At 65.6% G+C, this 54,647-nt stretch carries 60 protein-coding genes; 29 read left to right on the top strand and 31 right to left on the bottom strand.

Translation table 11 applies throughout. The features are described 5' to 3' along the window. The first annotated feature begins 52 nt into the window (after positions 1–52). Genes AAC014_RS17375 through AAC014_RS17315 form a run of 13 tightly spaced genes read left to right on the top strand, consistent with a single transcriptional unit; the run spans position 53 to position 11,190 of the window. The gene (locus tag AAC014_RS17375; RefSeq protein ID WP_339711111.1) at positions 53–841 is read left to right on the top strand and encodes a type II secretion system protein N; all 789 of its coding nucleotides are present in this window, start codon (positions 53–55) and stop codon (positions 839–841) included. Further along, on the top strand, positions 838–2,898 hold the full coding sequence (gene gspD / locus AAC014_RS17370; protein ID WP_339711108.1) for a type II secretion system secretin GspD: 2,061 nt from the start codon (positions 838–840) through the stop codon (positions 2,896–2,898). Before AAC014_RS17375 ends, gspD begins: the two co-directional genes overlap by 4 nt. A gap of 4 nt (positions 2,899–2,902) precedes the next feature. Next, a complete protein-coding gene (gspE, locus tag AAC014_RS17365) occupies positions 2,903–4,423 on the top strand; it encodes a type II secretion system ATPase GspE (RefSeq protein ID WP_339711105.1) in 1,521 nt (506 codons plus the stop codon). Further along, positions 4,410–5,636, top strand: a complete 1,227-nt coding sequence (gene gspF / locus AAC014_RS17360; protein ID WP_339711103.1) for a type II secretion system inner membrane protein GspF — start codon at positions 4,410–4,412, stop codon at positions 5,634–5,636. Before gspE ends, gspF begins: the two co-directional genes overlap by 14 nt. 8 nt (positions 5,637–5,644) lie before the next feature. Further along, positions 5,645–6,088 carry a type II secretion system major pseudopilin GspG gene (gene gspG, locus AAC014_RS17355; protein ID WP_339711101.1) on the top strand — a complete coding sequence of 148 codons (444 nt, stop codon included), beginning with the start codon at positions 5,645–5,647 and terminating at the stop codon, positions 6,086–6,088. Further along, positions 6,060–6,530 (top strand): GspH/FimT family pseudopilin, encoded by a 471-nt coding sequence (locus tag AAC014_RS17350; protein WP_339711099.1) that lies wholly within the window; start codon positions 6,060–6,062, stop codon positions 6,528–6,530. The genes gspG and AAC014_RS17350 overlap by 29 nt, the downstream gene beginning before the upstream one ends. Further along, positions 6,517–6,882, top strand: a complete 366-nt coding sequence (gene gspI / locus AAC014_RS17345) for a type II secretion system minor pseudopilin GspI (RefSeq protein ID WP_339711097.1) — start codon at positions 6,517–6,519, stop codon at positions 6,880–6,882. The genes AAC014_RS17350 and gspI overlap by 14 nt, the downstream gene beginning before the upstream one ends. Continuing rightward, the gene (gspJ, locus tag AAC014_RS17340; protein ID WP_293782820.1) at positions 6,879–7,487 is read left to right on the top strand and encodes a type II secretion system minor pseudopilin GspJ; all 609 of its coding nucleotides are present in this window, start codon (positions 6,879–6,881) and stop codon (positions 7,485–7,487) included. The genes gspI and gspJ overlap by 4 nt, the downstream gene beginning before the upstream one ends. After that, on the top strand, positions 7,484–8,461 hold the full coding sequence (gene gspK / locus AAC014_RS17335; protein WP_339711094.1) for a type II secretion system minor pseudopilin GspK: 978 nt from the start codon (positions 7,484–7,486) through the stop codon (positions 8,459–8,461). The genes gspJ and gspK overlap by 4 nt, the downstream gene beginning before the upstream one ends. Further along, positions 8,458–9,549 carry a type II secretion system protein GspL gene (gene gspL, locus AAC014_RS17330; protein WP_339711092.1) on the top strand — a complete coding sequence of 364 codons (1,092 nt, stop codon included), beginning with the start codon at positions 8,458–8,460 and terminating at the stop codon, positions 9,547–9,549. Before gspK ends, gspL begins: the two co-directional genes overlap by 4 nt. Beyond that, positions 9,549–10,025, top strand: coding sequence for a type II secretion system protein GspM (gene gspM / locus AAC014_RS17325; RefSeq protein WP_339711090.1), 477 nt, complete (start codon positions 9,549–9,551; stop codon positions 10,023–10,025). The genes gspL and gspM overlap by 1 nt, the downstream gene beginning before the upstream one ends. Beyond that, positions 10,022–10,729 (top strand): type II secretion system protein N, encoded by a 708-nt coding sequence (gene gspN / locus AAC014_RS17320; protein ID WP_339711088.1) that lies wholly within the window; start codon positions 10,022–10,024, stop codon positions 10,727–10,729. The genes gspM and gspN overlap by 4 nt, the downstream gene beginning before the upstream one ends. Further along, a complete protein-coding gene (locus AAC014_RS17315) occupies positions 10,726–11,190 on the top strand; it encodes a hypothetical protein (protein ID WP_339711085.1) in 465 nt (154 codons plus the stop codon). The genes gspN and AAC014_RS17315 overlap by 4 nt, the downstream gene beginning before the upstream one ends. A 6-nt stretch (positions 11,191–11,196) precedes the next feature. Here AAC014_RS17315 and AAC014_RS17310 read toward each other — a convergent pair whose 3' ends face one another. Beyond that, entirely contained in the window at positions 11,197–11,562 is a 366-nt protein-coding gene (locus AAC014_RS17310; protein ID WP_339711083.1) for a hypothetical protein, read from the bottom strand. 203 nt (positions 11,563–11,765) lie between these two features. On the opposite strand from AAC014_RS17310, the gene cysD reads away from it, so the two are divergent. The 3 genes from cysD to AAC014_RS17295 all read left to right on the top strand — a co-directional run bounded on the left by cysD (position 11,766) and on the right by AAC014_RS17295 (position 15,091). Further along, the gene (gene cysD / locus AAC014_RS17305) at positions 11,766–12,662 is read left to right on the top strand and encodes a sulfate adenylyltransferase subunit CysD (protein WP_339711080.1); all 897 of its coding nucleotides are present in this window, start codon (positions 11,766–11,768) and stop codon (positions 12,660–12,662) included. Next, entirely contained in the window at positions 12,662–14,566 is a 1,905-nt protein-coding gene (gene cysN / locus AAC014_RS17300; RefSeq protein WP_339711078.1) for a sulfate adenylyltransferase subunit CysN, read from the top strand. The genes cysD and cysN overlap by 1 nt, the downstream gene beginning before the upstream one ends. Positions 14,567–14,659: 93 nt before the next feature. Then, positions 14,660–15,091: an acyl-CoA thioesterase gene (locus tag AAC014_RS17295; RefSeq protein WP_339711076.1), complete on the top strand. Its 432-nt coding sequence runs from the start codon at positions 14,660–14,662 to the stop codon at positions 15,089–15,091. On the opposite strand, the gene AAC014_RS17290 is transcribed toward AAC014_RS17295, so the two are convergent. Beyond that, positions 15,050–16,480 (bottom strand): MATE family efflux transporter, encoded by a 1,431-nt coding sequence (locus tag AAC014_RS17290; RefSeq protein ID WP_339711075.1) that lies wholly within the window; start codon positions 16,478–16,480, stop codon positions 15,050–15,052. The genes AAC014_RS17295 and AAC014_RS17290 overlap by 42 nt on opposite strands. Before the next feature lie 65 nt (positions 16,481–16,545). Between AAC014_RS17290 and AAC014_RS17285 the strand changes: the two genes are divergently transcribed. Next, entirely contained in the window at positions 16,546–17,772 is a 1,227-nt protein-coding gene (locus AAC014_RS17285; RefSeq protein WP_339711074.1) for a serine hydrolase domain-containing protein, read from the top strand. 99 nt (positions 17,773–17,871) lie between these two features. On the opposite strand, the gene AAC014_RS17280 is transcribed toward AAC014_RS17285, so the two are convergent. From AAC014_RS17280 to AAC014_RS17235, 10 genes are all read right to left on the bottom strand, one after another. Continuing rightward, positions 17,872–18,195, bottom strand: coding sequence for a hypothetical protein (locus tag AAC014_RS17280; RefSeq protein WP_339711072.1), 324 nt, complete (start codon positions 18,193–18,195; stop codon positions 17,872–17,874). Between the two features lie 139 nt (positions 18,196–18,334). Continuing rightward, positions 18,335–19,453 (bottom strand): acyl-CoA dehydrogenase family protein, encoded by a 1,119-nt coding sequence (locus tag AAC014_RS17275; protein WP_339711070.1) that lies wholly within the window; start codon positions 19,451–19,453, stop codon positions 18,335–18,337. Positions 19,454–19,463: 10 nt separating this feature from the next. Continuing rightward, complete coding sequence (locus AAC014_RS17270) at positions 19,464–20,657, bottom strand: acyl-CoA dehydrogenase family protein (RefSeq protein ID WP_339711068.1); 1,194 nt, start codon at positions 20,655–20,657, stop codon at positions 19,464–19,466. Between the two features lie 10 nt (positions 20,658–20,667). Beyond that, positions 20,668–22,011 (bottom strand): NAD(P)-binding domain-containing protein, encoded by a 1,344-nt coding sequence (locus AAC014_RS17265; protein ID WP_339711066.1) that lies wholly within the window; start codon positions 22,009–22,011, stop codon positions 20,668–20,670. A gap of 62 nt (positions 22,012–22,073) precedes the next feature. Continuing rightward, complete coding sequence (locus AAC014_RS17260) at positions 22,074–22,553, bottom strand: Dps family protein (protein WP_339711064.1); 480 nt, start codon at positions 22,551–22,553, stop codon at positions 22,074–22,076. Between the two features lie 101 nt (positions 22,554–22,654). Continuing rightward, a complete protein-coding gene (gene clpS, locus AAC014_RS17255; protein WP_293782787.1) occupies positions 22,655–22,987 on the bottom strand; it encodes an ATP-dependent Clp protease adapter ClpS in 333 nt (110 codons plus the stop codon). Positions 22,988–23,116: 129 nt separating this feature from the next. Continuing rightward, positions 23,117–23,914 (bottom strand): TIGR01841 family phasin, encoded by a 798-nt coding sequence (gene phaP, locus AAC014_RS17250; protein WP_339711059.1) that lies wholly within the window; start codon positions 23,912–23,914, stop codon positions 23,117–23,119. A 106-nt stretch (positions 23,915–24,020) separates the two neighbouring features. Beyond that, the gene (locus AAC014_RS17245) at positions 24,021–25,400 is read right to left on the bottom strand and encodes a phosphomannomutase/phosphoglucomutase (RefSeq protein ID WP_339711057.1); all 1,380 of its coding nucleotides are present in this window, start codon (positions 25,398–25,400) and stop codon (positions 24,021–24,023) included. A 38-nt stretch (positions 25,401–25,438) separates the two neighbouring features. Further along, a complete protein-coding gene (locus AAC014_RS17240) occupies positions 25,439–25,843 on the bottom strand; it encodes a molecular chaperone DnaJ (protein WP_339711055.1) in 405 nt (134 codons plus the stop codon). Continuing rightward, positions 25,843–26,640, bottom strand: a complete 798-nt coding sequence (locus AAC014_RS17235) for a division plane positioning ATPase MipZ (protein ID WP_339711052.1) — start codon at positions 26,638–26,640, stop codon at positions 25,843–25,845. The genes AAC014_RS17240 and AAC014_RS17235 overlap by 1 nt, the downstream gene beginning before the upstream one ends. Positions 26,641–26,750: 110 nt before the next feature. Here AAC014_RS17235 and panC point away from each other — a divergent pair, with 110 nt between their 5' ends. The 4 genes from panC (at position 26,751) to AAC014_RS17215 (ending at position 30,589) form a co-directional block, all read left to right on the top strand. Next, positions 26,751–27,575 (top strand): pantoate--beta-alanine ligase, encoded by an 825-nt coding sequence (gene panC, locus AAC014_RS17230; protein ID WP_339711049.1) that lies wholly within the window; start codon positions 26,751–26,753, stop codon positions 27,573–27,575. A gap of 127 nt (positions 27,576–27,702) precedes the next feature. Further along, positions 27,703–28,716, top strand: coding sequence for a HAMP domain-containing sensor histidine kinase (locus AAC014_RS17225; protein ID WP_339711046.1), 1,014 nt, complete (start codon positions 27,703–27,705; stop codon positions 28,714–28,716). Positions 28,717–28,837: 121 nt separating this feature from the next. Beyond that, positions 28,838–29,092 carry an SEL1-like repeat protein gene (locus AAC014_RS17220; RefSeq protein ID WP_339711043.1) on the top strand — a complete coding sequence of 85 codons (255 nt, stop codon included), beginning with the start codon at positions 28,838–28,840 and terminating at the stop codon, positions 29,090–29,092. A 111-nt stretch (positions 29,093–29,203) separates the two neighbouring features. Continuing rightward, a complete protein-coding gene (locus AAC014_RS17215; RefSeq protein WP_339711040.1) occupies positions 29,204–30,589 on the top strand; it encodes a diguanylate cyclase in 1,386 nt (461 codons plus the stop codon). Here AAC014_RS17215 and AAC014_RS17210 read toward each other — a convergent pair. Genes AAC014_RS17210 through AAC014_RS17190 form a run of 5 tightly spaced genes read right to left on the bottom strand, consistent with a single transcriptional unit; the run spans position 30,571 to position 33,848 of the window. Next, complete coding sequence (locus AAC014_RS17210) at positions 30,571–31,713, bottom strand: GNAT family N-acetyltransferase (RefSeq protein WP_339711037.1); 1,143 nt, start codon at positions 31,711–31,713, stop codon at positions 30,571–30,573. The genes AAC014_RS17215 and AAC014_RS17210 overlap by 19 nt on opposite strands. After that, positions 31,710–32,456, bottom strand: a complete 747-nt coding sequence (locus tag AAC014_RS17205; RefSeq protein ID WP_339711035.1) for a glycerophosphodiester phosphodiesterase family protein — start codon at positions 32,454–32,456, stop codon at positions 31,710–31,712. Before AAC014_RS17205 ends, AAC014_RS17210 begins: the two co-directional genes overlap by 4 nt. Positions 32,457–32,466: 10 nt before the next feature. After that, positions 32,467–32,928, bottom strand: a complete 462-nt coding sequence (locus tag AAC014_RS17200; RefSeq protein ID WP_339711032.1) for a RidA family protein — start codon at positions 32,926–32,928, stop codon at positions 32,467–32,469. Positions 32,929–32,961: 33 nt separating this feature from the next. After that, positions 32,962–33,573, bottom strand: a complete 612-nt coding sequence (locus AAC014_RS17195) for an HAD family hydrolase (RefSeq protein ID WP_339711029.1) — start codon at positions 33,571–33,573, stop codon at positions 32,962–32,964. Next, positions 33,570–33,848: a DUF3572 domain-containing protein gene (locus AAC014_RS17190; RefSeq protein ID WP_339711026.1), complete on the bottom strand. Its 279-nt coding sequence runs from the start codon at positions 33,846–33,848 to the stop codon at positions 33,570–33,572. Before AAC014_RS17190 ends, AAC014_RS17195 begins: the two co-directional genes overlap by 4 nt. A 104-nt stretch (positions 33,849–33,952) precedes the next feature. Between AAC014_RS17190 and AAC014_RS17185 the strand changes: the two genes are divergently transcribed. Then, complete coding sequence (locus AAC014_RS17185) at positions 33,953–34,315, top strand: response regulator (protein WP_339711023.1); 363 nt, start codon at positions 33,953–33,955, stop codon at positions 34,313–34,315. Positions 34,316–34,337: 22 nt separating this feature from the next. Here AAC014_RS17185 and rpmG read toward each other — a convergent pair whose 3' ends face one another. After that, complete coding sequence (gene rpmG / locus AAC014_RS17180; protein WP_157174781.1) at positions 34,338–34,505, bottom strand: 50S ribosomal protein L33; 168 nt, start codon at positions 34,503–34,505, stop codon at positions 34,338–34,340. A gap of 112 nt (positions 34,506–34,617) precedes the next feature. Further along, positions 34,618–35,403 (bottom strand): agmatinase family protein, encoded by a 786-nt coding sequence (locus AAC014_RS17175; RefSeq protein WP_339711013.1) that lies wholly within the window; start codon positions 35,401–35,403, stop codon positions 34,618–34,620. A 48-nt stretch (positions 35,404–35,451) separates the two neighbouring features. On the opposite strand from AAC014_RS17175, the gene AAC014_RS17170 reads away from it, so the two are divergent. Beyond that, complete coding sequence (locus AAC014_RS17170) at positions 35,452–35,700, top strand: Hpt domain-containing protein (RefSeq protein WP_339711011.1); 249 nt, start codon at positions 35,452–35,454, stop codon at positions 35,698–35,700. Positions 35,701–35,703: 3 nt separating this feature from the next. On the opposite strand, the gene rnr is transcribed toward AAC014_RS17170, so the two are convergent. The 9 genes from rnr to aroQ all read right to left on the bottom strand — a co-directional run bounded on the left by rnr (position 35,704) and on the right by aroQ (position 45,509). Further along, on the bottom strand, positions 35,704–37,911 hold the full coding sequence (gene rnr, locus AAC014_RS17165) for a ribonuclease R (RefSeq protein ID WP_339711008.1): 2,208 nt from the start codon (positions 37,909–37,911) through the stop codon (positions 35,704–35,706). A gap of 40 nt (positions 37,912–37,951) precedes the next feature. Next, positions 37,952–38,269, bottom strand: a complete 318-nt coding sequence (sugE, locus tag AAC014_RS17160) for a quaternary ammonium compound efflux SMR transporter SugE (RefSeq protein ID WP_339711006.1) — start codon at positions 38,267–38,269, stop codon at positions 37,952–37,954. Between the two features lie 138 nt (positions 38,270–38,407). Further along, entirely contained in the window at positions 38,408–38,587 is a 180-nt protein-coding gene (locus AAC014_RS17155; RefSeq protein WP_339711003.1) for a hypothetical protein, read from the bottom strand. Between the two features lie 5 nt (positions 38,588–38,592). Next, the gene (gene topA, locus AAC014_RS17150) at positions 38,593–41,190 is read right to left on the bottom strand and encodes a type I DNA topoisomerase (protein WP_339711001.1); all 2,598 of its coding nucleotides are present in this window, start codon (positions 41,188–41,190) and stop codon (positions 38,593–38,595) included. A 36-nt stretch (positions 41,191–41,226) separates the two neighbouring features. Continuing rightward, entirely contained in the window at positions 41,227–41,610 is a 384-nt protein-coding gene (locus AAC014_RS17145) for an ArsC/Spx/MgsR family protein (RefSeq protein WP_339710998.1), read from the bottom strand. A 16-nt stretch (positions 41,611–41,626) separates the two neighbouring features. Continuing rightward, positions 41,627–43,120 (bottom strand): amidase, encoded by a 1,494-nt coding sequence (locus tag AAC014_RS17140; RefSeq protein ID WP_339710995.1) that lies wholly within the window; start codon positions 43,118–43,120, stop codon positions 41,627–41,629. Between the two features lie 83 nt (positions 43,121–43,203). Further along, positions 43,204–44,553, bottom strand: coding sequence for an acetyl-CoA carboxylase biotin carboxylase subunit (accC, locus tag AAC014_RS17135; RefSeq protein WP_339710992.1), 1,350 nt, complete (start codon positions 44,551–44,553; stop codon positions 43,204–43,206). A 2-nt stretch (positions 44,554–44,555) separates the two neighbouring features. After that, on the bottom strand, positions 44,556–45,011 hold the full coding sequence (gene accB, locus AAC014_RS17130) for an acetyl-CoA carboxylase biotin carboxyl carrier protein (protein WP_339711135.1): 456 nt from the start codon (positions 45,009–45,011) through the stop codon (positions 44,556–44,558). Positions 45,012–45,068: 57 nt separating this feature from the next. Then, positions 45,069–45,509, bottom strand: a complete 441-nt coding sequence (gene aroQ / locus AAC014_RS17125) for a type II 3-dehydroquinate dehydratase (protein WP_339710990.1) — start codon at positions 45,507–45,509, stop codon at positions 45,069–45,071. Between the two features lie 106 nt (positions 45,510–45,615). On the opposite strand from aroQ, the gene thiS reads away from it, so the two are divergent. Both thiS and AAC014_RS17115 read left to right on the top strand, forming a co-directional pair. Next, positions 45,616–46,593, top strand: coding sequence for a sulfur carrier protein ThiS (gene thiS / locus AAC014_RS17120; protein WP_339710987.1), 978 nt, complete (start codon positions 45,616–45,618; stop codon positions 46,591–46,593). A 93-nt stretch (positions 46,594–46,686) separates the two neighbouring features. Beyond that, positions 46,687–46,869 carry a CsbD family protein gene (locus AAC014_RS17115; protein ID WP_339710985.1) on the top strand — a complete coding sequence of 61 codons (183 nt, stop codon included), beginning with the start codon at positions 46,687–46,689 and terminating at the stop codon, positions 46,867–46,869. A gap of 136 nt (positions 46,870–47,005) precedes the next feature. On the opposite strand, the gene AAC014_RS17110 is transcribed toward AAC014_RS17115, so the two are convergent. From AAC014_RS17110 to AAC014_RS17100, 3 genes are all read right to left on the bottom strand, one after another. Continuing rightward, positions 47,006–48,787: a tetratricopeptide repeat protein gene (locus tag AAC014_RS17110; RefSeq protein ID WP_339710982.1), complete on the bottom strand. Its 1,782-nt coding sequence runs from the start codon at positions 48,785–48,787 to the stop codon at positions 47,006–47,008. 98 nt (positions 48,788–48,885) lie between these two features. Beyond that, positions 48,886–49,368, bottom strand: coding sequence for an RNA pyrophosphohydrolase (locus AAC014_RS17105; RefSeq protein WP_339710980.1), 483 nt, complete (start codon positions 49,366–49,368; stop codon positions 48,886–48,888). Then, positions 49,365–50,351, bottom strand: a complete 987-nt coding sequence (locus AAC014_RS17100) for an alpha/beta hydrolase (RefSeq protein ID WP_339710978.1) — start codon at positions 50,349–50,351, stop codon at positions 49,365–49,367. Before AAC014_RS17100 ends, AAC014_RS17105 begins: the two co-directional genes overlap by 4 nt. 196 nt (positions 50,352–50,547) lie before the next feature. Here AAC014_RS17100 and AAC014_RS17095 point away from each other — a divergent pair, with 196 nt between their 5' ends. The 4 genes from AAC014_RS17095 (at position 50,548) to AAC014_RS17080 (ending at position 54,596) form a co-directional block, all read left to right on the top strand. After that, on the top strand, positions 50,548–52,422 hold the full coding sequence (locus AAC014_RS17095; protein WP_339710975.1) for a 2-oxoacid:acceptor oxidoreductase subunit alpha: 1,875 nt from the start codon (positions 50,548–50,550) through the stop codon (positions 52,420–52,422). Continuing rightward, on the top strand, positions 52,419–53,441 hold the full coding sequence (locus AAC014_RS17090; RefSeq protein WP_339710972.1) for a 2-oxoacid:ferredoxin oxidoreductase subunit beta: 1,023 nt from the start codon (positions 52,419–52,421) through the stop codon (positions 53,439–53,441). Before AAC014_RS17095 ends, AAC014_RS17090 begins: the two co-directional genes overlap by 4 nt. A gap of 28 nt (positions 53,442–53,469) precedes the next feature. Then, complete coding sequence (locus AAC014_RS17085; protein ID WP_339710969.1) at positions 53,470–53,646, top strand: DUF4169 family protein; 177 nt, start codon at positions 53,470–53,472, stop codon at positions 53,644–53,646. A gap of 242 nt (positions 53,647–53,888) precedes the next feature. Next, a complete protein-coding gene (locus AAC014_RS17080) occupies positions 53,889–54,596 on the top strand; it encodes a zinc ribbon domain-containing protein (protein WP_339710966.1) in 708 nt (235 codons plus the stop codon). The last annotated feature ends 51 nt before the right edge of the window (positions 54,597–54,647 follow it).

Raw genomic sequence — 54,647 nt, 5'->3', positions numbered from 1 at the left:
CTGACATGCTAACTCCCTAGCGGGGCGATTTCGTGAAGGCGGGCCGGACGGAATGGGGTTCACTGACAGGCAATGGCTGCAGCGTGTGAACGCGCGCAGCCTCGTGGCGGCAGCGCAGGTTCTGCTGGCGCTGGTGCTTGCCTTCGCCGCAGCGCGGCTTGTGTGGGCGCTATTGGTACCGATCGGGCCTGTGGGCGCGCCGCCCCCGCCCACACTCGCCGCACGGTCCGATGCGGTCGTGCTCGGCCGATTCGATCCGTTTTTCCAGATGCTTGACGGTGGCGGGCCGACCGTCGTCTCCGACCTTGCCATCGATCTTTACGGTACGCGCGTTGATAACGTCAGCGGCCGGGGTTCGGCGATTATCGGCGTCGATGGCACGCAGCGCAGCTTCCTCGTCGGCGAGGAGGTTATGCCCGGCGTCACGCTCCACAGCGTCGCGTTCGACAGCGTTACGGTCAGCCGTGGCGGGTCGCTCGAGCAGCTTTTCCTCGATCAGTCCGTGCCCGCGCGCGCTGTTTCGCCGGCGCCTGCGCCGGTGGCGGATGCGCCCGCGGCGCAGGTTCCGCTCGACCGCGTCTCACGCGAGATCACCGGCACGCTTGTCCGCAACGGCGGCGAGGTCGAAGGCCTTGCGCTAAAACCGCTGGGAAGTGGCGGATTGTTTAACGAAATCGGCTTACAGGCTGGCGATGTGCTGCTTTCGGTGAATGGCGTCCGAATCGATTCAGAGACGTCGCCCGGGAACATCACGAACCTCATCGGCGACAACGACGTCGCGGTGCTGGAAATCAGGCGTGGGGCCGAGGTGCAGACTGTGACGTTCGAGATCGTTCGGTGAGGGCGGGCCGCTTCTTGATCGGCGCGGCGCTTGCGCTCGCCTTTGCGGTGCCCGCGCCCGCCCAGCAGGTGATCAACCTGCGCGATGCAGACATCCGCGCCTATATCGAAGACGTTGCACGCACCACGGGGCGCACGTTTATCATCGACCCCGCCGTGCAGGGCAAGGTCTCGGTCGTCGCCGACCGACCACTCTCGCGCACGCAGTATTTCGAAGTTTTCCTCTCCACGCTGCGGGCGAACGGCTTCATCGCGATCCCCAGCGATGGCGGCGCCTTCCGCATCGCGCCTGCCGCGAACGCTGCGCAGCAACCGACGCGGGGGGGTAGCAGCAGTTTCGTCACGCAGGTCATTGATCTCAAGTCGATCGATACGCAGTCCGCGATCGAGGCGCTGCGCCCGCTTGTCAGCGCCCAGGGTCAGATCAGTGCGAGCAAGAGCGGCAGTTCCGTCGTGATCGCGGATTATGCGGACAATCTCGCCCGCGTGCGCTCGGTGCTGAAGGATATCGACCGCGACCGCACGTCGATGCGCCTCATCACGCTCGACAATGCCGGCGCGCGGGAAATCGCGGCGGCGATCGAATCGGTGTCGCGCGCTGCCGGTTCGGACGGCGCGGGCGCGGTTTCCGTGATTCCGGTCGATAGCTCGAACAGCGTCATCCTGCGCGGCGATCCCGAAGCGGTGGGGCGCATGGCGGCGATCGTTTCCGATCTCGACAAGCGCGCCTCGGCGGGCACGGATATCCAGGTCGTCTTCCTGCAGAACGCCGATGCGGGCGCGCTGCTTCCGGTGCTCCAGCAGATCGCCGGGCAGCAGGTGCAGGTCACGGTTGTGAACAGCGCATCGCAGTCCGGCGAGGACGGGCAGATGTCGAATGCGGGGGCAAGCGTCTCCACGACGCCTGCGGGCAGCGCCCCGCCAGGGCCGGGCCGCGCCGTCATCGCGCGCTACGAAGGCGCGAACGCGCTCGTCATCTCCGCGCCGCCCGATGTGCAGCGCTCGCTCAACGAGGTGATTCGCAAGCTCGACGTGCGGCAGGAGCAGGTGCTCGTCGAAGCGATTATCGTCGAAGTTTCCGACAATGCGGCGAAGCAACTCGGCGTCCAGTTCCTGCTTGCAGGCACGGGAAGCAACAGCGTGCCGTTCGCTGTCACAAATTATTCAAACAGCGCGCCCAATCTGCTGGCGATTGCAGGGGCCATCGGTGCGCGCGAACTTGATAGAACACAGACCACGACCAACGACGGCGTCACCACAACGGGCCGCACAACGTCTTCGGCTGCCGAGACTCTCGAAAAGGCGGCGGTCCAGTCGCTGCTCGGCGTCTCCGGCTCGCTGTTCGGTTTCGGCGGCGAGATCGGCAATGATGCGCTGTTCGGCGCCGTGATCAACGCCGTGAAATCCGACACCGCCTCCAACGTGCTGTCGACGCCGTCGATCATGACGCTCGACAACCAGGAAGCGAAGATTCTCGTCGGCCAGGAAGTCCCGATGACGACCGGCGAGGCGCTGTCGCCCAACTTCGACAACGCCTTCCGTACCGTGCAGCGGCAGGATGTCGGCGTTCAGTTGCAGGTGAAGCCGCAGATCAACGCCGGCGGTGCCATCAAATTGTTCCTGCGGCAGGAGGTGTCCTCGATCGCGGGGCCGGTGGCGACGGGGTCCTCGGACCTCATCATCAACAAGCGCGAGATCGAGACGACCGTGACGGTTGACGACGGCGACATCATCGCGCTCGGCGGCCTCATCGACGAGAACGAGCGCCGCACGATCGAGAAGGTGCCGCTGCTCGGCGATATCCCTGTGCTTGGTGAACTCTTCACGAGCCGGTCGCGCAGCCGCACGAAGACCAACCTGATGATCTTCATACGCCCAACGATCGTGCGCAGCCGACAGGATGCGCAGGCGATCAGTGCACGCCGCTTCAACTACACGCGTGAAATGCAGCGGGAACGCTATCCCAAGCAGGAGCCGTCGCTCGACGCGCTGGTGCGCGATTACATGGGCGCTGCCCCGCCGGTTGCGCCGCAACCCGCGCCGCCGCCCTCGGAGTAAGATCATGACGGCCGGCGACGTCGCACCGCTGCCTTCCGAACGCCCGATCCAGATCCCCTATGCCTTCGCGAAGCGCTTCGGTGTGATCGTGCTTGAAGATGAGGGCGTGGAGATCGGCGTCGGCCTGCGCGAAGGCGACGATCCGCGCGCGCTCACCGAAGTGCGTCGCATCCTCGGCCGCCCCATCGTCGTGCGCTTCGTGCCGCGCCGCGAGTTCGAACGTCTGCTGCAGGAAGGCTATGCGACCGACGCTCTCAGCGCCGAGCAGGTCTCGGACCGGCTCGGCGAAGTCGGCGATCTCGGCGCGCTTGCCGAGGATATTCCGGCTGCCGAAGACCTTCTCGACACGCAGGACGACGCCCCAGTTATCCGCCTTATCAACGGCGTCATTGCCGAAGCGGTACGGCAGGGCGCGTCCGACATCCACATCGAACCTTACGAGAGCACGCTGATCGTCCGCCTGCGTGTGGACGGCGTGCTGCGCGAGGCGCTGCGCCTGCCGGCGAAAGTGGCGCCGCTCGTCGTCAGCCGCATCAAGGTGATGGCGCGTCTCGATATCGCCGAGCGCCGCCTGCCGCAGGACGGGCGCATCGGGCTGTCGCTCGGCGGCCGCGCGCTCGATGTCCGCGTTTCGACCTTGCCTTCGCGCCACGGCGAACGCGTGGTGCTGCGTATCCTCGACAAGGAACAGGCCGAACTCGGCCTCGAAGACCTCGGCATGCCCGCCGATCTGCTTCGCGTCGTCTCCGATGCGCTGAAGGAACCGCACGGCATCATCCTCGTCACCGGTCCCACCGGATCGGGCAAGACGACGACGCTCTATTCGGGCCTCAGATTGCTGAACGACGGCACGCGCAACATCCTCACGGTCGAAGACCCGATCGAATACGCGATCGACGGCGTCGGGCAGACGCAGGTGAACACCAAGGTCGGCATGACCTTCGCGGGCGGCCTCCGCGCCATTCTTCGGCAAGACCCGGACGTCGTGATGGTCGGCGAAATCCGCGATTCCGAAACGGCAGACATCGCCGTGCAGGCCTCGCTCACCGGCCACCTCGTGCTCTCCACGGTCCACACCAATGATGCCGTCGGTGCGATCACGCGCCTCAAGGATCTGGGCGTCGAGACGTTCCTGCTCGCCTCGTCGCTTCGCCTCGTCGTCGCGCAGCGGCTGGTGCGGCGGCTGTGCAGCGTCTGTTCGCAGCCGGTGCAGGCGAGTGCCGCCGATGCCGCGCCGCTGGGGCTCGATGCGGGTGTCGTCATCCGCCATGCGGTCGGTTGCCCCTCGTGCGCCAACACTGGCTTTCGCGGCCGCATCGGCGTCTACGAGGCGGTACGGATCGACGAGGATATCCGCCAGCTCATCCTCTCGGGCGCCGACGAAGCCGTGATCGCGCGGCAGGCGTTCGGCCGTGCGCCGAATATCGCGGCGGCGGTGCGGCGTCTCGTCGTCGACGGCAAGACCACGGTTGAAGAGGCGGTGCGGATCATGCGCCGGGACTCGGCGGTCGATGCCGACCTTTGAGTATCTCGCGCTCGACACCGCGGGCCGCGAGCGCACGGGTAAGCTGACCGCCGCGAGCGATGCAGACGCGCGCGCGCTTCTCGAACGCCGCAAGCTGTTTCCCGTCCGTCTCGGCGCCACCGCTACGGAGGCGCGCGCCGCTTCGTCGCCCACGCTCAGCGCCGGTTTGGGTCGCCGCAAGCTCTCCACCAAGGCGCTCACGCTGTTCACGCGCCAGCTCGCGACGCTCATTTCGGTGTCTCCGCTTGAAGAGTCGCTCCGTTCGATCGCCATGCAGGCGGAACAGAAAAAGGTCGCCGATGTGGTCTGGCGCGTCCACGGCGGTGTCGTCGAAGGCCGCCGTCTCGCCGACGCGATGGCGCTCGAATCCGCGAGTTTTCCGCCGCTCTACCGTGCGATGGTCGCGGCGGGCGAAGGCTCGGGCGGCATGACCGAAATCCTCGAACGCCTCGCGGACCTCCAGGAACGCCAGGCCGAGGTGCGCGGCAAGATCCTCACCGCGCTCGCGTATCCGGCGATGCTCGCGTTCGTCGCGCTCCTCATCGTCATCGGCATGATGACCTATGTAATCCCGAAGGTCGTCGAACAGTTCAACGACATGGGGCAGGAACTGCCGCTGCTCACCCGCATCGTGATCGGCATTTCCGAATTCTTGACGAGCTATGGCCTCATCGTGCTGGTGCTCCTCGGCATTGGCGTCGTTGTCTTCGGGCGCATGATGCAGCGCGAGGATTTCCATCTGAAGGTCGATCGCCGGCTGCTCGGCATTCCCCTGATCGGCCGCCTGCTTCGCGATCTTCATGCCGCGCGGCTTGCGCGCACGCTTTCCACGATGGTCGACAACGGTATGCCGCTGCTTGATGGCCTTGCCGTCACCTCGCGCACCATCCGCAACCGCGTGCTGCGCGGCGCGACCGAGGACATGGTCGAATCGATCCGTGAGGGCGGCAGCCTGTCGGGTTCGATGCGCCGCACCGGCATCTTCCCGCCGCTTCTCGTCCACATGACCGCGTCGGGCGAATCGAGCGGGAAGCTCGCGCAGATGCTCGGCCGTGCCGCCGACTACATGGAGCGCGAGTTCGATGCCTTCACGAAAAGTGCGCTCAGCCTGCTCGAACCGCTCATCATCGTCATCATGGGCGGCGTGATCGCGACAATCGTGCTATCCATCCTGCTGCCGATCCTGCAGCTCGACACAATTGCCATCAAGTGAGGTTCCCCGTGCAGACGCCCGAAAAGAAAAAGAAACGCGAAGACGGATTCACGCTCGTGGAGCTGATGGTCGTGCTCGCCATCATCGGTCTCCTCACCACGTTCGTCGTCATCAACGTGCTGCCGAGCCAGGACCGCGCGATGGTGGAGAAGGCGCGCGCCGACATCGCGCTCATCGGCCAGGCGATGGAAATGTACCGCATCGACAACATGACCTACCCGCGCACCGAGGACGGTTTGCAGGCGCTGACCTCGCCCCCCGCGACACTGGCGCGGCCGGATCGTTATCGCAGCGGCGGTTACCTTCAGCGGCTTCCGGCAGACCCGTGGGGTAATCCTTACCAGTACGCGTTTCCCGGCACCCACGGCCGCTTCGACATCTTTTCGTTCGGCGCCGACGGCAAGCCGGGCGGGGAAGGGGACGATGCCGATCTCGGCAACTGGCAGAATTAGCACGGAGCGCGGCTTCACCCTTGTCGAGATGATGGTGGTGCTGGCGATCGTCGGCCTGATGACGGCGGTCGTGGTGGTGAACCTGCCGTCATCGGAATCGACACTGGCGCGTGAGAGCGAGCGGCTTGCTGCCCGCCTTCTCGCGGCGCGCGATCACGCCATTCTGGCGAACCGTGAGACCTCTGCGATCCTCAACGCGCGCGGTTACCGCTTCGTCGAGCGGCAGGGCAAGACGTGGAAGCCGCTCGACGACGAACCGCTCGCTGAGGCGGCATGGCGCGGCGGCACAACGCCTGCGCTTCCCGAAAACGGCGAGCTTCGCGTGAGTTTCGACAGCGTCGGCATGAGCGAGGCACAGTCGCTGACGCTGATGAACGACGATCGCCGCACCGTGGTGCGCGTGCTCGGATCGGGCGAGGTGAGGGTCGATGCGGGCGCGTGAGCAGGGCTTCACGCTGATCGAGGTCATGGTCGCGATGGCTGTGCTCGGCCTCGCCGTGCTCGCGCTCATCCGCCTCGGCGCCGCGAACGCGCTGACGGCCGGCCGCGTCGAGGATGTGCTCCTCGCCGATATCGTCGCCGAGAACGCTGTCGTCGATGCGCTCACGCAGCCTGAGCCGCCCGCGCTCGGGGAAACCAGCGGCACGGTGGTGAACGCCGGGGTGAACTGGACCGTGACACGGCAAGTTGCGCGCACCGAGAATCCGCGCCTCATTCGCATCTCGGTTGGCGTGCGCGGGCCCGGTGGCGCTGCGGGCGATCTCACGGCCTTCCGGGGCGTCGCCGCGCCGTGAGGAACGGCTTCACCCTTGTCGAGACGCTGGTCGCGCTCTTCGTGTTCTCGCTGCTCGCGGCGGCGGCGGTCGTCGTGCTCGGCAATTCCGCCGACGCGCAGCTTCGCCTGTCGGACGTGTCCGCGTCGGTTCAGGATTTCCAGCGCCTGCGCGCCGCGCTGCGCGCCGATCTCGCGCAGGCCGCCGAGCGTATGCCGCGCGGAGAGGCGGGGGAGGTGCGACCGGCGTTCGAAGGCGCTGACGGCAGTGGGCGTCTGTTCGCATTCGTGCGGCGCGGCTGGGAAAATCCCGGCGGCGCCCCGCGCGCGTCGCTGCAATATGTCGAATACCGGCTGGAAAACGATGCCATCGTGCGTCGCGCCCGGCCGATGGTGGACGGCGCGGCATTCGGCGAACCTGCGGTGCTGGCGAAGGGTGTGAGCGCTGTCGATGTCGCCTACCGCGCCGCGCCGGACCCGACGCCGGGCGCTGTCGCCACCGCTGACTGGCGCGCGGCGTGGGATCCGCTGCAACCGACAATCCTGCCTCTTGCCGTCCGCATTGACGCGACCACGGCGCGCTTCGGCGTCGTGCGGCAGCTTTTCCTCACGCAGGTGCCGCTGTGAAGCGGCGTGTGCGCGAGCAAGGCATGGCGCTGCTCACCGTGCTGATGCTCGTGGCGGTGATGGGCGCGCTCACCGCGACCGCGCTTGAAACCATCAATCGCTCGATGCGCATGGCGGGCAACAGCCGCGTCGCCATGCAGGCGCGCTACACCGTGCTCGGCGCGGAGGTGATGGCGCTCGAACGCATCGCGGCGCTGGTCGGCATGGCAGGCGAGCGTCTTCCCGCGGGCTGGAGCGGCCGCGAATTCACGTTCCCGACGCCCGACAAGGCCGGAACCATCCGCGCCCGCGTCTCCGATGGCGGCAACTGCTTCAATCTTAACAGCGTCGCGGACGGCGGCTCACCCACGACACTGCGCGCCCGCCCGCGCGGCATCGCGCAGTTCAGGGCGCTGATGACGACGCTCGGCATTTCCGAGGCAGAGGCAGGCCGCGCCGCGTTCACGCTCGCCGACTGGATCGACGCGGATTCGTCGCCGCTGCCGCTTGGCGGCGAGGACGAAGCCTACACGCGCCTGTCGCCCGCGTATCGCACGGGGAATACGATGCTTGCCGAAGTCAGCGAACTGCGCGCGGTTGCGGGGATCACGCCGGAAATCTATGAAGTCGTGAGACCTTGGGTATGCGCCTTGCCGACAACTGAACTTTCACCGATCAACGTCAACACGCTCGAAGCGGCCCAGGCGCCGCTTCTGACGATGATCCTGCCTGGCCGGCTCACGCCCGATGCGGCCCGTCAGGTGATGGCGGGCCGTCCTGCGGGCGGCTGGACAGACGTTCTCGATTTCTGGGAGCCGCTTGCGGCGCTGAACCCCTCAAGCGAGGAGCTCGAACAGGTGAAGCTCACCTCGCGCTGGTTCGCGCTGGAGATCGATATGGACATCGCGGGCACTGCGCTCACCGAAACCGCGCTGCTCGATGTCTCGCGCGATCGCACGCGCGTTGTCGAGCGCCGCTGGACGGTCGAAGAATGAGCCGGCACCTCTATGTTCTGCTCCCCGCATCGGGGACGGCCCTGCGCTGGCGCACGCAGGGCGAGGACGGACGCACGCTCGCCTCCGGGCTGCTCGTCGACGATGCCGAGGCGCAGATCGACGCGGACACGCGCGTCACAGCGATCGTGCCGGGCAACGCCGTGTCGCTGCACTGGGTGGAGCTTGCCGCGGCATCCGCCGCGCAGGCCGCCGCCGCTGCGCGCCACCTCGCTGCCGATTTCGTTGCCGCGCCGATCGCCGATCAGCATGTCGCGGCGGCGGAAGGCGTGGACGCTGCCGGCCGGCGCCTCATCGGCATCGTAGACAAAGGCATCATGGAAGGCTGGCTTGCCGCGCTCGCGCACCACGGCCTTGATCCTGACGAGGTGGTGCCCGCACCGCTGCTGCTGCCTGTGATCGAGGACGCCGTTTCCACGCTCCGCTCGGGCGACATGTTGCTCGTACGCGCGCCCGATCTCGCGCTCGAAACCGAGCCTGCACTTGCGGAAATTCTGATCGGCGGCCGGCCGCTGCGGCCGATCCTGCGCGATATCCTCGATCTTCCCACCTATCCTGAAGCGCCGCTCAACCTTCGCCAGGGCGAATTCCGCAAGGCCTCCGCGCGCGCGTTCGGCCGTGCGGATATCCGGCGCATGGCCCTGCTTGCAGCGGGCATCGTCGCGGCGTGGCTCGGCGCCGATCTCGCGCTCGCGCTCCGCCACCACTTCGCGGCGAACGCGCTGGAGGCGGAAATGCAGACGCTGGCCGCGAAAGCGCTGCCGGGTGTGGCGATCACGGATCCTGCCCTGCAGCTTCAACAGCGCTATGCTGCATCGGCATCGAGCGGCGGTTTCGCCGGCATGGCGGCGTCGCTGTTCGGCGCGCTGCAGGCGAGCGGCACGATCCGGCTCGAATCTCTGCGCTACGAACCCACGGGCGCGATGCGCGCGACGCTGATCGCCCCTATGGGCGCCACAGTCGAACCCGTGAAGCAGCGCATGGCGGCGGATGGGCTCAACCTGGTTGAGGGCGCCTCGCGCGTCGGCGACAACGGCCAGCGCATCGATATTGAGGTGACGCGCCTGTGATGCAAACAGCGTTAACATGGTGGAACGGTCGCTACGCGCGCGAGCAGCGGCTGCTTGGCATCCTCGGCGTTATCGTGCTCGTGATGCTGTTCTGGCTCGTGATCCTGCGGCCACTTGCCGCCTTCCGGGAGAGCGCCGCCGAACGCCACGACCGCATCGCCGCGCAGATGCCTTCGGCGCGCGCCGCCGCCGCCGGGATCGCTGCGGAGGGCGGGGCTGCAGCGGGCAAGGACGGCCGCGCGGTGCGCGACATCGTCGCCGCCTCGGCCAGCGCGGCGGGGCTCGAATTCACGTCGACACAGCCCGAAGACGGTGGCGGCGTCCGCGTTGGCATCGCGGCGGTGAGGCCGACCTTCCTGTTCGGCTGGATCGCGGGGCTCGAAAAAGAAGGAGTCGTCGCGGACCGTGTGCTCGTGCAGCGCAACGACGATTCCACCGTTTCGACCGACATCGGTTTCTCGGACGGTCCGGCATGACGGTGCTTCCGGCCCGCGCGCTTGCCGCAGTGTTCGCGGCAGCGCTCGTTCTGTTCCTGCTGATCCTGTTCCCGCTGGCGTTCGCACTGTCGTTGTCGCCGCTTCCTGCGCAGGGTTTCCATGCGCGCAGCGTTTCGGGATCGATCTGGTCCGGGCACGCTGCGGGTGCGGGGTTCGGCAGCGCCTCGCTTGGTGATCTGCGCCTGTCGCTGTCGCCGCTCGCGCTTCTCACCGGGGAGGCGCGTTTCCGTTTCGCGCCGGAAGCCGAAGGGCCCGCCCCCGTGGGCGCGCTTGTCGCTGCGCGCGGCGCCTTCGCCGCCGAGGGTGTCACCGCTGCCATTCCGATGCCGCCGCTCGTGCCGGGCGTGGCCGCCACGCTTTCGCTTCAGGATTTCAGCGTCGCCTTCGTGGACAAGACCTGCCGCACGGCGTCGGGCGCCGTCTCCGCCGATGTACGCATGGAGACGTCCAGCATGTCGCTCGCGGGCACCGCGACCTGTGCGGGCGGGCGCTTGCTGCTGCCGCTCACGGGGCGCACCCCGGCGGGTGATGCCAGCCTCTTCGTCCACGTCGCGGGCGATGCCGCCTACACCTACGAGATCAAGGTGTCTGGCGCACCCGATACCGATGCGGGCCTTCTCGCCGCGGGCTTCGTGCGCGAAGGCGGCAATCTCGTGCTGCGCGGGGAGGGCCGCCTACAATGAGGCGTGCCGCGATTCTGTTCGGCGCGCTTGCCTCCGCATCCTGTGGCGGGGCCGGCGGCCCGGCGCCGCGTCCGCTGGCGACCAGTGTTTCCGCCGAGCGCCCGCTTGCAGAGCTCCCGCAGCAGGATCTTCAGCAGGGCCAGTGCGGCATGGCGCTGTGGCAGCGCACCGAGCCTGCGCGCCGCATCGCGTTCGTTCTGGATGAGCCGGCGACGATCCGCATCGTCGATGGCGGCAAGGTCATCGTGCTCGCCCGCACCGCGTCCGAAGGCGACCCCATCGTTCGCCATGCGCCGGTGCAGCGCTTTGCAGGCGCTGAGCACAGCGTCGCCATCGATGTCCGTATGGAGCAGCGCGAAGGCCTGCTCGCGGGCGCCATCATTCCCGAAGGCACGCTGACCTTGCAGTCAGCGCGCGGTTCGGTCGTGCTTCCGGTGTTTGGCCTGATCGGCTGCCGTTAGTCGCGCTTAGTTGCGCGCTGCGGTCGCTGTCGTCTGCAGCGCGGATTTTGCGACCGTATGGGCCGAAACGACGCTGCCGTCCGAAAGTACGAGCTGCATATCGTCTTCCTCCAGCACCTTCGCATAGAGGTCGCGCGCGGCGAGATCGCGCTCAGTCACGCGGTAGACCTGCGCGAGGTTGAGAAGGCGGGCGGGATCATCCTGATTCGTGCGCATCAGCTGCGATTCAGCCTTCTGCCAGTCGCCCTTTGTCATCGCAGCATAGCCGAGCGAGCCCCGCGCATAGCCGATCTCGGCCTGCTGGGTGGGCGAAGTGGCGCAGCCGGCAAGGAGCGCGGCGGCGGCGGTGGCGGCGGCAAGCATAAGTTTCATGGCGACACTCCCTCGGTACTGGTCCTCGACTCAGAACCCCTCTTTTTTTGAACATTACAGTTTTATGACAGTCCCGTAAATGAATTATTACATTTATGTGACAGACGGGGCGGGGCTGAAAAAGCGGGCTGGAAAACACAGCTAGGCGGTGCACAAGACTTTGTATTTTGTTTGGTAAGGTCTGTTCGCGCATAGAGCATCCCATGAAGCCCTTGACCCATCTCGATCGCCTTGAAGCCGAGAGCCTTCACATCTTCCGCGAGGTTGTCGCGGAGTGTGAGAAGCCGGTGATGCTCTATTCCATCGGCAAGGATTCCGCCGTGATGCTGCATCTGGCGAAAAAGGCCTTCTATCCGGCCCCGCCGCCATTCCCGCTGCTCCATGTCGACACGACATGGAAGTTCCGCGCCATGTATGACCTTCGCGAGAAGGCGGCGGCGGACGCGGGCATGGAGCTTCTGGTGTGGCACAACCCGGAAGCGAAGGAGCGCGGCATCAATCCGTTCGATCACGGATCGCTGCACACCGACATGTGGAAGACCGAAGGGCTGAAGCAGGCGCTCGACCACTATGGCTTCGACGCGGCCTTCGGCGGCGCGCGCCGTGACGAGGAGGCGAGCCGCGCCAAGGAGCGGATCATGAGCTTCCGCACCGCCACGCACCGCTGGGACCCGAAGAATCAGCGCCCCGAGCTGTGGAACCTGTTCAACGTCCGCAAGAACAAGGGCGAGAGCATCCGCGTCTTCCCGATCTCGAACTGGACCGAGCTCGACATCTGGCAATATATCCACCGCGAGAACATCCCCATCGTGCCGCTGTATTTCTCGGCGCCGCGCCCCACGGTGAAGCGGGGCGGCCTGCTGCTGATGGTGGATGACGATCGGTTCCCGCTCGACGGCGAGACGCCGGAGATGCGTTCGATCCGCTTCCGCACGCTCGGCTGCTATCCGCTGACGGGCGCTGTCGAGAGCACGGCGGCGACGCTGCCGGAGATCATTCAGGAAATGCTGCTGACCACCACCTCGGAGCGGCAGGGCAGGGCCATCGATCACGATCAGGCCGCCTCGATGGAAAAGAAGAAGCAGGAGGGGTATTTCTGATGGCCCTCGAAGTTTACGGCTCCTCGGACCTCATCGAACGCGACATCGAGGCGTACCTTGAGCAGCACGAGAACAAGTCGCTGCTCCGTTTCATCACCTGCGGCAGCGTGGACGACGGCAAATCGACGCTGATCGGCCGGCTTCTCTACGATTCGAAGATGATCTTCGAGGACCAGCTCGCCAAGCTGACGGCCGATTCGAAGACCGTCGGCACGCAGGGCGGCGCGCTTGATTTCGCGCTGCTGGTGGACGGTCTCGCCGCCGAGCGCGAGCAGGGCATCACCATCGACGTCGCCTACCGCTTTTTCGCGACCGACAAGCGCAAGTTCATCGTCGCCGACACACCCGGTCACGAGCAGTACACGCGCAACATGGTGACGGGCGCGTCCACCGCCGACCTCGCCGTCATCCTCATCGATGCGCGCAAGGGTGTGCTCACGCAGACGCGGCGGCATTCCTATCTCGCGCACCTGCTCGGCATCCGCCACCTCGTGCTCGCCATCAACAAGATGGACCTCGTCGGCTACGATAAGGCTGTTTTCGACCGTATCGTGCTCGAATACCGGTCGTTCGCGACCGAGATCGGCGTCACCCGCTTCAAGGCGATCCCGATTTCCGGGCTCGGCGGGGACAATATCGGCAGCCGCAGCGAGAACACGCCGTGGTACGATGGCCCGAGCCTCGTCGAGCACCTCGAAACGGTCGAGGTCGACGGCAGCGCGCGTCAGGCGGGTCCCTTGCGGATACCCGTGCAGTGGGTGAATCGCCCCGACCTCGATTTTCGCGGTTTCGCGGGCCTCATCGCTGACGGAAGCGTGAAGCCGGGTGATGCCGTCCGCGTCGTGCCTTCGGGCAAGACGTCCACCATCGCGCGCATTGTCACAGCGGGCGGCGATCTCGATGAAGCGGTCGCGGGCCAGTCGGTCACGCTCACGCTTGCCGACGAGATCGATTGTTCGCGCGGCGACGTGATCGTTTCGGCGGAGTCGCCGCTCGAAGTCGCCGACCAGTTCGAAGCGACCGTCGTCTGGATGGCGGACGCGAAGATGCTGCCCGGCCGGCCGTATTGGCTGAAGCTCGGAACCACCACCGTCTCGGCGACGATCACCGAGCCGAAGTACGAGGTGAACGTCAACACGCTGGAGAAACTTGCGGCGAAGACGCTTGATCTCAACGCGATCGGCGTCGTCAACATCGCGCTCGGCAAGCCGATCCCGTTCGCGCCTTATGCGGAAAGCCGCGAACTCGGCGGCTTCATCCTCATCGACCGCATGACGAACGCCACGGTCGGCGCGGGGCTGATCCACTTCGCGCTCAGGCGTTCGCAGAACATCCACTGGCAGACGGCGGACATCACGCGCGAGGCACATGCCGCGCAGAAGGCGCAGCAACCGAAGCTGCTCTGGTTCACCGGTCTTTCGGGTGCGGGCAAGTCGACGATCGCGAACCTCGTCGAGAAAAAGCTGTTCGCGCTCGGCAAGCACACCTTCCTTCTCGACGGCGACAACGTCCGCCACGGCCTCAACAAGGACCTCGGCTTCACCGATGCCGATCGCGTCGAGAACATCCGCCGGGTCGGCGAGGTCGCGAAGCTGATGACGGATGCGGGCCTCATCGTGCTCACCGCCTTCATCTCGCCGTTCCGCGCGGAGCGGCAGATGGTGCGCGCAATGCTGCCCGAAGGCGATTTCGTCGAGGTGTTCGTCGATACGCCGCTTGCCGAGGCCGAGAAGCGCGACGTGAAGGGCCTCTACAAGAAAGCCCGCGCTGGCCAGCTCAGCAACTTCACCGGCATCGACAGCCCTTACGAAGCGCCGGAAAACGCGGAAATTCGCATCGACACGACGCAGATGTCGCCGGAAGAGGCGGCGGATGCCATCGTCGAGCGGCTCCTGGAAGCCTGACGTCCGGTTTCACCCTCACGGAATGAAGGGCGGACCCGGCGGGTTCAACCTGCCATGTCTTGTCGAAATTCACGGTCGAGGAATGATGCACGCATGAGGGATGATCCGCGCCGCCGGGATTTGGCTGCCTATCCGTTTCGGATCGATATGGTGCCGCGCTTCGGCGACATGGACCTCAACCACCATCTCAACAATGTGGCGGTTGCGCGCTTCTATGAAGAGGGACGCGTCCGCTTTCATTTTGATCTGCACCACCGGCCGGGGCTTGAACGCTTCCGCGTTTTCATCGCGCACCTCGCGATCGATTATCTCGCGGAAGGGCGTTGGCCCGATCCGGCCGAGATCGGCGCCGGAGTCGTGCATGTCGGCGGTTCGTCTTACCGCCTCGGGCTTGCCATGTTTCAGCGCGGGGTGTGCATCGGGCTTTGCGATTCGGTGCTCGTCCACCGCGACGAACACGGCAACGCCCCGCTGCCGCCGCTCCTACGCGAGGCTCTGGAGAGCCTCCGCCTGCGGAGCGAGTGAGCGGCGCGAAAGCCACCAGAAGCGCGTGAGCAGGAAGCCCGACGCGAACAGGCTGGCGATCACCACCGACCAGACAAGGCCGATGAGCCCCATGCCGAGCGGCAACCCCAGCACATAGCCGAGCGGCAGCATCACGCCCGCGTAGCTGATCGTGTGGGTGAGCGTCGGCAGCCAGACGTCGTCGCGGGCGCGCAGCGCGTTCGCCGCGACGACCTGCAACCCGTCCGCAACAAAGAACAGCGAAGACAGCGCCATCGCGGGAACCGCCAGCACGATGAGCGAGGGATCGGTCGTGTAGGCGCTGACGATCGTCTCCGGCAGCAGCGCCACGATCGCGGCGATCACGACGAGCGCCGATCCGGTCGCCGCCAGGCCCAACATTCCCGATCGGCGAACAGCGACGGGCGAGCGTTCGCCGAAGCCACGTCCCACGAGAACGGCGGTTGCCGACGCGAAGCCGAGCGGCACCATGAAGACGATCGCGGAGACGTTGAACACGACCGCCCACGCTGCTGCCTGCAGCCCGCCGAGCAGGCCTGCGATGGCGTTCATGCCCGCAAATGCGGTGGTTTCAACGAACAGCGAAGCCGCCGAAGCGCCGCCGATCCAGACCAGCGGCTTCCATCCCGGCGCGCCGGGCGCTGCGGCGAATAGACCATATCTCCGGCGAGCGTCGGACCACAACACGAGATAGGCGGCAAGCCCCACGACGAGCGCGGTGCGCGCAATAAAGGTCGCTGTTGCCGAGCCGACAGCGCCTTCGACCGGAAAGGGCGACGTGCCCGGCACCAGCCAGAGGTTCGCTGCAAGATTGACGATGTTCGCGCCCCACATCAGCACCGCCGCCGGGCCCGGCCGCCCGAGCGCCTCCAGCCAGAAGATGAGGGCGATCGAGAGCAGATAGGCGGGCGTCGAGAGCGCGAAAGTGCGCGCGACCTTCGCTGCCCCCTCGGCAAGCGCGGGTTCAAGGCCGATGGCGTGCATCGCCGGCGCAGCGCCGAACCACAGCGCCGTACCGAACACCAAGCCGACCACAGCGGCAAAGGCCAGCCCGCGCCGCAGCACCGCGCCCGCATCCTCCGGGCGTCCCTCGCCGACGCGCTGCGCGGTCAGCACCTGCACGCCCGTCAACAGTCCGACCCCGGTCGTCAGCGCGATCATCGTCGGCGCCCAGCCAAGCGCGTGGTAACCGAGTTCGATCGAGCTGTGGTGCCCAACGACGATCGCGTCCGTCAGCCCCATCACCATGATGCCGAGGCGCGACAGAATCACCGGCGAGGCGAGCGCCAGCAGTTCAGAGAGGCTTCCGCGCGCGGCGGTCTTTATCTTCAGCATGTCCATCGAACCGGTTTCAAAACAGCCGGCCCGGATACGCGAAACCGATGACATTGGCGAGTGCATCCGTGTACGATGGCGTCGTACAAGGCGAGGGTGCGTTGAAGGAGGCCCTGTTGGTGCTGAAAGTCGGTCAGGGACATGGCATGTCGGCGGCGAGGCTCGCCCGCATCGACGACTTCCTGGAGCAGACGTATGTCGCGCCGGGCAAGATGGCCGGCACGCTGACGCTGGTCGCGCGCCGGGGCGAGATCGCCCATGTCGGCGTGCGCGGCCTTGCGGACCGGGAACGCGCTACGCCGCTCGCCGAAGACACGATCTTCCGCATCTATTCGATGACGAAGCCGATCACGTCGGTGGCGTTCATGATGCTGGTGGAGGAGGGGCGCGTGGCGCTCGATGACCCCGTCCACCTCTACATCCCCGAATGGAAGGATCTCGGCGTCTTCGCGGGCGGCATCGACAAGCCGGGTTTCCAGACGACGATGCCCGCCCGGCCGATGCTGATCATCGATCTGCTGCGCCACACCTCGGGCCTCACCTACGGTTTCCAGAACCGCACCAATGTGGACGCGGCCTACCGCGCGCGCGGTATCGGCGAGATCGAGAAGGGCACGATCACGCTCGCCGAGATGATTGCGGGGCTTGCCGAGCTGCCGCTCGAATTCTCGCCCGGCGAAAAGTGGAACTATTCGGTGTCGACCGATGTGCTCGGCTACCTGATCGAGCGCATCTCCGGGCAAGCCTTCGAGGATTTCCTGCGCGAACGCCTGCTGACCCCGCTCGGCATGGTCGACACGGATTTTCAGGTTCGCGCGGGCGAGGAACACCGCCTCGCCGCCTGTTACGCGCTCACCTCGAGCGGACGCACGATCCTGCAGGACGATCCGCAGCTGTCAGGTTTCCGGGAACCCCCCGCGTTCGTCTCGGGCGGCGGCGGTCTCGTCGGCACGGCGCATGATTATTTGAAGTTCGCGCAGATGCTCCTGAACGGCGGCGAGGCGGATGGACGCCGCTACATCAGCCGCAAGACGCTCGACCTGATGACCGCGAACCACCTGCCGGGCGGCGTCGATCTGCCCGCGCTGTCCGTGTCACTGTTCTCGGAAGCGAACTACAACGGCATCGGCTTCGGCCTCGGCTTCGCAACGACAATGGACCCGGCGAAGACGATGATCCCGGGCTCAGCGGGCGACTATTTCTGGGGCGGCGCCGCCTCCACCGCGTTCTGGATCGATCCGGTCGAAGACCTCATCTGCATCTTCATGACCCAGCTCATCCCCTCATCGTCCTACCCCGTCCGCCGCGAACTCAAGACGATGGTCTACGCTGCGATCGAGGATTGATGGCGATTATGTCGTTGGCGACTTATGGCGGGGAGCGCACATTTGATGCCCCGCAAAAGAGAACTGCACGCGCGACCAAGGGCCGGAAAGTGAGTGCAGTCAGACCCGTCGTTTCCTCTTGCCTGCAGCAGTAGCGCTTTCTGTGTCGTGATACTCGTTTGCTAAATTGAATTTTCCAACCTTATCATATTGTTCGTCAGCTTTGCGCGATACAACCTTCAGGAAAATCCAATAGCGCCAGAATACAAAGAGGTTCCAGCCTATAAACCAAACGCACACCGTCATGGTCAATGTAGGGGTGCTTCCGGTCACGGGGAACAGCAGCAGCGGTAACATTGCTGGCAAGAGTAGTATTTTGAACCGTAATCCCGGGGCGTCGCACTGACGATCTACCCAGTCGCGAATAGCGATATAGACTTTCACTGGTCGCTCTCATCAAAAGAACTTAATTCCTCGGAAGGGTAGTATTATCTTGCGACGTCGGCAATTGGCCTGAACCGGTTATCGCACAACGGGTTTTAAAACAATTTTGTCGTGTTTGAAGAGACAGAAGGGAGCCGCCTTACGCCGCCTCCCCAAACGCCAGCGCCTCATATCGCTGCAGATGCCAGTCGGTATTCCCGAACTGGCTTTCGATCATCGTCGCGCGCTTGAAGTAGTGGCCGACCGCGAGTTCGTCGGTCATGCCCATGCCGCCGTGGATCTGGATGGCTTCCTGTCCGCTCAGCGTCAGCCCCTTGCCGATCTTCGCCTTGGCCATTGAAACGGCCGCAGGGTCGGGGAGTTTGAGCGTTGCCATCAGCGCCATCGATGCCGCCTGCTCGGCCTCCATGAACATGTCGACCATGCGGTGCTGGAGCACCTGGAATTTCGAGATCGGCTGGCCGAACTGCTTGCGCTGCTGCGCATAGTCCTGCGTCTGCCGGTGGAGTTCGCGGAGCACACCGACAGCTTCGGCGCAGAGCGCGGTCGTCGCCTCGTCGATGATCCGGCTGACGAGCGGGAACGCGCCGTCCGCTTCGCCGAGCAGGGCTTCGCCGGGCACTTCGGCGTTCTCGAAATAAACTTCGGCGGCGCGTCCGCCGTCCACGGTCGGGTAATCCCGCCGCACCACGCCCTTCGCGCTGCTTTCCACGAGGAACAGGCTCACGCCGGCCTGCTCACGCTGCCCGCCGCCGGTGCGCGCCGTGACGATCAGGTGGCTCGCGAACGGCGCATCGCGCACCACCGCCTTGTGGCCCGAAAGCGTCCAGCCGCCGCCCGATTTTTTCGCGGCGGTCGCGATGTTCGCCGGATCGAAGCGGCCCTTGGGTTCGGCCCACGCGAACGCCGTGGTCGTCGTCCCCGCGATGATGCTCTCGATCAGGTCGGTGCGGCCCGTCTCGCGCGCGAAGCCGCCGCCGATCACCACGGTTGAAAGATAGGGTTCCAGCACCAGCGCTTTGCCCAGTTCCTCCATCACGATCATGTTCTCGACCGCGCCGCCGCCGAGCCCGCCGAGGCTTTCGGAAAACGGCGCCGCGAGGATACCGAGTTCCTCGGCGAACGCCTTCCAGATGTCGGGCGACCAGCCGTCGCTGCGCGCGATCTTCATGCGCGTTTCGTGGTCGTAGCGGTCGGCAAGGAAGCGCGCGAGCGTGTCGCGCACCATCGTCTGCGTTTCGGTGTAGCTGAAGTCCATTATCTTGCCCCTAGAGCCCGAGAACCATCTTCGCGATGATACCGCGCTGGATTTCGTTCGACCCGCCGTAGATGGAGGTCTTGCGCATGTTGAAATAGGTCGGTGCGGCGCGCAGCGCATAGTCCGGCCCGATGGCGTGCTCGTTGTCGCTGTCGCCGAGGCCGCGGAAATACGGCGCGCCGTAGTGGCCCACCGCTTCCAGCGTCAGCTCGGTGATGCGCTGCTGGATCTCGGTGCCCTTGATCTTCAGGAGCGAGGATTCCGCCCCCGGCGGCTTGCCTGCCGCGAGCGCTGCGAGCCCGCGCAGCTCAGTGAATTCGAGCGCGGCGAGATCGATTTCCAGCTCGGCGATCTTGCGCTTGAAGAACGGGTTTTCAATCAGCGCCCGGTCGCCGTCCAGCTCCGCCGCCGCGATCGCGCGCAGCTTCTCGATGCCACGCTTCGATCGCGCGACGCCTGCAATCCCGGTGCGCTCGTGCGCCAGCAGGAACTTCGCGCAGGTCCAGCCCTTGTTCTCCTCGTGAACGCGGTTTTCCACGGGCACGCGCACGTTTTCCAGCCACACCTCGTTCACCTCGTGCTCGCCGCCCAAGGTAATGATCGGGCGCACGGTGATGCCGGGCGATTTCATGTCGATGAGCAGGAAGGAAATGCCCTCCTGCGCCTTCACGGAAGGATCGGTGCGAACGAGGAAGAAGCCCCAGTCGGCGTGCTGCGCGAGCGTCGTCCACGTCTTCTGGCCGTTCACGATATAATGGTCGCCGTCGCGCTCGGCCTTGGTCCGCAGCGAGGCGAGGTCGGACCCCGCGCCGGGCTCCGAATAGCCCTGGCACCACCAGTCCTCGCCCGAAAGGATGCGCGGCAGGAAGCGCGCTTTCTGTTCGGGCGTGCCGAACGTGTAGATCACCGGCGCGACCATGCTGATCCCGAACGGCAGGATCGGGATCGTGTCGGCGCGCGCCAGCTCTTCGGAAAAGATGTAGCGCTGCGTCGCGCTCCACCCCGGCCCGCCGTATTCGGTGGGCCACGCGGGCGCGACCCAGCCTTTCTTGCCGAGAATCCGGTGCCACGAGAGATAGTCTTCCTTCGACCATTCCTCGCCTTCGTCGAGTTTGCCCTTCAGGTTTTCAGGGTAATTCTCGTCGATGAAGCGGCGCACCTCCTCGCGGAAGGCGGCGTCCTCGGGGCTGAACGACAGGTCCATTCTATCCTCCTCAGGCGGCAGCGGCGGTCGTTGCCGCCGGCCAGTCTTTACACCGGTTGCTGCCGGCTTTCAGTTCATGCGCGATCTCGCGTTTATAAACGTCGAAATCGAGCTGCATCGTGTGGCGGCGCGAGGCATAGTAATGGCCCTGGTGCCGCGCTTCGTCCTCGCCGATCAAACGCCGCATCGACTCCGCATCCGGCAAGCCGTACGTGCCGGTCAGCCATGCGGCGAGCAGTTTCGATTGCTGCTCGGCGAGGTTCACGAGCGTCGGCAGAGCCTGCGCTAGTCCCATGAACCACAGATCCGTCCGTTCGGGGCGCACCATCCGCTTGAAAAGCCCGATGTGGTTGTCGACCACGGGCGCATCCGCGTCGCTCAGGAACGGAAAAGCGATCTGGTAGCCGGTCGCGTAGACGATCGCGTCGATCGCCTCGCTACTCCCGTCCTCGAAGCGCACGCTGTCGCCTTCGAGCGCCGCGATGTTCGGTTTCACGGTGATGTCGCCCGAACCGCAGCGGAGCAGGAATTCAGAGCTGACCGTCGGGTGCGCTTCGAGCGGGGCATGATCGGGCGCGGGCAGGCCGTAGCTTTCCATGCTCCCCACCGCGCGCTTCACCACGAACGCGGCGAGGCGGCGCTTGAGGCCGATCGGCATCCATTCGGGCAGCGCCTGCTTGTCCGAAGGCTTGCCGCCCAGATATTTGGGCAGCACCCACACGCCGCGCCGTGCGGCGACGAACAGCTTCGCCGCCATCGGCCGCTGGGAAAGCTCGGACGCGATATCGACCGCGCTGTTGCCGAGCCCGACAACGAGCACGCGCTTGCCCACCATGTTCACGGGTTCGAACGGTGTGCGGTAGTTGTGGCTGTGGATCTGCGGCCCGTCGAAAGCGCCGGGGAAGGCGGGTATGTTGGGCTTCCAGTGGTGCCCGTTCGCCACCGCCAGCACGTCATAGCGGCGCGTTTCGCCGCCCGCTGTCACCTCCCAGCCGCCGCCGTCGAGCGGCCGACACGCTCGCACCTCGGTGTTGAAGCGGATGCGCTCCCGCAGCCCGAAATGATCGACATAGGCGTTGAAATAGCTGTCGATCAGGCTGTGGTGCGGAAAGTCCGGCCAGTCCGCCGGAACCGGGAAGTCGTCGAACTGCAGTCGCGTTTTCGATGTGTCGATGTGCAGCGACTGATAGCAGGCAGAAACGCCGTTCGGATTGCCATAGGCCCAGTTGCCGCCGACGCGATCGGATTTTTCGAAGATATCGAAGGCAATGCCGTGATCGGCGAGCCGCTTGGCGGTGGTGAAACCGCTGCAACCGGCGCCGATGATGCAGACTTTTGGTGAGGAAGCTCCCATGCCCCCAGATTCGGGTGCGGCGCCCGAAGCGTCAACTCACCCGAATCAATAGGGGTCTTTGATCAGCCGAGCGTTGAGCGCAGCATCCACGCGGTTTTCTCGTGGTACTGCATCCGGCTGACGAGCAGATCGACCGAGACCTCGTCGCCCGCGTCTTCCACGATCGAGAAGATCTTCCGCGCCGTGCGCGCGACGGCTTCGTTGCCCTCGGCGAGCTGCTTCACCATTTCCATCGCCTCGGGCGGCTGCTCGGGCGCTTCCTTGATGCTGGTGAGCTTGCCGAACGCGCTGTAACCGCCGGGCGCGAAGTGGCCGAGTGCGCGGATGCGCTCCGCGATCTCGTCGGTCGCGAGCCACAGCTCGTTATACTGCGTCATGAACATCGCGTGCAGCGAGTTGAACATCGGACCCGTGACGTTCCAGTGGAAGTTGTGGGTCTTCAGGTACAGCGAATAGGTGTCGGCAAGCACGTGGGAGAGGCCGTCGGCGATCTTGGCACGGTCTTCCGCGGGGATGCCGATATTGGATTCGGTGTCGGACATGATGGTTCCTTTCGTCGCTGCATACTCGTGGAAACCGGAAAGCACCGCCAATGGATTGTCTCATTGACTGCAATCAAAAACTTCAATGAAACGAAATCGTTTCAGGCTTTTTCCAGCGTGCATTGCAGCGGGTGCTGGTTCTGCCGCGCGAAATCGAGCACCTGGTTCACCTTGGTTTCGGCGACCTCGTAGGTGAACACGCCGCACAGGCCGACGCCCTTGTGGTGGACCTGCAGCATCACGCGCGTTGCGTCCTCGGTGGACATGCGGAAAAAGCGCCGCAGCGTTTCCACCACGAATTCCATCGGCGTGTAGTCGTCGTTCAGCATCAAGACCCTGTAAAGCGCAGGCTTTTTGGTCTTGGGCTTGGTCTTGGTCGCGACGCCGGTGTCCGTGCCGGAACCGTTCCGGTCGTCTGACTCGCGATCAGTCATTCATTCGCTCACTCACGAGGTTTCGCACAGGCCCATGATATTGCAGTTACGGGCGCGATAACAAGACCATGAACGAAAAGGGCGGCCGCAACAGCGACCGCCCTTCCTGTAGAAACGGCTGCGAGGCGCTTACTTGGCGACAGCGACCGTCTTGAACTTGTCGGCAGCAACCGCGAAGCGGCTGGAGATCGGCTCGAACATGTCGGTCGAAAGCTTCACGAACGCTTCGGTCATCTTGCTGCTGTCAGCAACGAACTTGTCGAACTGGCTGCGCGCGAAATCGCTCTGCAGCTGCAGAAGCTCGTTGGCGCTCTTGGCCGACGAGAACGACTTGAAGGCCGTCGTGGCGGCTTCGCCGTTCTTCTTGGCGAGTTCGAGCGCCGACTGCGTCATCGTTTCGAAGCCCTTCGCGGCGATCTTGCCGGATTCGACGAGCGCTTCCACGTTTTCGCGCGTGAAGCTGTTCAGCTCTTCGGCGGCCTTGGTGCTCTTTTCCATCGCTTCGCGGGTCTTCGTCTGGAACTGCTCGACAGCGGCCTTGCCCTGCGCCATCGCGGTTTCGGTCTGCTTCTTCACGTTTTCATTGATCGTCATGATGGATACCTTCTGTTTCGGGGGGACGCTGGCCTTCGCGGATACGGCTGCGGGGACCACGGTTTTCGGTTTGGCGGCTTTCGGCGTCGGTGCTTTCGCGACCTTCGCTTCGACCTTGGCGGGCGCCGGCTTCACCGGCTTCTCCACGACCTTCGCGGCGGCCTTGGGGCTCGCTTTCGGCTTGGCGGCAGGGGTCGGCACGGCGGCTTTCGGCGCCGGTTTCGCTTCAACCTTGGCGGCGGGAGCGGCTTCTGCCTTCGGAGCGGCGGCAGGCTTCGCCGGCGCCGCGTTGACGGGTTCCACTTTCACTTCCACCTTTGCTGCTTCAGCCATCGTGACCTCCAAGGGCGCACCTTATGCTGCACTGCAACATATAGATGGTGCCCGGATTCGTCAAGACTTTTTGTGCACTGCAACATAAGTGAAATGTGAGGCGGGCTCAGTGTCCCGTCAAAGTCGCGAGGCCCGATGCGGAAAGCTGTGCGTTGATCGCGCCGACGAGCCGTTCGAGCGCCTCCTCGGACACCGCTTCGGCCCGCGCGACGAGCACGTCCTGCGTGTTGGAGGCGCGCAGCAGCCACCAGCCGTCGGGCGTGTTGACGCGCGCGCCGTCGGTGCGGTTCACCTCCGCGCCGCTCGCTTCGAGCCGCGCCAGCACTTCGTCGATCACCGCGAACTTGCGTTCCTCGGGGCAGGGGAAGCGCAGTTCGGGCGTGTTGACCATTGCGGGCATCTCGCCACGCAGTTGCGTCAGCGACTTGCCGCTCCGGTCAACCGCGCCGATCAGCCGCACGGCGGCATAGATCGCGTCGTCGAAGCCGTAATAGCGGTGCGCGAAGAAGATGTGCCCGCTCATCTCGCCCGCCAGCGGCGCGCCGGTTTCCTTCATCTTCGCCTTGATCAGCGAATGGCCGGTCTTCCACATCAGCGGCTTACCGCCGAGTTCTGCGACGCGATCGTAGAGCGCCTGGCTCGCCTTCACGTCGGCGATGATCGTCGCGTCCGGCACGTCGCGCAGCACGTCCTCGGTCAGGATCATCAGCAGTTGGTCGCCCCAGATGATGCGTCCGGTGCTGTCGATCGCGCCGATGCGGTCGCCGTCGCCGTCGAACGCGAGCCCGAAGTCGAGACCCTTTTCGGCGACGACGCGGCGAAGGTCGGCGAGGTTCTTTTCCTCGGTCGGGTCCGGGTGATGGTTCGGGAAATTGCCGTCCACATCGGTGAACAGAAGGTGGTGCTCGCCCGGCATTGCAGCGGTCAGCCGCTCGACGATCGGCCCGGCGGCGCCGTTCCCCGTGTCCCACGCGATGCGGAAGCCCCGCGTCGGAACGTCGCCCAGCAGGCGCTGGACGTAGTTCTCTGAAACATCGACTTTGCGATTGGATCCCGTGCCCGTCTCCCAGTCGCCCGCTGCAGCCATCGTACCGATGCCCGTGATGTCGTCGCCGTAGAACGGCCCGTGACCGATCATCATCTTGAAGCCGTTGTAGTTCGGCGGATTGTGGCTGCCGGTGATCATCACGCCGCCGTCCGCGTCCAGATGGTGCACCGCGAAGTAGAGCATCGGCGTCGGCCCGAGCCCGATACGCAGCGCCTCGCAGCCCGTGTCCTCAAGGCCGCGCACCAGCGCCGCTTCCAGCGTGGGCGATGAATGGCGGCCATCGTAGCCCACCGCGACCTTGCTTCCACCGGCGCGGCGGACGCGCGTACCGAAGCCGCGCCCGATGGCGTAGGCGTCGTCTTCGCCAAGCGTTTCGCCGATGATGCCGCGGATGTCATATTCCCGAAGCGATGTCGGGTGGAAGTCGTGCCGGTCCAAAATACTGCCCTTGCTGTGAGAATCGCGAAACTATCGCGTCAACGCCTGGTATCGCGAAGATGTTTCAAGAGCGTATCCCTTGCTGCGTTGAGGCGAGCGGACGCCTCCGCGCTGCCGCCCTTGTCGGGATGGGCCTCCGTGATCATCCGCCGCCATGCCGCATTGATCTCGATCGCGCCGGCCTCGGGCGACAGGCCGAGCAGACGGCCCGCTTCCTGAGGAGACATGCCGGATTCACGGCGGCGAGGCCGCTGATCCATGGCCAGCCACGCCGTCACGCCTGCGACTGCGAGCGCGCCGAGCCATTGTCCGGTCAGCAGCAGGCGCAGCGCGAGCCCCCCGCCTGCGGCGATGCCGATCCAGCGCAGCCGCACCGCTGTCAGCGCGCCAGCATACCACAGCGCGCCGAGCGCTCCCGCCGCGAGGGCGAGGACCACAATCATCAGCTGGCGAGGCTCTGCGCTTCTTCGATTTCCGGGAGGGTAAGGCTCGCGATGAGTTCGCGCAGTTCGTTGCGCGCGGCGATGTGGCTCATGTTGACGTCGTCGATCACGCCGATGTCGAGCAGCGTCAGCCCGCGCGGGAAGAGTTCGCGGTAGATGACGCGTTCGGAAAGCCCCGGCGCGATGCGGAAGCCGATGCGCTTGGAAAGCTCGTCGAGCGCGCCGCCCACGCGAATCATGTTCTTCGCGGCGAGCGAGGACATGCGGTTGCGCACCACCACCCAATCCACCGATCCGCCGTCCGTCTTCGCGCGGGCCTTGCGCGCGTCCCAGATCAGCTCGGCGTAGAAGCTCGGGCGCTTCACCTTGAACGTGTCCGGATCGACCTGCCCGATGAGGTCGAAGTCGACGAAGCTGTCGTTCATCGGTGTGATCAGCGTGTCAGCGCGGCCGAGCGCGACGCGCGACAAGGGGCTGTCGCGGCCCGGCGTATCCACCACGATCACGTCCACCACCGGTGCCCACGCGTCGAGCGTGGTGCGGAGCAGCGTTTCGCTGTGGCTGTCGTTGTCGTCGATCACCTGCAGCCGCGGCGTCTTCAGCCCCAGGCCGTGGCCTTCGGAGAAGCTCTGCCGGTTTTCCATGTAGCGCGTGAAGGTGCGCTGGCGCGAATCGAGGTCGATGGCGGCGACCTTGCGGCCGCTGTGCATCAGCGCGACGGCGATGTGGACTGCGGTTGTGGACTTACCCGTCCCGCCTTTTTCATTGCCAAGAACGATGACATGGGCTTTGGCCATAAAAGTAACGCGCCCCCGATGGCTGCATTCCGTTGGATGGCGGACTGTTTCATTCACGGGCGCCGGGGAGTCAATCGAGGAGAGGTAAGATTCCGGAGGCTTTCGAAACCGTGCGGACGGTTGCGGCACTTCGCGCGCGCGTACGCGCATGGAATGCGGCGGGGCGGAGCGTGGCGCTGGTGCCCACGATGGGTGCGCTCCACGCCGGACATCTCGCGCTCGTCGCAGCCGGTCTCGCTCGTGCCAACCGGGTCGTCGCAAGCATTTTCGTGAACCCCACGCAGTTCGGCCCCAACGAGGATTTCTCCCGCTATCCGCGCCGCGAGGCGGAGGATGCGGCGGCGCTTGCGGGGGCGGGGTGCCACCTCCTGTTCGCGCCCACGGTGGAGGAGATGTACCCGGCGGGCTTCGCAAGCAGCGTTCAGGTCGCGGGCCTCACCGCCGAGCTCGATGGTGCGCACCGGCCCGGCCATTTCGACGGCGTCGCGACCGTGGTCTCGAAGCTGCTCAATCAGGCGCAGGCCGATTTCGCGATGTTCGGGGAGAAGGATTACCAGCAGCTCCTCACCGTCCGCCGCATGGCCGCCGACCTCGATATCGCCACGCAGATCGTCGGCGTGCCCACGGTGCGTGAGGCCGATGGTCTCGCGCTCTCGTCGCGCAACGCCTACCTCTCGGCGGAGGAGCGCGCCCGCGCTGCGCTGTTCCCGAAGACGCTGATGGCGGCGCGCGACGCGATCCGCGCCGGGATGGCGATCGAAACAGCACTCGCGGAGGCCGACGCGGCACTGCGCGCGGCGGGCCTCGTGCCCGATTATGTCGCGCTTCGTGACGCTGAAATGCTGTTGCCGATGGCCGTCCTTGATCGCCCGGCGCGCATCCTGTCGGCGGTGCGGCTCGGTTCAACGCGTCTTATCGACAATCTGGCGGTCTAAACGGCCGAAATCGGCCCGCGTTAACTTTTCATTAGGAATTCTCAATAACTATTAACGCCGTTGCAGGAGGCCCGGCGGATATCCTCGATTGTGCAGGATTCCAGCCGTTTGCAGCGGAGCATTCTCGATGCAGGACTGGTTGACGGATGTCATGGAGCCCCCGGGGGAGGGTCTTCCCGGTCGGGCGATCGATGCCGCAATCCGGCCTGCCGAGCTTCTCGCCCGCGCCGACATCGCGCTTTGCCTCACCGGCGGAGTCGCGGTGGTCATGGGGTCAGAGCCGATCGGCCGCATTTCCGGACCCCGGCTCGCGCAGGCGCTGGCCCGCGCTGTCGATGCCGGCGAGCGCGCCGCCCGCGGCGCCCGCGACGAGGCGCGCCGCCTGCGCCGCGACCGCAGGATGCTTGCCGCCAATCTCAGCCACGAACTCAAAACCCCGATCAACGCCATTGCGGGCTACAGCGAACTCATCGCGCTCGGCCTCGAAAGCGGACGTACGCAGGCTGCGGCCAGCCAGAACGCGGTCATCTGGGAAGCGGCGCAGGGAATGCTCTCGACGCTCGATTCCATTCTCGACCTCGCCCGTATCGAGGCGGACGCCGCGCCGCTCGACGAGACCGATGTCGATCTCCGTCAGCTCGCTGCGTCCGTGCTCCGTATGCTCGGGACCATGGCCGAGGCGCGCGGTGCGAGCGTCGCGATCGAGATGGAGGCCGATCTGCCGTTTCTCCATGCCGATGCGCGGATGCTTCGGCAGATCCTCGTCAATCTCGCCGGCAACGCTCTCAAGTACGGCGGCGAGAAGGTGAAGCTCACCATTGCCGCGCGCGTCGATAAGGCCGACCGGATGCTCATCGAGGTGCGCGATAACGGTCCCGGCATGTCGCCCCGCGCGATGGAAACGGCCATGAAGCCGTTTGCACGCGGGCACGACGACAAGAACATGCTCGCCGGCAGCGGCCTTGGCCTGCCGCTCGTCAAGGCGCTCGCGGAACTGCACGAGGCGAGCTTCAAGCTGCTTTCCTCGCCGGGCCGGGGCACTCGCGCCGTCGTCACGATGCCGCCCGGGCGCGTCCGGCTGGCGCACAGTGGACACCAGGAGGCTTTCGCGTTTCGCCGGGCCAACTCGCTGTTCGGCTGAGTCGCACCAGGATTTTCGCCGTTTTTCGGTGTTAACCATTTCTTGAATAAGACACGCCAAACCTCCTCACGTTGAGGGGGATTTTCGAATGGCAAGTCATCCAGTCACAGAAGTCCAGTTTATGCATGCGCAGATGGCGGCGGCGATGGCCGGGCAGCCGGATGCGTATTACGAACTCGGCGTTGCCTATGCGGTCGGCCGCAACGGTGTCGATATCGATCTCGTCGAAGCGCACAAGTGGTTCAATCTCGCCGCCATGTCGGGTGACGAGCGCGCCCAGCTCGATCGCAGCGAAGTTGCGGCGTCGATGACGCCCACGGAGGTCGCTGCGGCGCAGCGCGAAGCCCGTGCGTTCCTGATGCAGACTCGCCACTAGCATTTGTCCGAATCGCTGCAAGCCTGAGAAATCAGGCGCTTGGGGCTTGCAAATAAAGCGAAATGGCCGCTTGCTATACCGGCTGTCGTAAGCAGCAGGGGGACTTGCGCCTTGGCGACGCGGTTGTCTGGAAAAGTATCGGAAATCAAAGCATTTCCGCAAAAGTCTTCCGAGTCGCGTGAAGACGAGCTTGCTGCGCTGCGCGCCGAACTCGCCCGCGAAACAGCGCTCCGCAGGCGCTACGAAACCCAGCTCAGGCAATTTTCGGCATCGCTGCCCGTCGTGATCTGGATGGCGGACGCGGACCGCCGCCTCCGTTTCGTCAGCGACAGTTGGTACGCGATCACCGGCACTCGGCCCGATCAGCTCGAAAGCTGGGTTTTCACAATGCACGAGGAGGATCGCCTCACCGTGCCGGGCGAAATCCATGCCGCCGCGGACCGGCGGCAGCGGTTCGCCATCGAATATCGCATCCTGAAGGCTGACGGCACGACCGCGTGGGTGCTCAACGTCGGCGCTCCCAAGTTCGATGAATGCGGCCGTTACGACGGCTATGTCGGCGCCGTCATCGATGTCAGCGAGCGCCGTGCCGCCACCGAAACGCTGCAGGACCTCGAAGCGCGGCTTTCGCTCGCGCTCGATGGCACCCGCGTTGGTGTGTGGGACTGGGACATCGCGTCGGGCGACGTTTGGCTCAGCGACAGCGCGCTCGCGATCCAGGGCTATGCCGTGGGCGAGGTGAAGGGCCACGCCGCGGGCTTCGCCGATTATATTCACCCCGACGATCTTGAGGAGCATACCCGCAGGATCACCGCGTGCCTCAAGGACGAGCAGCCGATGGTGAACCTCGAGCATCGCCTGCGCTGCAAGGATGGCGGATGGGTCTGGGTCGCCGAGCGTAGCCGCGTCGTCGAACGCGATGCGAAGGGGCGCGCGCTGCGCATGATCGGCACGCGCACCGACATTACCGAGCAGCGCGAGCGGGACGAACGTCTGCGCTGGCTCGCCGCGCACGACGTGCTCACAGAGCTGCCGAACCGCGGCCGCTTTCAGGAGCTTCTGCTCGCTGCAATGCGCGAAACGGATGCGCGCGGCGGCCGTATGGCGCTGATGCTGGTCGATCTTGATCACTTCAAGGCGGTGAACGACGGTTTCGGCCACGATGCCGGGGACGCGCTGTTGCGCCGCGCCGCCCGGCGGCTTCGCGATGCGTTTACGACTGGCTCGGTGTCGCGTCTTGGCGGCGACGAGTTCGCCATCCTCCTTCCGGATGCGGGACGGCACAGCGAGGAGGTGATGGCGCTCGCGGCGCAGGCGGTTCGTGCCGGAACGACTGACAGCGGAGAGCCGACGGAAAGCACCGCCAGCGTCGGCGTCGCCTTCTACCCCGATCATGCGGGAAGTGCGGCGGATCTCACCAAGGCCGCCGATGTCGCGCTCTACATGGCGAAGCAGGCTGGTCGCGCCTGCGCCCGGCTCTATGAACCGCGCCGGTAGGGCGTGAAGCTTTCCAGCGCGCGGATGTCCGCTGCGATCGCCGGGCGCTCACGGTCGAGATAGTCCTCGATGGCGCGCCGCAGCCCCGGATGCTCGATATGGTGTGCGGAGGTCGTCACCACGGGCACATAGCCCCGCGCCAGCTTGTGCGGCCCCTGAGCCCCCGCCTCGACCCGGGCGAGGCCGTGCGTGATCGCGTAGTCGATGGCCTGATAGTAGCAGAGCTCGAAGTGCAGGAACGGCAGGTCGCACACAGCTCCCCAGTAGCGCCCGTAAAGACAGTCCCCGCCGATGAAGTTGAGCGCGCCCGCCACGGGTGTGTCACCGTCCATGGCGAGCACCAGCAGCACGCGCTCCGCCATGCGCGCCCCGATCAGGCTGAAGAACGCCCGTGTCAGGTAGGGGTGGCCCCATTTTCGGCTGCCCGTGTCCTGATAGAAGTGCCAGAACGCGTCCCAGTGCGCCTCGCATATGTCCGCGCCGGAAAGCGCGACGATGCGAAGGCCGCTTTCCGCCGCCTCCCGCCGTTCGCGGCGGATGGTCTTGCGCTTGCGCGAGGCGAGGCTGCCGAGGAAGTCTTCGAAGCTGCTGTATCCGGCGTTGTGCCAGTGGAATTGCTCGGTGTGCCGGATCAGCCAGCCCGCCGCGTCGAAGAGCGGAACCTGCTCGGGCGCGATGAACGTGGCGTGCGCGGACGAGATCTGCTGGCGCGCGCAGAACTGCTCGATCCCGCCGATCAAGGCGGGCGCGGAGGCAGCATCCTTCAGCAGCAGGCGAGGGCCTGTCGCCGGGGTGAATGGCACCGCCATCTGATACTTCGGGTAATAGCGCCCGCCCGCGCGCTCGAACGCGTCCGCCCAGCCGTGGTCGAACACGTATTCCCCCTGCGAGTGCGATTTCGCGTAGGCGGGCGCGATGCCGAGGATTGTGCCGTCCGCATCTTCCAGCACCGCGTGCGCCGCCTGCCACCCTGCAGCGGCAACCGCGCTCCCCGATTCCTCAAGCGCATTGATGAAAGCGTGCAGCGTAAACGGGTTGTTGTCTCCGGCGCAGGCGTTCCAGTCGGGCGCGGAAATGTCCGCGGCCGACGTCACAATCCGGAAAGTCGCCGGCGTGCCGGTCATGCGGGGTCCGGGGTGTCCTCGAAAATGATCTGGTCGGCGTACGCCCGTGCCCGCCCGCGCTCCTCGTCGTCGCGCACCGTCCAGGTCAGTACCGGGCGGCCCTTGCGGCGCTGGCGCTCGGCGAAACCGGAGGGCAGCGCCCTGATATCGCAGGCGATGAAGTGCGGGCGTGTGGCGCGGACGGCGAGGTTTCGCGAAAGCCATCCGCGCAAACCCGCGTTGCCGCTTCCGTCTTTCGTCACCACGAGCCCGCGCACGGTCTGTGGGCTATGTTCGCGGAACCAGCGCACGATGCGCGGATCGAAAGACATCACAGCCGTCCATCCGTTCGATCCTTCCAGCGCCCGGCGCACCGCGCGGCAAAGGCTGCCATAGCCGCGCCGCCCTGGCGATTTCACCTCCACCAGGGTGGGCACACGCCCGCCGATCTCGCTCAGCACCTCGCGCAGCGTGCGGATCGGCTCGTCGGTGCCGCAAAGGCGAAACGCGGCGAGTTCGCCCGTCGTCAGGTCGGAGATGCGCCCGCCCGCGTTGACGAGGCGCGGCAGTTCGGTGTCGTGAAACACCACCGCGTCCTTGTCCTTGGTCAGCTGCACATCGAGTTCGATGCCATAGCCCGCCGCAATCGCGCGTTCGAACGCCGCCCGGCTGTTTTCGGGCACGGCCTTCGCGCCGTGAAGCCCCCTGTGCGCAAAGGGCTGGCGTGTCAGGAAATCAAGGTCGCGGGTGGTGTGTCGCAGCATCCGGTTCCGTTCAGACCTTCACGGCAATCACGGCATCAATCTCGACCGCAACGCCAAGCGGCAGGGCGGGGACGCCGACTGCGCTGCGCGCGTGCCGTCCTGCGTCTCCGAGAACCTCAACCATAAAGTCGCTGCATCCGTTGGCAACCTTCGGCTGGTCGAAGAAATTCGCCGTGCTGGAAACGAATGCGCCGAGCTTCAGCACGCGCTCGATGCGCTCGAGGCTGCCGAGTGCGGCCTGTGCCTGCGCAAGGATTCCGATGCCGCAGAGACGCGCGGCTGCCTGACCGGCCGCCACGTCCACGTCTTCGCCGAGCCGTCCGAGAACGAGCGTGCCGTCTTCCTGGAAGGGAAGCTGGCCGGAGATGTAGAGCATGTTCCCGTGCAGAACTGTCGGCACATAGTTGGCCGCCGGCGCGGCGGCTTTCGGCAGCGTGATTCCAAGTTCGGCGAGACGCGCTTCAATACTCATAACCGGAAATTCCCCTTCGTTGCATTCTGGTCGTCAGCGCGCCGCCTGCCGCAGCAGGTACGGTAATGCCTGAGACCAGATATCGATCCGTGCGTGCGCATCGTCTGCGGCCGGGATCAGGGGCCTCAGCTCCGGATCGGCGACCATGTGCAGCCTGTGCACGTGCGGCGCATCCCGCTTTACCGAACTGTGGTGCGGGGGCAAGTCGTCGATGAACACGGCGGCGTCGCGTCCGTGCTCGCGCATCAGCGTGGTGACGGCAGGCCCCTTGGGGCCATCATTCACATAGACGGGGAAGGGCATCCCGAGCGCGGCGATTTGCGCGCGGCGGCGGTCCCGGTAAGCGTCGCGGATGTTGGTGAGGATGACGATCTCGTAGGGCTCCGACAGCGCAGCCAGCGCCTCGACAGCGCCGTCCACCACCGGTTGCCCCTCCATCGCGTCCGCGAAGAAGCCGTCGACGAGCGTGCGAACGTCCTTCTTGTCGACAAGGCTGCCGTCGGCCTTGCGCCGGATGTTGCCGGAAAGTGCGAAGCTTTCGAAGTTGAGTTCGAGCGCGTGCGCGGTGTCGAGATAGGTGCGAAACGGCCCCGCGAAGTGCAGCAGCACCTCGTCGCAGTCGCAGATGAGAAGCGGCTTGGTCATTGCCCCAGCGCTCCGCGTGCCGCAGCGAGCCGGGCGGGCTCCGTGCTGATCGCTTCGGCGCAGGCGATGAAGTCGGCCTCGTGCGCGGCGAGGAAATCGAGCGTCGCGCCCAGCACTTCGGGGGTTCCGGCGCGCGCGCGCAACGTTTCCGCGTCGAGTCCGGTCAGCGCCAGCAGACGCGGTCCAAGCCGTTCGTCGCTCGCAACCCACGCCAGGGCGTGCAGCGCCATCACTTCGGCCTCCTCGCGCGTTAGGGCTGATTGGTAAGAGGTCATTAACTCTGGACAATTAGGATTGTATAAACCATTCGCCAAGGCGATTGTTCAGCAGGCCGGTTCGCGGGGCTAAAATGCGCGGCAGGGCTTGCGAAGAGGGCACCATGCAGAAAACCGTCCTCGTCGTCGAGGATAATGACCTCAATATGAAGCTGTTCTGCGACCTTCTGGAAGCACACGGCTATCGCACAATGAAAACGCGCGACGGGCGCAGCGTGCCGGATCTGGTGCGTGCGGACCGCCCTGACCTGATCCTCATGGACATTCAGCTTCCCGAAGTTTCGGGGCTCGAAGTCACTGGCTGGCTGAAAAGCGACGCGGCGCTGAGCGGGATTCCCGTCGTCGCGGTCACGGCGTTTGCGATGAAGGGCGATGAAGAGCGCATCAAGGCCGGCGGCTGCGAGGCGTATATCGCCAAGCCGATCTCGGTGATGCGCTTTATCGAAACCGTTCGCCAGTACGCCTGATGCGGCGCCCGGCGGGCGGGGCTTACTTGATCTTCGCTTCCTTGAACTCGACGTGCTTGCGCACGACGGGATCGTACTTGCGGAAGGTGAACTTCTCGGTCTGCGTGCGCGGGTTCTTCTTCGTTACGTAGAAGAAGCCGGTGTCGGCCGTGCTGACGAGCTTGATCTTGACGGTCGTTGGTTTGGCCATGGCGCGGCAGTCCTTGCGCTTGATCTCTGATGGTTCAAAAAAGAACGCGGCGTTTGAGCGCCGCGCTTACGGGCGGGCTAATGCCGAAAACGCGCCCCTGAGTCAAGCGGCGTCACAGCATTCTGGCGGCCAGTTCCTTGACGAGGCGTACCGCAACGCCTGCCGTCAGCATCCCGATATCGCGCTCGGGGTTCAGCTCGACGACGTCGGCGCCCACGATCTCGCCCGGCACGCGCGCGATCAGCGTCAGCAGCTCGCGCGTCGAAAGCCCGCCTGGTTCGGGGTGGGAGACGCCGGGCGCGAACGCCGGGTCGAGCCCGTCGAGGTCGATCGACACGTAGACCGGCCCCTGCAGCCGCTCCCACGGCACGCGGTCGCACGCGTCGGCGCCCAGCATCACGCCGCCCGCCGCCGCGCTCCGCGCGCGCTGCTCAGGCGTCGCGCTGCGGATGCCCACCTGCACGAGGTTCGCGATGCAGCCGTCGTCGAGCGCGCGGGCGAAGGGGCAGGCGTGCGACCAGCGGTCCCCGCCAAGCTCTTCGTAGAGATCGGGGTGTGCATCGACATGCAGCACGTTCACCGGCCCGTGCGCGGCCTTCACGGCGCTGAGGATCGGATAGGTCACCGAATGGTCGCCGCCGATGCTGAGCGGCCGGCGGCCGGCCTTGATTGCGGCCGAAACCGTGCCGGAAATGATCGCGCGCGCTTCTGCAGCGTCTTCGGGCAGGTCGGGAAAGTGCCGGTCGCCGAATGCGTCCGCAAGATCGACGCCGTCGATGCTGTAGGGGCTGGAGGCCTCGCTGAACAGCAATCCGCGCACCACCGAAGGCGCGAGCGCCGCGCCGCGTGCGTAGGAGGAACTGGCGTCCCAGGCAAATCCGAGAAGGCTGATCGACATGGCGCCTGCTTAACCCTGTTCTAACGACTTTCCCACTAGCCTTGGGGCATGATCGACGAAGACTTCGAATCGCTCCATCAGGAGCTTTCCGACAAGCTGGAGGATATCCAGCTGCTTCTGCTTGCCGGAAGCCACAGCGAGGTGCGGCGCCAGCTGCATTCGCTGAAGGGTCTCGCGAAGGCGTTCGGCTTCAACGATTTCGCGGCCGAAGTTCACGCGGCCGAGGAAACGCTGGCGACCGTCACCACGCTCCAGCCGCGCATCGATCGCATGTTCCGCCTGCTCGACGCGGCGTAAGACCTACCGTTTCCGTCGCACCTTGCCCGCGGCCCTTGGCAGCGGCGGCCGCCCTTTGCGCGGCGGCGGTCGATTTCCGGCCCGGGGCGCCGGCCCATCGGGAAACTCGAAGCGCAGCGCACCGCTGATCGGGTTCGCGTCGGCCAGCCGCAGCTCCAGCCGCTGCCCTACGTGGTATGTCACCCCCGTCGTCAGCCCCTCGATCGTCTTCGTCGACTCGTCGAAGTGGAAGCGCTCCGCGCCCAGCATCGACATCGGAATGAGCCCGTCGCCGCCCACACCCTCGACGCTCGCGAACAGCCCGAAGCGCGTCACCCCACTGATCCGCGTCCGCACGATCTGCCCCACATGTTGCGCGAGATAGGCCGCAACGTATCGGTCGATCGTGTTGCGCTCCGCCTCCATCGCCCGCCGCTCGGTCATAGAGATATGCTCGGCGGTGCGGGGCAGGGCGCGCATTTCCTCGTCGGTGAGCCCGCCCTCGCCGAGCTTGTACGCCCGCACCAGCGCGCGGTGGACCAGCGTGTCCGAATAGCGCCGGATCGGCGAGGTGAAATGCGCATAGCTGCCAAGCGCGAGCCCGAAGTGGCCGAGGTTGTCGGTGCCGTAAAACGCTTGCGCCTGGCTGCGCAGCACCTGCTCGGAAACCTGTTCGAGCAGCGCCGGCTCGGTGATCCGCGCGAGCAGCCGGTTGAACGTCGTCGGTGTCACCACCTGCCCGAGCGAGAAGCTGAGGCCCAGCGACTTCACATAATCGGACAGCGAGACCAATTTCTCGCGGCTCGGCCGCTCGTGGGTGCGGTACACCACCGGCGATGCCTTCGCCTCCAGCGCCTTTGCCGCCGCGACGTTCGCCGCGATCATGAAGTCCTCGATCAGCTGATGCGCCGGCAAGTGTTCGCGCACGCGGATTTCCGCGATCCGGCCCTTCTCGTCCAGAATGACGCGCCGTTCCGGCATGTTGAGCGCCAGCGGATCGCGCCTGTCACGCGCGGCCTTGAGCGCGGTCCACGCCGCCCACAGCGGTTTCAGCACGCCTTCCGTCAGCGCGTGCTCGATCTTCCCGTCGATCGCCTCCTGCACCGTCTCGTAGGCAAGGTTCGCAACGCCGTGCATCACCGCCCGCGTGAAGCGCCAGTCTTTCAACGTGCCGTCGCTCGCGATCGTCAGGTGGCAGGCGAGCACCGCCTTGTCTTCGTTCGCGTTCAGCGAGCACGCATCGGTCGAGAGCGCCTCGGGCAGCATCGGCACGACCTGATCGGGGAAGTAGACGCTGTTCCCCCGTTCGCGCGCCTCGCGGTCGATCGCGGTGCCGGGGCGCACGTAGAAGCTGACGTCGGCGATCGCGACGATCGCCTTGAAGCCGCCCGGATTGCCGGGGTCGTCGTCCGCCGCCGCCCACACCGCGTCGTCATGGTCGCGTGCGTCGGCGGGGTCGATGGTGAGCAGCGGCAGGTCGCGTAGGTCTTCGCGGGGCCCCAGCGGCAGTTTCGCGGCCTTTTCCGCTTCGGCGAGCGCTTCGTCGGAAAACGTGTGCGGAATGCCTTTTTCGTGGATCGCGATCAGCGAGAAGCTACGCGGCGCCATCGGATCGCCGAGCCGCTGCACGACGCGGCCGCTCGCCCGCGTCCCGCGCCCCGATTGCTCGGCGAGCACGAGGTCGCCCGCGTCCGCCTCGCCGACGTCGGTGATCTTCAGGTCGAAGCGCAGTTTCTTGTCGGTCGGCACGAGGAACCAGCCGGAGGCATCGCGCCGCAGCACGCCGAGCAGTGCGTCTTCGGAAGACGCGCCGATCTTCTTCATCACATGCGCGAGGTGCCCGCGCCCGGTCTCCTCGATGCGCGCGAGAATGCGGTCGCCAACCGCCAGCGCCGCGCGCTTCCGTCCCTCGACGACACGCACCTTCGGCGCGGGCGTGTCGTTCGCCCAGCTTTCCGGCACCGCCACCGCGCGTCCGCCCTCGATGCCGACGATCTTCAGCACCGTCACCTTCGGCAGCCCGCCGCCTTTGTGGAAGGCGCGGCCGGGCCCGCTGTCGAGCAGGCCCTCGTTCGCCATGTCCTTCAGCATCGCCTTCAGCAGGATCTTGTCCTGCGCGGTCAGCCCGAACGCCTTGGCGATCTCGCGCTTGCCGACGGGGGAGGAGGACTCCGCGACGAAGCTCAGGATCTGTTCGCGGGTGGGGAGGCCGGGGGTGGGTCGTTTCGCCATTCCCACCCATGTCGGGCGTTCGGCGCTTGGCGGCAAGCCCCTACTGTTCCGAAAGCTTCATCAAGACCAGCCCGCCGACGATCAGCCCGGCCGCGAGCACCCGCGTCGGGCTGACACTCTCGCCGAGCACCGCGACGCCCACAAGAAACGCGCCCACCGCGCCGATCCCCGTCCAAACCGTATAGGCCGTGCCGAGCGGCAGCGATTTCATCGAGATCGAAAGCAGCGCGAAACTCGCGATCATAGCGATGATGGTGACGACGCTTGGCGCAAGCCGCGTGAACCCTTCGGACTGCTTCATCGAAAAGGCCCAGACGACCTCCAGCAACCCCGCGATTCCAAGATACACCCAGGCCATGACGGCGCTCCTCTTCAAAAGAGCCGGGCCGTCCCGGACTTCTACCCATGAAGGGGGAGGACGTGGCCTCGCGGGGTTTATTTGGCGAGCGGCGAGGGGAGGGTCAAGCCGCACATTCTCCGCGCCGGCGAAACGGCACTACCGCAACCGCGTGATGCTGAGCCCGTCCGCCTTGGCGCGGTCCTTCACCGATTCCTCGCTGCGGGTCAGGGCCTTGGAGATGGCTTTCAGCGCCATGCCCTTCTTCGCCAGCGTGTGCAGCTTGTCGATCTCGGCGGCGGTCCAAGGCTGCTTGTGGCGTTCGAATCGCTCAGCCATCGCCGCTACTTCGCCGCCTTTTTCTTTGCAGGGGCTTTTTTCGCGGGAGCCTTCTTTGCCGCCGGTTTCTTCGCCGCTCCGCTCTTCGCAGGCGCTTTCTTCCGTCCCTTGCCCTTCGCCGGCCCCTTGGCGGCCTTCTCGTCGATCATCGTCGCGGCGGCTTCCAGCGTGAGTGCCTGCGGGTCGGTGCCCTTGGGCAGCGTCGCGTTGGTGGTGCCGTCGGTCACATAGGCGCCGTAGCGGCCGTCCATCACCTTCAGCGTCGCGCCCGATGTCGGGTGTGCGCCGAGTTCCTTCAGCGCGGCGGGCGCCTTGCGTTCGAAGCCCTTCTTCTGCTCGGCGAGCTTCACGACGGCGGCGTTCATGCCGATTTCGAAGACCTCCGCGGTGGAGGTGAGCCGCGCATATTTGCCGTCATGCGCAAGATACGGCCCGTAGCGGCCGATCGAGGCGGTGATCGGCGTCCCCGTTTCCGGGTGCGTGCCCACTTCGCGCGGCAGCGCGAGCAGCTTCACTGCCATGTCGAGCTCGATCGTGGCGGAGTCCACATCCTTGGGGATCGAGGCGCGCGGCGGTTTCTCGCCGTCTGCGCCTTCGCCGCGCTGGATGAAGAGGCCGAAGCGGCCCGAACGGATGGTGACAGGTTCGCCCGCGTCCTCGCCGAGCAGGCGCGGCTGGTCGCCGCCTTCGCCCGTGCCGTTGCCGTTCCCGTTCTCGCTCGCGAACGGCCGCGTGAAGCGGCACTCGGGATAGTTGGAGCAACCGACGAAGGCGCCGAACTTGCCCGTCTTCAGGCTCAGCCGTCCATTGCCGCACACCGGGCAGACACGCGGGTCCTTGCCGTCGCCGGTATCCGGGAACAGCAGCGGCGCAAGGAATTCGTCGAGCGCCGTCGTCACCTCGGAGGGTTTCAGCTCCAGGATTTCGGCGGTCTTCGGCTGGAAGTCCTTCCAGAAGGCGTGCAGCACCGCCGTCCAGTCGATGCTCCCGGCGGAGATCTCGTCGAGCTGTTCCTCAAGCCCCGCCGTGAAGTCATAGCTCACATAGCGTTCGAAGAAGCGTTCGAGGAAGGCGGTGACAAGCCGGCCTTTCTCTTCGGGATGGAAGCGCTTCTGCTCGATGCGCACATAGGCGCGGTCCTTCAGAACCTGCAGGATCGAGGCGTAGGTGGAGGGGCGCCCGATGCCGAGCTCCTCCATCTTCTTCACAAGGCTCGCTTCGGAATAGCGCGGGGGCGGCTCGGTGAAGTGCTGGTCGGCGTGTGCGCCCTGAATCGCGGGCGTGTCACCCTTTTCGATCTTGGGCAGGCGCTTGCCGTCGTCGCCCTCTTCGTCGTCGGGATCGTCAGCGGTTTCCTGATAAAGCGCGAGGAAGCCGGGGAAGATCGTCACCTGGCCCGTGGCGCGCAGATCGGCGCGGCCGTTCTTGTCCTTCAGGTCCACGGTCGTGCGTTCAAGGTTCGCGGCGGCCATCTGGCTTGCCAGCGTGCGCTTCCAGACCAGTTCGTAAAGCCGGGCCTCGTCGCCCGAAAGCCCGGCCTTCGCGGGGCGGCGGCGCATGTCCACGGGGCGGATCGCCTCGTGCGCTTCCTGCGCGTTCTTCGCCTTGGTCGTGTAGAAGCGCGGCTTTTCGGGCAGGTGACGTCCCGAAAAATCCTCGGCGATCACGTCGCGCGCGGCGGCGATGGCTTCGGGCGCCATGTCGACGCCGTCCGTCCGCATGTAGGTGATGAGTCCGCTTTCATACAGCGTCTGCGCGGTACGCATCGTCTGCGTCGCGGAAAGTCCCAGTTTGCGCGCGGCTTCCTGTTGCAGTGTCGAGGTCGTGAAGGGCGGGGCGGGGTTCCGCGACACCGGCTTCTTCTCGACCGACGCGACGACATAATCGCCCGCCGCCACGTCGGCGCGCGCTTCGTTCGCCAGCGCCGAGTTGTTGAGTGAGAACTTGTCGAGCTTTTTGCCCTGCCAGTGCGTCAGCCGCGCCGTGAAGTTCTGCCCGGCCGACGTCTGGAACTGGCCGTCTACCGTCCAGTATTCGCGCGTCCGGAATGCTTCGATCTCACGCTCGCGCTCCACCACGAGCCGCAGCGCCACCGATTGCACGCGCCCCGCCGATTTCGCGCCCGGCAGCTTGCGCCACAGCACGGGGGAAAGCGTGAAGCCCACGAGATAGTCGAGCGCGCGGCGTGCCCGGTAGGCGTCGATCAGCGGCGCGTCGAGCTCGCGTGGGTTCGCCATCGCCTGCGTCACGGCGGTCTTGGTGATCTGGTTGAAGGTCACGCGCTGCACCTTCGCGGGCAGCGCCTTCTTCGCCTTCAGATGCTCGTAAAGGTGCCAGCTGATCGCCTCGCCCTCGCGATCAGGGTCGGTGGCGAGGATCAGCGTGTCGGCCGTCTTCGCGCTTTCGGCGATCTCTTTCAGCTGGCGCGACCGATCGGCGGAAACCTCCCACTTCATGCTGAAGTCGTGGTCGGGATCGACCGACCCGTCCTTCGGCGGCAAGTCGCGGACATGACCGTAGGAGGCCAGGACCTTGTAGTCCGAACCCAGATATTTGTTGATCGTCTTAGCCTTCGCCGGAGATTCGACGATCACGAGTTGCATACGAAGACCCTCACCGACCTCAATGGGTGGGGGGCCTTACAGTGCTTTGCCGGGACGCTGCAAGTGCGGCGGCGGAAGAAACTCCGCGATCACCCCGGAAGGGCGGCAGAGTTTCGCGCGGTTTCCGTCGATCACCACGGGCCGGTTGATGAGGATCGGGTTCTCGTGCATCGCGGTGATGATGTGCTCTTCGGAAACGCCGGGTTCCAGCAGCCCCATCTCCTTGGCGAGCGGCTCCTTGGCACGCAGCAGCTCGTGCGCCGCCATGCCCGATTTCCGCAGCACGTCCTCGATTTCCGGGCGGCTCGGCACGTCCTCCAGGTACTCGCGAAGGTCGAACGGGATGGCGTGCTCGGTCAGATAGTCGCGCACATTGCGGGCCGTTCCGCAGCGGGGATTGTACCAGACGATAACGCGCATCATGCCTCCACTTACCTCAGATTTCACCGGCCCATATACCAGGCCTGCGATCATACCATAAAAGTTCGCGTTCGAGTTCATAGGCGAGCGCAAGCAGCCTTGCCTCGCCCCCCGGCGCCGTCGCGAACTGGATGCCGATGGGGATGCCATCCTTCGATTCGCCGATCGGCAGCGCGATCGAAGGGACGCCCGCCACGTTCTCCACGCCGGTGAAGCCTGCATAGGCGATCAGCCGTTCGCGCTGTTCGGGCCACGGGATCGTCGGCGCGATGTATCCGATAGGCGCAGCAGGCTGGCCCAGCACCGGCGTCACGTAGATGTCGATGTCCTTGAACTGTGCGCGGTACGAAGCCATCGCTTCGTCGAGCGCTGCCGTGGAGACCTGCATCTGCTCGGGCGTATAGGTTGCGGCCTGCGCCGCCATCGTCAGCGTCAGCGGCTCCAGCAGCGTTGAAGGGTCGACCCCCGGCGCCATCTTGGTGATCTCGGCGACGACCTGTCCCGCGCCCGATTCCCAAAGTGCCATGAAGGCGGGGATCACCACGTCACCCTTGTAGGGTGCCGGCACGTCCTTCACCTTGTGGCCGAGCTTCTGAAGCAGTGCGGAGGCCTCGCCGAACACGCGCTGAACCTCTTCATGCGGCAGCCCGCCCGACGGGTGGTTGAGCCGAAGCCCAACGCGCAGCCGGTCCTTCGATGGGCCCGTGACGAGCGGCGCTTCGGGAAAGGCCGCGCCTTCGCCCTTCGCCTGCGTCGCATGGAACCACGCCGCCGTATCGCGCACGGTGCGCGATACGCAGCCCTCGACGCCAAGGTGCGTCGCCATGTCCGGAGAGGCCGCATCGCCCGCCATCCGCCGCCGCGAGGGCTTCAGGCCCACAAGCCCGCAGCAGCTCGCCGGGATGCGGATCGATCCGCCGCCGTCGTTGGCGTGCGCCACCGGCACCACGCCCGCCGCAACTGCTGCCGCGCTGCCGCCCGAAGAGCCGCCCGTCGAATGGTCGAGGTTCCAGGGATTGCGCGTCACGCCCGTCAGCAGCGGTTCGGTCGTCGCGGTGATGCCGAATTCGGGCAGCGTCGAGCGGCCGACGGAAACGAAGCCCGCCGCCTCGATTGCCGCCGGATAGGCGTCGGTGTTGTCCGCGACCGTTCCGGCAAGCGCGCGGCTGCCCTGCGTGTAGGGCAGGCCTGCCTGATGCACATTGTCCTTGATCAGCGTCGGCACGCCCGCGAGCGGGCCTTTCACACCGTTTGCCGCCATTTCGCGGGCACGCTCGAAATTCGGAAACTTCACGGCGTTGATCTTGCCGTTCACGCTTTCGAGCCGTTTGATCGCGGTCTCGACAAGCGCGGCGGGTTGCGTCTTGCCCTCGCTTACGGCCTTCGCTTGCGAAACGGCGTCAGTCCAGTTGCTGGACGGCGCCTTGGCCGACGTCGTCTGGCGACATGCGGAAAGCGCGGCAAGCGCCGCACCCGTTCCCAGAAAACCGCGGCGTGAAATAAAGGCCATACAAAACCTCCCCCCGAATCAGACGGCTGACTGTCTCAGCCGCCGCGCCGGTATGCAATCTGGCAGATTGAGAGGGTGGTCGCTCAGCCCTCGCGCCGCTTCTCCAGCCAGTTTTCCAGCCACTTGATCGTGTAGTCGCCGTTCTGGAACTCGGGGTCTTCGATCAGCGCCTGGTGCAGCCGGATCGTCGTTTTGGGGCCGGAGATGATGTATTCCTCCAGCGCGCGCCGCAGGCGCATCAGGCAGTCGTTGCGGCCCGAACCATAGACGATCAGCTTGGAGATCAGGCTGTCGTAGTTCGAAGGGATGCGGTAGCCGTCGTAGAGCGCGCTGTCGACGCGCACGTGCAGCCCGCCCGGTGCATGATAGTGCTCCACCTTGCCGGGCGAGGGCGCGAACGTCGCCGGGTCTTCGGCGTTGATGCGGCACTCGATGGCATGGCCCGCGAAGCGGATGTCTTCCTGTTTCACCGAAAGCGGCAGCCCCGCCGCCACGCGGATCTGCTCGCGCACGAGGTCGATGCCGGTGATCATCTCGGTGACCGGATGCTCCACCTGCAGGCGCGTGTTCATCTCGATGAAGTAGAAGCGGCCGTCCTCGTACAGGAACTCGATCGTCCCCGCGCCGCGATAGCCGAGGCCCGCGATGGCCTTGCGTACGATCTCGCCCATTTCCGCGCGCTGCGCCGCGTTGAGCGCGGGCGAGGGGGCCTCTTCCAGCACCTTCTGGTGGCGCCGCTGCAGCGAGCAGTCGCGCTCGCCGAGGTGGATGGCATTGCCCTGCGTGTCGCCGAACACCTGAAACTCGATATGGCGCGGATTGCCGAGGTACTTTTCAAGGTACACGGTGTCGTCGCCGAACGCGGCCTTCGCTTCGGCGCGCGCCTGCGCGATCAGCGTGCCGAGCTTTTCAGGGCTGTCCACGACCTTCATGCCGCGCCCGCCGCCGCCCGACGCGGCCTTCACGAGCACGGGATAGCCGATCTCGAACGCCACCGTTTCGGCTTCCGAAAGGTCGGTGATCGGCCCGTCGCTGCCCGGCACGAGCGGCAGGCCGAGGCGCGCTGCGGTGCGCTTTGCCTCCACCTTGTCGCCCATCATGCGGATGTGCTCGGGGCTCGGCCCGATCCAGCCGATCTGGTGCTCTTCCACGATCTCGGCGAAGCGCGCGTTCTCGGAGAGGAAGCCGTATCCGGGGTGGATCGCGTCCGCCCCCGTGATCTCGGCCGCCGAAATGATCGCCGGGATGTTGAGGTACGATTCGGTCGCGCTCGGCGGCCCGATGCACACGGCCTGGTCGGCAAGGCGCACGTGCATGGCGTCGGAATCGGCGGTTGAATGGACGGCCACCGTCTTGATGCCCATTTCATGGCACGCGCGGTGGACGCGAAGCGCGATTTCGCCGCGGTTCGCGATGAGGATTTTGTCGAACATCGTTATTCGATGACCACCAGCGGCTGGTCGTATTCCACGGGCTGTTCGTTCGCCACGCAGATCTTCACGACCGTGCCGGATTTCGGCGCGACGATGGGGTTCATCACCTTCATCGCCTCGACGATCACCAGCGTGTCACCCGCCGAAACGCTGCTGCCTTCCTTGACGAACGGCGCGGCGCTCGGGTCGGAGGAGAGGTACACGGTGCCCACCATCGGCGATTTCACGACGCCGGGATGGGTCTTCAGATCACCTTCTGCCGGTGCCGGTGCCGCGGCGGCCACCGCTGCCGCAGGTGCTGCCGCAGTCATCACGGCGGCCGGCGCGGCGGCGACAACGTTGCTCACCTGCCGCGCGACGCGAATCCTGCGTCCTTCGTCCTCCACCTCGATCTCGGTGAGGCCGGTTTCATCCAGCAATTCTGCGAGCTGGCGCACCAGCTTGGTATCGACGTTCATGCCCGTCTTGCCATTGGTCACGTGTTTGCGTCCCCGATGTTGTTGTTCTGTAAGGTCTTAAAGCTTTGCGGCGGCGTCCAGCGCCAGCGCATATCCGTGGATGCCGAAGCCCGTGATCGATCCCTTCGCGACCGGCGCCACATGGCTCAGGTGGCGGAAGCTCTCACGGGCGTGAGGGTTTGAAATATGGACTTCGATGACCGGAACCGCAATCGCCTTGATGGCGTCGCGGATTGCGATCGACGTGTGCGTATAGGCACCCGCGTTCAGGATCACCGCCTTGGCATTGCGCGAAGCCGCCTCGTGAAGCCAGTCGACGAGGTGCCCTTCGTGGTTCGATTGGCGCACGTCGACTTCAAGGCCGAGCCCTTTGGCGCGGTCTTCCAGCATCACCGCCACGTCATCGAGCGTGTCGGCGCCGTAAATCTCCGGCTCGCGCGTGCCGAGCAGGTTGAGGTTCGGTCCGTTGAGGACCAGCACCAGTGGCGATTTTGCCATTCGAAACCCCTTTGTCCCCCAATGCTCCCGAGCACTGGCCTAGGACGAAAGCGGCCCTTATATGGACGCTCCGCGCCACAGGGAAGCCTGAGAAGAACAAGGACCGATGACCATCAGCATCACCGTGAACGGCGAACCGCGCCGCATTGCCTCCGGCGCCAGCATCGCGGCGCTCGTCACCGACCTCGATCTCGATCCGAAGGCCGTGGCCGTTGAGCGGAACCTCGAAATCGTCCCGAAGTCCGCCTATGCCGAGGTTGCACTCGCGGAAGGCGATCGGCTGGAGATCGTGCATTTTGTCGGCGGAGGCAGCGAGGATGACGGCTGGGAAGTCGCCGGCCGCCGCTTCACCTCGCGGCTCATCGTCGGCACCGGCAAATACAAGGATTATGCGGTGAACGCCGCCGCGGTCGAAGCCTCGGGCGCCGAGATCGTCACCGTCGCCGTGCGCCGCGTGAACCTCACGGATCGCTCGCAGCCGCTGCTCACCGATTATGTCGATCCCAAGCGCTACACCTATCTGCCCAACACTGCGGGCTGCTTCACGGCGGATGAGGCGATGCGCACGCTGCGCCTCGCGCGTGAAGCGGGCGGCTGGAACCTCGTGAAGCTCGAAGTCCTGGGCGAGGCGAAGACGCTTTATCCCGACATGGAGCAGACGCTGCGCGCCACGAAGGAACTCGTGAACGACGGTTTTGACGTCATGGTCTACTGCGCGGACGATCCCATCGCCGCGAAGAAGCTTGAAGATGCGGGCGCCGCCGCGATCATGCCGCTCGGCGCGCCGATCGGCTCGGGCCTCGGCATCCAGAACCCGGTGATGATCCGGCTCATCGTCGAGCAGGCGAAGGTGCCCGTGCTCGTCGACGCGGGGGTCGGCTGCGCGTCGGATGCGGCGGTCGCGATGGAGCTTGGCTGCGACGGCGTGCTCATGAACACCGCCATCGCCGAGGCGAAAGAACCGGTGATGATGGCAGGCGCGATGCGCCGCGCCGTGGAGGCCGGGCGGCTCTCCTACCGCGCGGGTCGGATGCAGCGGCGGCTCTATGCTGATCCGTCGAGTCCGCTCGGCGGCCTGATCTGACGCTTGCGACGAGCCGCGGAACCCTGCGGGGCTCCCGAGCATTCTCCTGATGTGCGTACCCCCCGGCGCACAGGCAATTTCAGGAGTAAAATCATGGGCGAACTCAAGGATCGCGCAAAAGGCCTCGGCAACGAGGCCGCCGGCAACATTAAGCAGGCGGCCGGCAAGGCCACCAACAATCCGCGTCTCGAAGCCGAAGGCATTGCGCAGGAGCGCAAAGGCGAGGTCCAGAACGCGAAAGGCAAGGTGAAGGGCGCCCTCGGCGACCGCATCTGACGCCTTGTGCGTGAGGGAGGCGGCCGGGTCCCTTCGGGCCCGGCCGTTTTCTTTTTGCCCCCCCCTCTCCCTTGATGGGAGAGGTACGAAACCTTGGGCCGCAGGCCTTAGGCGAAGTGGGTGAGGATGGCAGAGCTCAAAGCCGCGCCATCGTCAGCCAGTCCTTCTTCCCCATCCACGCCTTCGCGAACGCCGCCCGCGTCGCCGTCGCGCCCGCCGCGTCGCCCGTCCGCGCCTGCGTCTCGCCGAGACCCCACAGCGCCCAGGCATTCCCCGGATACTGCACGAGAGCCTTCTGGAAGGCGGCTTCCGCGCCCTTGTAGTCGCCCGCCATGTAGAGCGCGCCGCCCAGCGACTGATTGACCGGATAGTACCAGTAGGGCGGCTCGGTGTAATTCACCCGCGTCTCGGCTTCCGCGCCCTTGCGGTAGAACGCGACCGCCTCCTTGTAGCGCTTCTTCGCCATCGCCTGCCGCCCGAGCGCGACATTCTCCGCGACCTCCAGCAGCGCCGGCACCGGCACCAGCCCGTCGGTCAGCGGCTTCCAGTCGGTCGTGCGGCCGATTTCACGCATCGCATCAAGTTCGGCCTTGAAGCCCTTGTCATTCCTCAAATCTGCCTGCGCCACCGCACGCGCGTAGCGCCACATTGCCTGCACATAGTGCAGCCGCGCGTCCGGTGCCGGAAGCGCCATGATCTCCTTCGGTGTCGCGAAGTGCGCGTAGGCAAGATAAGGCGCCGCATCCACCGGCTGCACAAACGGGATCGTCGCGGTCACGTCGGGGTTCAGGATCTCGCGCAGCTTCGTCGCCTGCGCAACCGCCGTCTCCATGTCGCCCGCCATCTGCGCGGCGCTGACGATGAAGTGGACGTTGTGCGGATAATATCCGAACCGGTAGATGCCCGCGAGCGGCGAGGACTTGAGATAGTCCTCATCCACCTTCGCGGCATCGACATTGACGCGGATCGCATCGGCATAGCGCCCGACGCGGTAGAACAGGTGTCCCGGCATGTGGACGAGGTGGCCAGCCGCGGGCACCAGCGGCTTCGAAAGCCGGTCCGCTGCCGCTTCCGCCTGCGCGGGCCGCGCCGAGGCTTCGAGCAGGTGGATATAAAGATGCGCCGCCTGCGGGTGATACGGATCGCGCGCCATCACCTGCTCAACGAGCCGGATCGCGGGCACCATATGCGGGTAGGGGGTCAGCCCGCCCGGCTCCCAATAGTCCCACGGCGAGGACGTCATCGCGGATTCCGCCGCCAGCACACCGATGTCGTTATCCATCGGATAGTCCGCCGCCACCTTCATCATCGCGGCGGAAAACGCCTTGTCGAGGCCGCTGCGGTCGGCCGGCGCGTTCTCGGCGTAGCGTGTCTGCAGCGCCTCGATCAGCGCGCGCTCGCGCGGGCTCGCCTTGTCCTTCGCAGCCACGGCCTTCTGCAGCGCGGCCCATGTCGCCTCGTTGGTCGAAGGGTCCATCGGCGCGTTGACGTTGGAGCCGTGCGAAAAGGCCTCGCCCCAATAGCACATCGCGCAGTCGGGATCGCGGCGCGCGGCGGCGCGGAAGGCGCGGATCGCCTCCTGATGGTTGAAGCCGTACACCAGCGCCAGCCCCTGGTTGAAGAAGGCCTGCGCCTCGGGGTTCTTCGTGGTGATCGGGAAGTTGACGCTGCCCAGCCCCTCGTAGAGCGGCGGCTCGCTGTCGAACTGCGGCAGCGTGTTCGCCATCGCGTACTGGATGCGCTGCGGCAGCAGCGATCGCTTCTTGCCCTGTCCGCAGGCCTGGCTGAACGCGGTGGACGGGTTCAGCAGACGCAGCGCCTCGGGCGTCAGTTTTGCGGAGGCGGGGACGGCTGCGGGAATCGCGGCGAGCGCGGCAAGCGAGAAAACGGCGAGGGAAACGCGAGTGGACGTGCTCATGGCATATCTCCTGTCTGCGCGGGTTGCCCCGCACTGCTCTTCCTCGCGCTGCGGCGAATACAGGATTATGCGCGGCGGATCAATTCCGCCGCTGCCTTTCACGCGAGAATGGGTTCGAACTCACGCAACACATCAATGTAAAGCTGCCGTTTGAACGGCACGATCAACTCTGGAAGCGTAGCAGGTTTTGCCCATTTCCACTCGCTGAATTCCGGGTGCTCGGTTTCGATGTCGATATCGCTGTCCTTGCCGGTGAAGCGCATCACGAACCATTTCTGCCGCTGCCCGGCATAGCGGCCCTTCCAGATCTTGCCGATCAGCTCGTCGGGCAGGTCGTACCAGTGCCACCCCGTGCTCTCGGCGACGATCTCGGCCTTGGTCGTGCCGATCTCCTCGCCAAGCTCGCGCACTGCCGCCTCCACAGGCTCTTCGCCGGGGTCGATACCGCCCTGCGGCATCTGCCAGGCTTCGGCGATCATATCGAGCCGCTTCGCCACGAAGACATGCTTCTTCGGGTTCAAGAGCATGATCCCGACACAGGGGCGGTACGGGAGCCCGGAGGGGTGGACGCGTTCCTTCACTCGGCGGCGGCTTTCATCATGGTGAGGTCGGCGCCCGCCTCGTTGATGATGTCCCGCAGCACCGACAGGCACCCGGCGAGGTCGCCCTGCGCCGACGGGATCGCCTGCCGCAGCGTCAGGCTGCCGTGGACCTGGCCCTTGGCTTCGCGGAACACCGTCGGCACACCGCTCGCGATCAGCTTCGCGGCATAGGCGCGGCCCTGGTCGCGCAGCGGGTCGAGCCCGCAGGTGAAGACGAGCGCGGCAGGCTGGTTGTCGAGCGCGGGTGAATGCAGCGGCGATGCGCGCGGATCGGTATGGTCCGGGAGGTTCCCGATATAGTGGCGCATGAACCACGCCATGCTCTCGGCGGTCAGCAGGTAGCCGTCCGCGAAGTCCTCCATCGATCCGGTGTTCGCGGTCATGTCGACGCCCGGATAGATCAGCCACTGCGCGATGATCGGCACGGGCATCTTGCCTGCCAGTTCCTGCGCCACGATGGCCGCGAGGTTGCCGCCCGCGCTGTCGCCGGCCACGACGATGCTCGTCACGGCGTGGCCGATCTCCCGCGGCGAGGCCGCCGCCCAGCGCGTCGCGGCGATGCAGTCCTCGCCCGCCGCCGGAAAAGCGTGCTCGGGGGCGAGGCGGTAGTCGACCGAAATCACCGTGATATCGAGGCTGCGCGCGATCTCTGCGCAGAGGCCATCGTGTGTTTCGAGGTCGCCGACCACCCAGCCGCCGCCGTGGAAATACATGAGCACGCTCTGCGGTTCGCCGGCCGCCGCGCGCGGGCTGTAGAGACGCAGCGGAATGCGGTCGCCGTGCGGACCGTCGATGGCGAGGTCCTCCACCCGCGCGATCGCGCCGCGCGGCGCTTCGGCCACCTGCACCATCATGCCCATCATCTGGCGGGCCGCCCCGGGATCAAGCTCGTGCAGCTGTGGCCCCGGCTGTGCATTCAGCATGTCGAGGAACGCCTGCACGTCTGGACGAACGAATGCCATGTCTCGAATCTCCCTTTTGCGGATTTGCGCGGGATTATCGTGTGGCCCTGTGTCAGCGGCAAGTCACGCTTATCGCTAGTGTGCTGATCGCAGTGGTAAGCCGGCTTGTCAGCCTCACATAAAATCTACTTTGCGGGTACGGGCTCGCGGGCTTAGAGATTCCGGAGAACAAGCATACACAGTCCCGGGACCGCCAATGGCAACCAAGCTTAAAGACCCCATGCCCACAGAGGGCGCGGCGATCGCGCGCGACGCGGTCGTTGTTCGTTTCGCCGGAGACTCCGGCGATGGTATGCAGCTCACTGGCGGCCAGTTCACGCTGTCGAGCGCGCTCGCGGGCAACGATTTCGCGACCTTCCCGGATTTTCCGGCGGAAATCCGCGCGCCGCAGGGGACGACCTTCGGCGTCTCGGCGTTCCAGATCAACTTCGGCTCCACGGAGATCGACACGGCGGGCGACGCGCCCGACATCCTCGTCGCGATGAACCCTGCCGCGCTCAAGACGAACCTGTCGGCGCTCCGCCCCGGCGGGCTCATCATCGCGGACACCGGCGAGTTCGGCGCCCGCAACCTCAAGAAGGCGGGCTACGAGGTCGATCCGATCACGGACGGCAGCCTCGCCGCCTATCAGGTCGTGGCCTTCGACATTTCCGCCCGCACGATGGAGTCGGTCGCCGAATACGGCCTCGGCAACAAGGAGGCGCTGCGCTGCAAGAACATGTGGACGCTCGGCCTCGCGCTCTGGATGTTCGATCGTGATCGTCAGCCGCTCATCGACTGGCTGAATACCAAGTTCTCGAAGAACCCCGTCCTTGCGGACGCGAACATCGCCGCGCTGAACGCCGGCCACGCCTACGGCGAAACCGCCGAAATGGGCTCGTTCGCGCGCTACAAGGTGGAAGCCGCGCCCGCCGAAGCGGGCCTTTACCGCACCGTCACGGGCGCCGAAGCGCTCAGCCTCGGCCTCGTCGTCGGCGCGAACCTTGCGCATCTGCCGCTCTTCTTCGGCTCGTACCCGATCACGCCCGCCTCCTCGATCCTGCACACGCTCGCGCGTCTCAAGGAGTACGGCGTCACCACCTTCCAGGCTGAAGACGAGATCGCCGCGATCTGCGCCGCGATCGGCGCGTCTTATGCGGGCCAGCTCGGTATGACCTCGTCGTCCGGCCCCGGTATCGCCCTGAAAGGTGAAGCCCTCGGCCTCGCGATCATGACCGAACTGCCGCTCGTCATCGTGAACAGTCAGCGCGGCGGGCCTTCGACGGGCCTCCCCACGAAGACCGAACAGTCGGACCTCTATCAGGCCGTCTACGGCCGCAACGGTGACGCCCCGCTCGCGGTGATCGCCGCGCGTTCGCCCTCAGACGCGTTTGATGCCGCGATCGAGGCCTGCCGCATCGCCGTGCGCTACATGACGCCCGTGATGCTGCTGACGGATGGCTACATCGCCAACGCCGCCGAGCCGTGGAAAGTGCCGGATATCAGCACGTACGACGAGTTTCCTGTGACGTTCCATGAAGAACTGCCGCCCGAAGGCACGGAGTTGAACCCGTATGCCCGTGACGAAAAGCTCGCCCGCGTCTGGATCAAGCCCGGCACGCCCGGCCTGATGCACCGCATCGGCGGCATCGAGAAGAGCTTCAATTCGGGCCACATCGATTATGCGCCCGAAAACCACCAGAAGATGACCGACACGCGCAAGGCGAAGATCGACGGCATCGCGAACGACATTCCGGAGCAGGACGTCTGCCTCGGCGCGCCCGGTGAAAAGCTCGCCGTCGTCGGCTGGGGCTCGACCTTCGGCCCGATCCATCAGGCCGTGGGCCGTGCCCGCGCGAAGGGCGCGAGCGTCGCGCACATCCATATCCGCCACATCTGGCCGCTGCCGAGAAATCTCGGTGAACTTCTGAAGACTTACGACCGGATTCTCGTGCCCGAGATGAACACCGGCCAGCTGAAGACCGTGCTGCGCGATCAGTTCCTTGTGGACGCGAAACCGCTCAACAAGGTCTCCGGCCAGCCGTTCAAGATCGCCGAGATCGAGGCCGCTATCGAGGGAGCCCTCGCATGAACGTCCAGACCCCTTTGAAGCCCGCCGACTTCGCCACCGATCAGGAGGTGCGCTGGTGCCCCGGCTGCGGCGACTATGCGATCCTGAAGGGCGTGCAGCGCACGATGGCGGAGATCGGCGCACGGCCTGAAAACACCGTGTTCGTCAGCGGCATCGGCTGCTCGTCGCGCTTCCCGTACTACATGGCGACCTACGGCTTCCACACCATCCACGGCCGCGCGCCGGCGGTGGCGACAGGCGTGAAGCTCGCCAATCCGGAGCTTGACGTGTGGCTCGTCACAGGAGACGGCGACGGCCTCTCGATCGGCGGCAATCACCTGCTGCACCTGCTGCGCCGCAATCTCGATTGCCAGGTGCTTCTGTTCAACAACGAGATCTACGGCCTCACCAAGGGCCAGTATTCGCCCACCAGCCGCGTCGGCACACGCACGCCCACCTCGCCCTTCGGCTCGGTGGACCGCCCCGCGAGCCCCTGCGCCTTCGCGATCGGCGCCGGCGCCCGCTTCATCGCGCGCTGCATCGACACCGCGCAGAAGGAAATGCCCGGCATCCTGAAGCGCGCTCACGGGCACAAGGGCACGAGCTTCGTGGAGCTCTACCAGAACTGCATCGTCTACAACGACGCCGTGTTCGAAGCGTTCACCGCGAAGGCGAACGCCGCCGAAAGCCAGATCTGGCTGGAACACGGCAAGCCGATGCTGTTCGCGGGCGGCACGAAGGGCCTCACGCTCAACCGTCAGGATCTCCGCCTCGAAGTCGTCGAGGTCGCGGACGGAAACTGGGAAGCCGCGGGCGTCATCGTCCACGACGAAACCAACAAGGGTGTCGCGCAGATGCTGGTCGATATGCCGTTCCCCGGCTTCCCGATCGCGCTCGGCGTCATCTTCTGCTCGCCCGCGCCCAGCTACGAAAGCGCGCTCGGCGAACAGACGAAAACGCTGACCCAAGGCAAGATCGCCGACCTCTCCGCGCTGATCCGCAAGGGCCAGACGTGGGAAGTCGCCGAAAAGCGCGACTGAACCGAGCGGGCGGGGAGGGCAGGCCCGCATGGCCGAACTCATAAACCTCCGCCAAAGGCGCAAGGCAAAAGCCCGCGCCGAGGCGGAGGCCAAAGCCGCAGAGAACCGCCACCTCCACGGAAGAACGCTTGCCGAAAAGCGCGCAGTGAAGGGTGAGGCTGTGCGTCTGGAAAAGCACGTCGAGGTGCACAAGCGCGGGGATTAAAAGGGCGCGCTCTTGCGCTCGGCTTGAGCTGAATAATGTGAAGGAGGCAGTTAGTTGCGTTATGGACCTTCGATAAGAAGTTCCAAATTATCGCTGCTCTTAGCACAGATTTGTACCAACCCGTTTATCCCCTTGACGCATGTGCGGCTTTAGTACCGCTTTAGTGCGGATGATGGCGCTGTTCGCGTACTTGGGCTTGTCGTCGGGGCGTATAAACCGATATTACGCCGCAGGGGGTAGTCATGGCAGAAATCAAAAAGTGCCCGAAATGCGCCGAACAGATAAAGTTGGATGCGCTGGTTTGCCGTTTCTGCGGGCATACATTCGATGCGGATGATATTGAGGCCGCCCAGAAGGCGTTCTACAGGCGCAAAGCCAATCGTGGTCTTATAAAGGCCGCAGCCATACTCGGCGTTGGCTTCCTGCTCTATAAAGGCTGCTCAAGCTTACCCGACACGCTCGACAGTGGTCCACCGGATATGGCGTACGAAGCCCCCGAAATGGCGACACCTTACGCAGCGCCCGCGACATGGTCCTATAGCCGCTACGAAGATGATGTGACCGGGAAAGAGGTCCAGACAGCCGAGCTGAGAAGCCGCAATTACCATAACTTCGAGTTTCCTTACGAGGGCAACACCTACCTGACCATGACGGTTCGTCAGCATCCACGGTATGGCTTGGACGTGATCTTCCGTATTGACCGGGGACAGCTCAAATGCAGCAGCTATGACGGCTGCGACGGCATGATAAGCATAGACGGCAAGGCGGAGCGGCTTACGCTTAACGAGCCCGCCGACAGCTCGTCTGAATACGTTTTCGCGCGCTATGACGCCGCCATCCTCCGCAAGATCAAGAACGCAAAAACGATCGTCGTCGAGCTTCCAACGTTCCGCAATGGCAGTCCGTCGTGGACCTTCGATTCGCCCGGACTCGTATGGCCGATGCCTTAGGCCGCGTTGACAAAAGACTTCAGCCATAGGCGGACGGCGGCGAGGTTGAGG

Source organism: uncultured Sphingosinicella sp., assembly GCF_963974575.1.
Lineage (GTDB): Bacteria > Pseudomonadota > Alphaproteobacteria > Sphingomonadales > Sphingomonadaceae > Sphingosinicella.
The sequence above is the reverse complement of the archived record's forward strand: the minus strand, read 5'-3'. Positions and strand labels throughout refer to the sequence as shown.

Excerpts from the sequence above, each read along its gene's own strand:
- aroQ (WP_339710990.1), bottom strand. The coding sequence starts at position 45,509 with ATGGCAAAATCGCCACTGGTGCTGGTCCTCAACGGACCGAACCTCAAC.
- gspM (WP_339711090.1), top strand. The coding sequence starts at position 9,549 with ATGCAAACAGCGTTAACATGGTGGAACGGTCGCTACGCGCGCGAGCAG.
- AAC014_RS17080 (WP_339710966.1), top strand. The coding sequence starts at position 53,889 with ATGGCAGAAATCAAAAAGTGCCCGAAATGCGCCGAACAGATAAAGTTG.
- gspE (WP_339711105.1), top strand. The coding sequence starts at position 2,903 with ATGACGGCCGGCGACGTCGCACCGCTGCCTTCCGAACGCCCGATCCAG.
- phaP (WP_339711059.1), bottom strand. The coding sequence starts at position 23,914 with ATGGCTGAAGCAGCAAAGGTGGAAGTGAAAGTGGAACCCGTCAACGCG.
- AAC014_RS17095 (WP_339710975.1), top strand. The coding sequence starts at position 50,548 with ATGGCAACCAAGCTTAAAGACCCCATGCCCACAGAGGGCGCGGCGATC.
- AAC014_RS17220 (WP_339711043.1), top strand. The coding sequence starts at position 28,838 with ATGCATGCGCAGATGGCGGCGGCGATGGCCGGGCAGCCGGATGCGTAT.
- AAC014_RS17170 (WP_339711011.1), top strand. The coding sequence starts at position 35,452 with ATGATCGACGAAGACTTCGAATCGCTCCATCAGGAGCTTTCCGACAAG.
- AAC014_RS17240 (WP_339711055.1), bottom strand. The coding sequence starts at position 25,843 with ATGATTGTGGTCCTCGCCCTCGCGGCGGGAGCGCTCGGCGCGCTGTGG.
- AAC014_RS17260 (WP_339711064.1), bottom strand. The coding sequence starts at position 22,553 with ATGTCCGACACCGAATCCAATATCGGCATCCCCGCGGAAGACCGTGCC.
- AAC014_RS17225 (WP_339711046.1), top strand. The coding sequence starts at position 27,703 with ATGCAGGACTGGTTGACGGATGTCATGGAGCCCCCGGGGGAGGGTCTT.
- sugE (WP_339711006.1), bottom strand. The coding sequence starts at position 38,269 with ATGGCCTGGGTGTATCTTGGAATCGCGGGGTTGCTGGAGGTCGTCTGG.
- AAC014_RS17210 (WP_339711037.1), bottom strand. The coding sequence starts at position 31,713 with ATGACCGGCACGCCGGCGACTTTCCGGATTGTGACGTCGGCCGCGGAC.
- accB (WP_339711135.1), bottom strand. The coding sequence starts at position 45,011 with ATGAACGTCGATACCAAGCTGGTGCGCCAGCTCGCAGAATTGCTGGAT.
- AAC014_RS17190 (WP_339711026.1), bottom strand. The coding sequence starts at position 33,848 with ATGACCTCTTACCAATCAGCCCTAACGCGCGAGGAGGCCGAAGTGATG.
- AAC014_RS17275 (WP_339711070.1), bottom strand. The coding sequence starts at position 19,453 with ATGGACTTCAGCTACACCGAAACGCAGACGATGGTGCGCGACACGCTC.
- topA (WP_339711001.1), bottom strand. The coding sequence starts at position 41,190 with ATGCAACTCGTGATCGTCGAATCTCCGGCGAAGGCTAAGACGATCAAC.
- AAC014_RS17140 (WP_339710995.1), bottom strand. The coding sequence starts at position 43,120 with ATGGCCTTTATTTCACGCCGCGGTTTTCTGGGAACGGGTGCGGCGCTT.
- AAC014_RS17110 (WP_339710982.1), bottom strand. The coding sequence starts at position 48,787 with ATGAGCACGTCCACTCGCGTTTCCCTCGCCGTTTTCTCGCTTGCCGCG.
- AAC014_RS17145 (WP_339710998.1), bottom strand. The coding sequence starts at position 41,610 with ATGCGCGTTATCGTCTGGTACAATCCCCGCTGCGGAACGGCCCGCAAT.
- rnr (WP_339711008.1), bottom strand. The coding sequence starts at position 37,911 with ATGGCGAAACGACCCACCCCCGGCCTCCCCACCCGCGAACAGATCCTG.
- accC (WP_339710992.1), bottom strand. The coding sequence starts at position 44,553 with ATGTTCGACAAAATCCTCATCGCGAACCGCGGCGAAATCGCGCTTCGC.
- AAC014_RS17090 (WP_339710972.1), top strand. The coding sequence starts at position 52,419 with ATGAACGTCCAGACCCCTTTGAAGCCCGCCGACTTCGCCACCGATCAG.
- AAC014_RS17270 (WP_339711068.1), bottom strand. The coding sequence starts at position 20,657 with ATGGACCTGTCGTTCAGCCCCGAGGACGCCGCCTTCCGCGAGGAGGTG.
- AAC014_RS17290 (WP_339711075.1), bottom strand. The coding sequence starts at position 16,480 with ATGTCATCGGTTTCGCGTATCCGGGCCGGCTGTTTTGAAACCGGTTCG.
- AAC014_RS17115 (WP_339710985.1), top strand. The coding sequence starts at position 46,687 with ATGGGCGAACTCAAGGATCGCGCAAAAGGCCTCGGCAACGAGGCCGCC.
- AAC014_RS17375 (WP_339711111.1), top strand. The coding sequence starts at position 53 with ATGGGGTTCACTGACAGGCAATGGCTGCAGCGTGTGAACGCGCGCAGC.
- AAC014_RS17235 (WP_339711052.1), bottom strand. The coding sequence starts at position 26,640 with ATGGCCAAAGCCCATGTCATCGTTCTTGGCAATGAAAAAGGCGGGACG.
- AAC014_RS17195 (WP_339711029.1), bottom strand. The coding sequence starts at position 33,573 with ATGACCAAGCCGCTTCTCATCTGCGACTGCGACGAGGTGCTGCTGCAC.
- AAC014_RS17350 (WP_339711099.1), top strand. The coding sequence starts at position 6,060 with ATGCCGATCTCGGCAACTGGCAGAATTAGCACGGAGCGCGGCTTCACC.
- AAC014_RS17265 (WP_339711066.1), bottom strand. The coding sequence starts at position 22,011 with ATGGGAGCTTCCTCACCAAAAGTCTGCATCATCGGCGCCGGTTGCAGC.
- gspI (WP_339711097.1), top strand. The coding sequence starts at position 6,517 with ATGCGGGCGCGTGAGCAGGGCTTCACGCTGATCGAGGTCATGGTCGCG.
- gspN (WP_339711088.1), top strand. The coding sequence starts at position 10,022 with ATGACGGTGCTTCCGGCCCGCGCGCTTGCCGCAGTGTTCGCGGCAGCG.
- AAC014_RS17310 (WP_339711083.1), bottom strand. The coding sequence starts at position 11,562 with ATGAAACTTATGCTTGCCGCCGCCACCGCCGCCGCCGCGCTCCTTGCC.
- AAC014_RS17295 (WP_339711076.1), top strand. The coding sequence starts at position 14,660 with ATGAGGGATGATCCGCGCCGCCGGGATTTGGCTGCCTATCCGTTTCGG.
- AAC014_RS17200 (WP_339711032.1), bottom strand. The coding sequence starts at position 32,928 with ATGAGTATTGAAGCGCGTCTCGCCGAACTTGGAATCACGCTGCCGAAA.
- AAC014_RS17100 (WP_339710978.1), bottom strand. The coding sequence starts at position 50,351 with ATGGCATTCGTTCGTCCAGACGTGCAGGCGTTCCTCGACATGCTGAAT.
- thiS (WP_339710987.1), top strand. The coding sequence starts at position 45,616 with ATGACCATCAGCATCACCGTGAACGGCGAACCGCGCCGCATTGCCTCC.
- cysD (WP_339711080.1), top strand. The coding sequence starts at position 11,766 with ATGAAGCCCTTGACCCATCTCGATCGCCTTGAAGCCGAGAGCCTTCAC.
- AAC014_RS17205 (WP_339711035.1), bottom strand. The coding sequence starts at position 32,456 with ATGCTGCGACACACCACCCGCGACCTTGATTTCCTGACACGCCAGCCC.
- AAC014_RS17315 (WP_339711085.1), top strand. The coding sequence starts at position 10,726 with ATGAGGCGTGCCGCGATTCTGTTCGGCGCGCTTGCCTCCGCATCCTGT.
- clpS (WP_293782787.1), bottom strand. The coding sequence starts at position 22,987 with ATGACTGATCGCGAGTCAGACGACCGGAACGGTTCCGGCACGGACACC.
- cysN (WP_339711078.1), top strand. The coding sequence starts at position 12,662 with ATGGCCCTCGAAGTTTACGGCTCCTCGGACCTCATCGAACGCGACATC.
- AAC014_RS17085 (WP_339710969.1), top strand. The coding sequence starts at position 53,470 with ATGGCCGAACTCATAAACCTCCGCCAAAGGCGCAAGGCAAAAGCCCGC.
- gspL (WP_339711092.1), top strand. The coding sequence starts at position 8,458 with ATGAGCCGGCACCTCTATGTTCTGCTCCCCGCATCGGGGACGGCCCTG.
- gspF (WP_339711103.1), top strand. The coding sequence starts at position 4,410 with ATGCCGACCTTTGAGTATCTCGCGCTCGACACCGCGGGCCGCGAGCGC.
- AAC014_RS17155 (WP_339711003.1), bottom strand. The coding sequence starts at position 38,587 with ATGGCTGAGCGATTCGAACGCCACAAGCAGCCTTGGACCGCCGCCGAG.
- AAC014_RS17175 (WP_339711013.1), bottom strand. The coding sequence starts at position 35,403 with ATGTCGATCAGCCTTCTCGGATTTGCCTGGGACGCCAGTTCCTCCTAC.
- AAC014_RS17185 (WP_339711023.1), top strand. The coding sequence starts at position 33,953 with ATGCAGAAAACCGTCCTCGTCGTCGAGGATAATGACCTCAATATGAAG.
- rpmG (WP_157174781.1), bottom strand. The coding sequence starts at position 34,505 with ATGGCCAAACCAACGACCGTCAAGATCAAGCTCGTCAGCACGGCCGAC.